General features: G+C 47.2%; 53 protein-coding genes and 1 pseudogene (2 of these 54 only partly in view). 27 read left to right on the top strand and 27 right to left on the bottom strand.

Going from position 1 to position 57,671, the window contains the following annotated elements:
- Positions 1–297 carry the end of a precorrin-4 C(11)-methyltransferase gene (cobM, locus tag ACMUEV_RS11475; RefSeq protein WP_190647080.1) on the top strand. It extends 519 nt beyond the left edge of the window, so the window shows 297 of its 816 coding nt (coding positions 520–816); the start codon falls outside the window, past its left edge; its stop codon occupies positions 295–297.
- Positions 298–330: 33 nt separating this feature from the next.
- Here the strand turns inward: cobM and argC are convergent, their stop codons facing one another.
- Positions 331–1,389 (bottom strand): N-acetyl-gamma-glutamyl-phosphate reductase, encoded by a 1,059-nt coding sequence (argC, locus tag ACMUEV_RS11480; protein ID WP_017288955.1) that lies wholly within the window; start codon positions 1,387–1,389, stop codon positions 331–333.
- A gap of 364 nt (positions 1,390–1,753) precedes the next feature.
- Between argC and ribBA the strand changes: the two genes are divergently transcribed.
- A complete protein-coding gene (ribBA, locus tag ACMUEV_RS11485; protein WP_017288954.1) occupies positions 1,754–3,457 on the top strand; it encodes a bifunctional 3,4-dihydroxy-2-butanone-4-phosphate synthase/GTP cyclohydrolase II in 1,704 nt (567 codons plus the stop codon).
- Between the two features lie 14 nt (positions 3,458–3,471).
- Here the strand turns inward: ribBA and nblS are convergent, their stop codons facing one another.
- Both nblS and purD read right to left on the bottom strand, forming a co-directional pair.
- A complete protein-coding gene (nblS, locus tag ACMUEV_RS11490; protein WP_036044704.1) occupies positions 3,472–5,433 on the bottom strand; it encodes a two-component system sensor histidine kinase NblS in 1,962 nt (653 codons plus the stop codon).
- A gap of 272 nt (positions 5,434–5,705) precedes the next feature.
- On the bottom strand, positions 5,706–6,989 hold the full coding sequence (gene purD / locus ACMUEV_RS11495; RefSeq protein WP_017288952.1) for a phosphoribosylamine--glycine ligase: 1,284 nt from the start codon (positions 6,987–6,989) through the stop codon (positions 5,706–5,708).
- A 222-nt stretch (positions 6,990–7,211) separates the two neighbouring features.
- On the opposite strand from purD, the gene ACMUEV_RS11500 reads away from it, so the two are divergent.
- On the top strand, positions 7,212–8,444 hold the full coding sequence (locus tag ACMUEV_RS11500) for a tetratricopeptide repeat protein (protein ID WP_190647079.1): 1,233 nt from the start codon (positions 7,212–7,214) through the stop codon (positions 8,442–8,444).
- An 87-nt stretch (positions 8,445–8,531) separates the two neighbouring features.
- Positions 8,532–11,018, top strand: coding sequence for a toll/interleukin-1 receptor domain-containing protein (locus tag ACMUEV_RS11505; RefSeq protein WP_190647078.1), 2,487 nt, complete (start codon positions 8,532–8,534; stop codon positions 11,016–11,018).
- A 58-nt stretch (positions 11,019–11,076) separates the two neighbouring features.
- Here ACMUEV_RS11505 and ACMUEV_RS11510 read toward each other — a convergent pair whose 3' ends face one another.
- The 3 genes from ACMUEV_RS11510 to ACMUEV_RS11520 all read right to left on the bottom strand — a co-directional run bounded on the left by ACMUEV_RS11510 (position 11,077) and on the right by ACMUEV_RS11520 (position 14,158).
- Positions 11,077–11,334, bottom strand: a complete 258-nt coding sequence (locus tag ACMUEV_RS11510) for a type II toxin-antitoxin system RelE family toxin (protein WP_190647077.1) — start codon at positions 11,332–11,334, stop codon at positions 11,077–11,079.
- Positions 11,327–11,578: a hypothetical protein gene (locus tag ACMUEV_RS11515; RefSeq protein ID WP_190647082.1), complete on the bottom strand. Its 252-nt coding sequence runs from the start codon at positions 11,576–11,578 to the stop codon at positions 11,327–11,329. The genes ACMUEV_RS11510 and ACMUEV_RS11515 overlap by 8 nt, the downstream gene beginning before the upstream one ends.
- Before the next feature lie 357 nt (positions 11,579–11,935).
- A complete protein-coding gene (locus ACMUEV_RS11520; RefSeq protein ID WP_190647076.1) occupies positions 11,936–14,158 on the bottom strand; it encodes an ATP-binding protein in 2,223 nt (740 codons plus the stop codon).
- A 141-nt stretch (positions 14,159–14,299) separates the two neighbouring features.
- Here ACMUEV_RS11520 and ACMUEV_RS11525 point away from each other — a divergent pair, with 141 nt between their 5' ends.
- The 4 genes from ACMUEV_RS11525 to ACMUEV_RS11540 all read left to right on the top strand — a co-directional run bounded on the left by ACMUEV_RS11525 (position 14,300) and on the right by ACMUEV_RS11540 (position 18,922).
- On the top strand, positions 14,300–15,022 hold the full coding sequence (locus ACMUEV_RS11525) for an ATP-binding cassette domain-containing protein (RefSeq protein ID WP_017288946.1): 723 nt from the start codon (positions 14,300–14,302) through the stop codon (positions 15,020–15,022).
- 11 nt (positions 15,023–15,033) lie between these two features.
- On the top strand, positions 15,034–15,660 hold the full coding sequence (locus ACMUEV_RS11530) for an ABC transporter permease (protein ID WP_190647075.1): 627 nt from the start codon (positions 15,034–15,036) through the stop codon (positions 15,658–15,660).
- Positions 15,657–16,541, top strand: coding sequence for a glycine betaine ABC transporter substrate-binding protein (locus ACMUEV_RS11535; RefSeq protein ID WP_017288944.1), 885 nt, complete (start codon positions 15,657–15,659; stop codon positions 16,539–16,541). Before ACMUEV_RS11530 ends, ACMUEV_RS11535 begins: the two co-directional genes overlap by 4 nt.
- 335 nt (positions 16,542–16,876) lie before the next feature.
- Positions 16,877–18,922 (top strand): prolyl oligopeptidase family serine peptidase, encoded by a 2,046-nt coding sequence (locus ACMUEV_RS11540; RefSeq protein WP_190647074.1) that lies wholly within the window; start codon positions 16,877–16,879, stop codon positions 18,920–18,922.
- Positions 18,923–19,001: 79 nt separating this feature from the next.
- Here ACMUEV_RS11540 and ACMUEV_RS11545 read toward each other — a convergent pair whose 3' ends face one another.
- The 7 genes from ACMUEV_RS11545 to ACMUEV_RS11575 form a co-directional block, all read right to left on the bottom strand.
- A complete protein-coding gene (locus tag ACMUEV_RS11545; protein ID WP_017288942.1) occupies positions 19,002–19,211 on the bottom strand; it encodes a hypothetical protein in 210 nt (69 codons plus the stop codon).
- A gap of 27 nt (positions 19,212–19,238) precedes the next feature.
- Entirely contained in the window at positions 19,239–19,673 is a 435-nt protein-coding gene (locus tag ACMUEV_RS11550) for a CAAD domain-containing protein (protein ID WP_190647073.1), read from the bottom strand.
- Positions 19,674–19,682: 9 nt separating this feature from the next.
- A complete protein-coding gene (locus ACMUEV_RS11555; RefSeq protein ID WP_190647072.1) occupies positions 19,683–20,117 on the bottom strand; it encodes a DUF2382 domain-containing protein in 435 nt (144 codons plus the stop codon).
- Between the two features lie 122 nt (positions 20,118–20,239).
- A complete protein-coding gene (locus ACMUEV_RS11560) occupies positions 20,240–21,073 on the bottom strand; it encodes a DUF2382 domain-containing protein (protein ID WP_190647071.1) in 834 nt (277 codons plus the stop codon).
- Positions 21,074–21,201: 128 nt separating this feature from the next.
- Positions 21,202–22,479, bottom strand: a complete 1,278-nt coding sequence (locus ACMUEV_RS11565) for a HEAT repeat domain-containing protein (protein ID WP_190647070.1) — start codon at positions 22,477–22,479, stop codon at positions 21,202–21,204.
- 251 nt (positions 22,480–22,730) lie between these two features.
- Positions 22,731–22,970, bottom strand: coding sequence for a hypothetical protein (locus ACMUEV_RS11570; protein WP_190647069.1), 240 nt, complete (start codon positions 22,968–22,970; stop codon positions 22,731–22,733).
- Between the two features lie 71 nt (positions 22,971–23,041).
- Positions 23,042–23,458 (bottom strand): ubiquinol-cytochrome c reductase iron-sulfur subunit, encoded by a 417-nt coding sequence (locus ACMUEV_RS11575; protein WP_026148733.1) that lies wholly within the window; start codon positions 23,456–23,458, stop codon positions 23,042–23,044.
- A gap of 330 nt (positions 23,459–23,788) precedes the next feature.
- Here ACMUEV_RS11575 and ACMUEV_RS11580 point away from each other — a divergent pair, with 330 nt between their 5' ends.
- From ACMUEV_RS11580 to ACMUEV_RS11610, 7 genes are all read left to right on the top strand, one after another.
- Entirely contained in the window at positions 23,789–25,753 is a 1,965-nt protein-coding gene (locus ACMUEV_RS11580) for a ferredoxin--nitrite reductase (protein WP_190647068.1), read from the top strand.
- 96 nt (positions 25,754–25,849) lie between these two features.
- Positions 25,850–27,187 (top strand): CmpA/NrtA family ABC transporter substrate-binding protein, encoded by a 1,338-nt coding sequence (locus ACMUEV_RS11585; RefSeq protein ID WP_190647067.1) that lies wholly within the window; start codon positions 25,850–25,852, stop codon positions 27,185–27,187.
- An 86-nt stretch (positions 27,188–27,273) separates the two neighbouring features.
- Positions 27,274–28,107, top strand: a complete 834-nt coding sequence (ntrB, locus tag ACMUEV_RS11590; protein WP_190647066.1) for a nitrate ABC transporter permease — start codon at positions 27,274–27,276, stop codon at positions 28,105–28,107.
- Positions 28,108–28,140: 33 nt separating this feature from the next.
- Positions 28,141–30,159, top strand: a complete 2,019-nt coding sequence (locus ACMUEV_RS11595) for a nitrate ABC transporter ATP-binding protein (protein WP_190647065.1) — start codon at positions 28,141–28,143, stop codon at positions 30,157–30,159.
- 73 nt (positions 30,160–30,232) lie between these two features.
- Positions 30,233–31,069 carry a nitrate ABC transporter ATP-binding protein gene (locus ACMUEV_RS11600; protein WP_017288931.1) on the top strand — a complete coding sequence of 279 codons (837 nt, stop codon included), beginning with the start codon at positions 30,233–30,235 and terminating at the stop codon, positions 31,067–31,069.
- A 446-nt stretch (positions 31,070–31,515) separates the two neighbouring features.
- Positions 31,516–31,752 (top strand): DUF1830 domain-containing protein, encoded by a 237-nt coding sequence (locus ACMUEV_RS11605; RefSeq protein WP_017288930.1) that lies wholly within the window; start codon positions 31,516–31,518, stop codon positions 31,750–31,752.
- Positions 31,753–31,773: 21 nt separating this feature from the next.
- Positions 31,774–33,975, top strand: coding sequence for a molybdopterin oxidoreductase family protein (locus ACMUEV_RS11610; protein ID WP_190647064.1), 2,202 nt, complete (start codon positions 31,774–31,776; stop codon positions 33,973–33,975).
- 30 nt (positions 33,976–34,005) lie between these two features.
- Here ACMUEV_RS11610 and ACMUEV_RS11615 read toward each other — a convergent pair whose 3' ends face one another.
- The 3 genes from ACMUEV_RS11615 to ACMUEV_RS11625 all read right to left on the bottom strand — a co-directional run bounded on the left by ACMUEV_RS11615 (position 34,006) and on the right by ACMUEV_RS11625 (position 36,129).
- Complete coding sequence (locus ACMUEV_RS11615; protein ID WP_190647063.1) at positions 34,006–34,653, bottom strand: SOS response-associated peptidase; 648 nt, start codon at positions 34,651–34,653, stop codon at positions 34,006–34,008.
- 137 nt (positions 34,654–34,790) lie between these two features.
- On the bottom strand, positions 34,791–35,282 hold the full coding sequence (locus tag ACMUEV_RS11620; protein ID WP_190647062.1) for a rhodanese-like domain-containing protein: 492 nt from the start codon (positions 35,280–35,282) through the stop codon (positions 34,791–34,793).
- Positions 35,283–35,412: 130 nt separating this feature from the next.
- Positions 35,413–36,129 (bottom strand): M23 family metallopeptidase, encoded by a 717-nt coding sequence (locus ACMUEV_RS11625; RefSeq protein WP_242044190.1) that lies wholly within the window; start codon positions 36,127–36,129, stop codon positions 35,413–35,415.
- Between the two features lie 221 nt (positions 36,130–36,350).
- Here ACMUEV_RS11625 and ACMUEV_RS11630 point away from each other — a divergent pair, with 221 nt between their 5' ends.
- Positions 36,351–37,055, top strand: coding sequence for a class I SAM-dependent methyltransferase (locus ACMUEV_RS11630; RefSeq protein WP_190647060.1), 705 nt, complete (start codon positions 36,351–36,353; stop codon positions 37,053–37,055).
- A 154-nt stretch (positions 37,056–37,209) separates the two neighbouring features.
- Here the strand turns inward: ACMUEV_RS11630 and ACMUEV_RS11635 are convergent.
- Positions 37,210–38,354, bottom strand: a pseudogene (locus ACMUEV_RS11635) (ISAzo13 family transposase).
- On the opposite strand from ACMUEV_RS11635, the gene ACMUEV_RS11640 reads away from it, so the two are divergent.
- Positions 38,333–39,502: an IS701 family transposase gene (locus tag ACMUEV_RS11640; RefSeq protein WP_415354786.1), complete on the top strand. Its 1,170-nt coding sequence runs from the start codon at positions 38,333–38,335 to the stop codon at positions 39,500–39,502. The pseudogene ACMUEV_RS11635 and the gene ACMUEV_RS11640 sit on opposite strands and share 22 nt — an antisense overlap.
- 178 nt (positions 39,503–39,680) lie before the next feature.
- Here ACMUEV_RS11640 and ACMUEV_RS11645 read toward each other — a convergent pair whose 3' ends face one another.
- Positions 39,681–39,896, bottom strand: a complete 216-nt coding sequence (locus tag ACMUEV_RS11645) for a hypothetical protein (protein WP_199329572.1) — start codon at positions 39,894–39,896, stop codon at positions 39,681–39,683.
- Positions 39,897–40,241: 345 nt separating this feature from the next.
- On the opposite strand from ACMUEV_RS11645, the gene ACMUEV_RS11650 reads away from it, so the two are divergent.
- Positions 40,242–40,808, top strand: a complete 567-nt coding sequence (locus ACMUEV_RS11650; protein WP_190652088.1) for a SecDF P1 head subdomain-containing protein — start codon at positions 40,242–40,244, stop codon at positions 40,806–40,808.
- 143 nt (positions 40,809–40,951) lie between these two features.
- On the opposite strand, the gene ACMUEV_RS11655 is transcribed toward ACMUEV_RS11650, so the two are convergent.
- Complete coding sequence (locus ACMUEV_RS11655; protein ID WP_242044529.1) at positions 40,952–42,037, bottom strand: DNA topoisomerase IB; 1,086 nt, start codon at positions 42,035–42,037, stop codon at positions 40,952–40,954.
- Between the two features lie 75 nt (positions 42,038–42,112).
- Between ACMUEV_RS11655 and hpxZ the strand changes: the two genes are divergently transcribed.
- The 5 genes from hpxZ to ACMUEV_RS11680 all read left to right on the top strand — a co-directional run bounded on the left by hpxZ (position 42,113) and on the right by ACMUEV_RS11680 (position 45,517).
- The gene (hpxZ, locus tag ACMUEV_RS11660; protein WP_190652087.1) at positions 42,113–42,478 is read left to right on the top strand and encodes an oxalurate catabolism protein HpxZ; all 366 of its coding nucleotides are present in this window, start codon (positions 42,113–42,115) and stop codon (positions 42,476–42,478) included.
- Positions 42,479–42,842: 364 nt separating this feature from the next.
- A complete protein-coding gene (locus tag ACMUEV_RS11665) occupies positions 42,843–43,769 on the top strand; it encodes a Shedu anti-phage system protein SduA domain-containing protein (RefSeq protein ID WP_190652086.1) in 927 nt (308 codons plus the stop codon).
- 131 nt (positions 43,770–43,900) lie between these two features.
- Positions 43,901–44,350 carry a DUF4231 domain-containing protein gene (locus ACMUEV_RS11670; RefSeq protein WP_190652085.1) on the top strand — a complete coding sequence of 150 codons (450 nt, stop codon included), beginning with the start codon at positions 43,901–43,903 and terminating at the stop codon, positions 44,348–44,350.
- Between the two features lie 211 nt (positions 44,351–44,561).
- Positions 44,562–45,131 (top strand): hypothetical protein, encoded by a 570-nt coding sequence (locus tag ACMUEV_RS11675; protein WP_190652084.1) that lies wholly within the window; start codon positions 44,562–44,564, stop codon positions 45,129–45,131.
- Positions 45,128–45,517 carry a hypothetical protein gene (locus tag ACMUEV_RS11680; RefSeq protein WP_190652083.1) on the top strand — a complete coding sequence of 130 codons (390 nt, stop codon included), beginning with the start codon at positions 45,128–45,130 and terminating at the stop codon, positions 45,515–45,517. The genes ACMUEV_RS11675 and ACMUEV_RS11680 overlap by 4 nt, the downstream gene beginning before the upstream one ends.
- Positions 45,518–45,648: 131 nt before the next feature.
- Here the strand turns inward: ACMUEV_RS11680 and ACMUEV_RS11685 are convergent, their stop codons facing one another.
- The 3 genes from ACMUEV_RS11685 to ACMUEV_RS11695 all read right to left on the bottom strand — a co-directional run bounded on the left by ACMUEV_RS11685 (position 45,649) and on the right by ACMUEV_RS11695 (position 48,487).
- On the bottom strand, positions 45,649–46,917 hold the full coding sequence (locus tag ACMUEV_RS11685) for a glycosyltransferase family 4 protein (RefSeq protein ID WP_190652082.1): 1,269 nt from the start codon (positions 46,915–46,917) through the stop codon (positions 45,649–45,651).
- A 232-nt stretch (positions 46,918–47,149) separates the two neighbouring features.
- The gene (gene sds, locus ACMUEV_RS11690) at positions 47,150–48,121 is read right to left on the bottom strand and encodes a solanesyl diphosphate synthase (protein ID WP_017288916.1); all 972 of its coding nucleotides are present in this window, start codon (positions 48,119–48,121) and stop codon (positions 47,150–47,152) included.
- Positions 48,122–48,316: 195 nt separating this feature from the next.
- Complete coding sequence (locus ACMUEV_RS11695; protein ID WP_017288915.1) at positions 48,317–48,487, bottom strand: chlorophyll a/b-binding protein; 171 nt, start codon at positions 48,485–48,487, stop codon at positions 48,317–48,319.
- Between the two features lie 180 nt (positions 48,488–48,667).
- Here ACMUEV_RS11695 and ald point away from each other — a divergent pair, with 180 nt between their 5' ends.
- Positions 48,668–49,756, top strand: coding sequence for an alanine dehydrogenase (gene ald / locus ACMUEV_RS11700; RefSeq protein ID WP_190652081.1), 1,089 nt, complete (start codon positions 48,668–48,670; stop codon positions 49,754–49,756).
- Positions 49,757–49,823: 67 nt separating this feature from the next.
- On the opposite strand, the gene ndk is transcribed toward ald, so the two are convergent.
- Positions 49,824–50,273 (bottom strand): nucleoside-diphosphate kinase, encoded by a 450-nt coding sequence (ndk, locus tag ACMUEV_RS11705; protein ID WP_017288913.1) that lies wholly within the window; start codon positions 50,271–50,273, stop codon positions 49,824–49,826.
- A 203-nt stretch (positions 50,274–50,476) separates the two neighbouring features.
- Here ndk and speA point away from each other — a divergent pair, with 203 nt between their 5' ends.
- Positions 50,477–52,507 carry a biosynthetic arginine decarboxylase gene (speA, locus tag ACMUEV_RS11710; RefSeq protein ID WP_017288912.1) on the top strand — a complete coding sequence of 677 codons (2,031 nt, stop codon included), beginning with the start codon at positions 50,477–50,479 and terminating at the stop codon, positions 52,505–52,507.
- 156 nt (positions 52,508–52,663) lie between these two features.
- Here the strand turns inward: speA and ACMUEV_RS11715 are convergent, their stop codons facing one another.
- The 4 genes from ACMUEV_RS11715 to ACMUEV_RS11730 form a co-directional block, all read right to left on the bottom strand.
- The gene (locus ACMUEV_RS11715; protein WP_190652080.1) at positions 52,664–53,266 is read right to left on the bottom strand and encodes an exopolysaccharide biosynthesis protein; all 603 of its coding nucleotides are present in this window, start codon (positions 53,264–53,266) and stop codon (positions 52,664–52,666) included.
- An 88-nt stretch (positions 53,267–53,354) separates the two neighbouring features.
- A complete protein-coding gene (locus ACMUEV_RS11720) occupies positions 53,355–54,605 on the bottom strand; it encodes a YcjF family protein (RefSeq protein WP_199329570.1) in 1,251 nt (416 codons plus the stop codon).
- Between the two features lie 78 nt (positions 54,606–54,683).
- Complete coding sequence (locus ACMUEV_RS11725; protein ID WP_017288909.1) at positions 54,684–54,974, bottom strand: DUF2973 domain-containing protein; 291 nt, start codon at positions 54,972–54,974, stop codon at positions 54,684–54,686.
- A gap of 153 nt (positions 54,975–55,127) precedes the next feature.
- A complete protein-coding gene (locus ACMUEV_RS11730; RefSeq protein WP_017288908.1) occupies positions 55,128–55,445 on the bottom strand; it encodes a DUF2605 domain-containing protein in 318 nt (105 codons plus the stop codon).
- A 142-nt stretch (positions 55,446–55,587) separates the two neighbouring features.
- Between ACMUEV_RS11730 and thrS the strand changes: the two genes are divergently transcribed.
- Positions 55,588–57,402 carry a threonine--tRNA ligase gene (gene thrS, locus ACMUEV_RS11735; RefSeq protein WP_190652078.1) on the top strand — a complete coding sequence of 605 codons (1,815 nt, stop codon included), beginning with the start codon at positions 55,588–55,590 and terminating at the stop codon, positions 57,400–57,402.
- A 188-nt stretch (positions 57,403–57,590) separates the two neighbouring features.
- Positions 57,591–57,671: the beginning of a DUF4347 domain-containing protein gene (locus ACMUEV_RS11740; protein ID WP_190652077.1), read on the top strand. 4,812 nt of this gene lie beyond the right edge of the window; 81 of the gene's 4,893 nt are visible here — the first part of the coding sequence; its start codon is at positions 57,591–57,593; its stop codon lies off the right edge, out of view.

Raw genomic sequence — 57,671 nt, forward strand, 5'->3', positions numbered from 1 at the left:
CGCCATGTTGAAGCTGCTCAGCACAAACTTCTGCAACACTATTCAGCCGAAACGCTGGTTGCAATTTGTTTTCGCTTAGGTTGGGAAGATGAAAAAATTCGAGTCGTTCCTCTTGCTCAAATGGCAGAAGTGACCCAACAGGAAAATCTAATTCGGACAACCCTTTATGTGATTAGTCCTGCCTTGAGTGCTGCAACTGTTCCTTATGGGTCTGAAGGCGTGAATTTAAACGCGCGATCGCGACTTTATGATCCACAACACGATCGCTTGTTTAAAGATCATCCAACTTCCGAATAATGTCTTGATTGATAGAGTTCACCTAGCACTGCATTAAGGATAAAAGCTGTACTTCGGCAATCCTAGAGTTTCATCCCATCCCATCATGATGTTGAGACATTGAATTGCCTGCCCTGCCTGTCCCTTCATTAAATTGTCGATCGCGGACATGACAATCACTCTGCCCGTTCGTTGATCGACTTCAATGCCGATATAGCAAAGATTTGTTCCACATGCCCATTTGGTCTGCGGATAGGTTCCACTGGGCAACAACTTCACCCAAGGTGACGATCGATAAAATGCCCCATAAATTGTCAGCAAATCATCCCGCACCAATCCTGGATCGCGCAACGTTGCATAAACCGTGGATAAAATCCCGCGCACCATTGGGATTAAATGTGGTGTGAACTGAACAAGCACATCATGCCCGGTCAGATCGCTACAAATCTGCTCAATCTCTGGGGTATGACGATGCCGCGCCACACCGTAAGCCCCCAGCGAATTATCCGCCTCGGCGAGTAGGAAGCCAGTCTTGGGAACTCGCCCGCCGCCAGAAGTCCCAGACTTCGCATCAATAATTGCAGTTCCTGGATCAACCAATCCCTGCTTTAGCAAAGGAGACAACGCCAACAAACTTGCGGTCGGATAACATCCTGGGCACCCGACTAAATTCGCTCCAGCAATGCGATCGCGATACAACTCCGGCAAGCCATAGACTGCCGTTTCAGCGACGGCATCATCGGTACGATCGCCGCCATACCACTGCTTGTAAACTGACAAATCCGAAAAACGATAGTCGGCTGACAGATCCAAAACCTTACAGCCGCGCTCTAGCAACGTTGGAGCCATCTTCAGTGCCAAACCATTTGGCAAAGAAAGAAAAACGACATCGCAACGTTCAGCAATTTTATCGAGATCAATTGCTTCGATCGGCTGTTGTACTGCGTAAAAAAGATGAGGATACTGAGCAGAGAAATCCTGTCCCGCAGTACTATCGCCGCCCAAATAAGCCAACTCCAGGCGCGGATGATCCAGCAACAGGCGAACGAGTTGAACTCCTCCGTAACCTGATGCGCCTATAATCCCGACGGAGATCCGTTCTGAATCACCCATAGCCTTCGACCTTCTGTGAATCACCTTAATGTTTGCTGCATTGTAATGCCGATCGTGAAATTCTCAAAGCCGATCTCGACAGATTTCAGCCGTTACACTTGCATTTTTAATCTATGGTCACACTTCAATCAAAACTGCTTCGCTCGATACGACTTCAGAGAATTGACGAATGTGAATACTCACTGGTTTTCTCATAAATCTTACGGATCTGTACAATATCCTACGTATTGATTTTTAGAAGTGTAGCGTGCGATGCTTGCCTCCTGCCCATCCCTCTGCGTAAAAAGAATTACAATTAGACGATGAGTTCCGCAGTCAAAAGAATTACAATCAAAGATAAGTCCGCTTCAAGAAACTTTACGGTGTGGTCGCCTTGAACTTCTCTGTTAAATCGTCTCAACCAACCTATACCCAACCGTTTACCTTCGATTCGATCGATGATGCCCTCGCCGACTTGAAAATCGGAAAAGCGATCGTTGTTGTCGATGATGAGAACCGGGAGAACGAGGGGGATGTCATCTGCGCCGCGCAGTTTGCCACGGCTGACATGATTAATTTCATGGCAGTTTATGCTAGAGGTCTGATCTGTCTCGCTATGACGGGAGAACGGCTCGATGAGCTAGATATCCCTTTAATGGTTCGAGAAAATACGGATACGAATCAGACGGCTTTCACTGTCAGTATTGATGCGTCTCCTCGGATCGGCGTCACGACCGGGATTTCCGCCGACGATCGCGCTAAAACAATCCAGGCTGTTCTTGATCCCGACACGCGTCCGACTGATTTACGTCGTCCTGGACACATCTTCCCGATCCGCGCACGCAGCGGCGGTGTTCTGAAACGTGCAGGACATACTGAGGCAGCGGTCGATTTATCTCTCTTGGCAGGTTTATATCCGGCGGGTGTGATCTGTGAAATTCAAAACCCAGATGGATCGATGGCAAGGTTGCCACAGCTCATCGACTACGCCCGTGAGCATGATTTAAAAATTATCAGCATCGCCGATCTGATCAGCTATCGGTTAAAGCATGAACGATTTGTACATCGAGAAACGGTTGCTGATTTACCTTCCCAATTTGGGCACTTTAAGATTTATGGCTATCGGAATCTGCTCGACAATACAGAGCATGTGGCGATCGTCAAAGGTGATCCCGCTGAGTTTTCAAACCAGCCTGTGATGGTGCGCGTCCATTCAGAATGTTTGACTGGCGATTCTTTAGGGTCATTGCGCTGCGATTGCCGAGTGCAACTGGAAGCTGCATTGAAGATGATTGAGCATAACGGTTCCGGTGTCGTCGTGTATTTGAGACAAGAAGGGCGAGGGATTGGCTTAGTGAATAAGCTGAAAGCCTACTCGCTGCAAGACATGGGACTCGATACCGTTGAAGCCAATGAAAAGCTAGGATTTCCAGCAGATTTGCGGGATTACGGAGTGGGCGCTCAGATCTTGAATGATCTGGGGGTAAAACAGATTCGTCTAGTCACCAATAATCCGCGCAAGATTGCAGGACTTAAAGGCTATGGATTGGAAATGATCGATCGCGTTCCTTTATTAACAGAAGCGACGACTTACAATTCTGGCTATTTGGCGACGAAAGCAGAAAAATTAGGGCATTTATTTCTTCGCACTTACTTAGCAACCATTTCGATCAATTTAAGAGATGATCTGAATTCTGTGACCGAGCGGTATGCGCTGCTTGAGAAATTACGGCATGTGGCGAAAGCTCGGGATTTGATGTTACAGGAAGAAACTCGACCGATGGCGCTCGCGCTGTTTGATCGATCGTCATTGATCATCAATTTAGGCTTTGAGCATGAAATCGCCGCTGATGCCGAGTGGTACAAGTCTGCGCAGCATCCGTTTACGATCGCTGTTGCCGATATGTTGGATCAAATTACGATGGGCCTGTCTCTAGAGAAGATGGAGTTCCTCGTTTCACCTGGAAGTGATCCATTAGTTGGACTCCAGATTCAACTCGATCGTCAAACCTTCCCGTTACATCGTCTGCCTTCTACGATCTGTGACTTGCTGACAACTCAAACGATTTACAGCTTCTTGAAGGTCTAAGTCCGGCTGTGCATCTATCCTGGTTTTGATTGAAGGAGTGCTGGACTGTCCAGAGTGACTGACATTTCTTCAAACTCAGGATTCTCCTGAAACACCACTAAATCAAACCAGAAGGTTGTGCCACAACCGACTTCGCTGACGAGACGGACATGGCTCCGATGACGCTCGATAATATTTTTGACGATCGACAGTCCTAAGCCTGTTCCTTCTAAGGTATGAACTCGGTTTTCGACGCGGAAGAAGCGATCGAAGATTGCTTCTTGATCTGCGCCATCAATTCCAATGCCAGTGTCACCGATTTCAACTCTCACGAACTGCTGGACTTGATCTTCAGATGATCTTAAAGAGTAGGCGCGCAGGGCGACTTTTCCACCCGCCTCGGTGAACTTCAAAGCGTTGCCCACGAGATTCGCAAAGACTTGCAGCAACAGATCGTAATGCCCAAACACAGGCGGCAGATCGGGTTCAATATCTTTAATCAGTTCAATGCCTTTGTCTTTGGCGTTGAGTTGGTAAGTTCTGAGAATTTGTTCGATCGGTTGTACTAAGTCGATCGCTTCAAATTGATAAATCTTGCAGGATTCGAGGCGAGACAGATCTAAAACATCGTTAACCAGGCGAGTTAAGCGATCGGTTTCTCGATTTGCGGTTTCCAAAAATTCGAGCTTCTGAGTTTCGCTGAGTTCGTCGCCGTATTCGTAGAGCGTTTCAATAAACGACTTGATGTTGAATAATGGCGTTCTCAGTTCGTGCGAGACATTGCTGATAAATTGACTTTTTGCTTCATTCAGTTCAACTTCGCGGGTAATGTCTTGCACCGTCACCGCAATTCCTTTCACGTTGTCTCGGACTGGATCGACGACGGCATTTAAAAGAATTCTCAGCGTCCGGTTATTCGGCTCGATCGCGGTAATCCGAAATTCCGCTTCTTCTCGCAATTCGCCACGCGCCATTTGAAAGAGCGGGCGCGTCAGTTCGACTTGAACGGCAACCGGGAAGAAATACATGGCGTTTTCGCTTTCGATCGCTTTGTTCTCCCAGCCAAAGATTCTCCGTGCGGTGGGGTTGGCAAGAACAATCCGCATGTTGGCATCGAGCAGAACGGCTCCATCTGCGATCGTCGAAATCAAAGTCTCAAGCTTTGCTTTCTCGGCGGTCAATTCCTCAATGTTCTGTTCTTCATAGCGTTCTAAGCGTTCTGCCATGTCATTAAAGCTGGCAATCAGTTCGCTTAGTTCCACGCCTGCGCCAACAGGCAGTTCGACTCGTTGTTTGAAATTTCCTTTAGCGATGTTTCTCACGCCGATCACGAGTTCCCGAATCGGTTTGGTAATTTGCAGCGCGTTGAAGACTGCACCGAGAATGACCATCACCCAGATTGAGACGAAAACCGCTATCGTGACGTCTCGCGTTAAATGCGATGAGGTGACAACGGTTGGATTGGGATTGGTTCCGATCGCTAAAACGCCTAAGTATTTGTTCTCAAAAACCAAGGGCACAAACACATCGGTGACTTCACCATCCGGCGTAATGTGCTGACGCACCATGGGACGATTGGTGCGTTCATTAAAGTCTTCAGGCAGTTGAATTTTGCGCTGAATGGTTAGGGAATTTTGAACCTCGGAATCCGAGAAAGGAATGCCGAAGAAAATATTGCCATCGGCATCGGCATAGAGCATGTAGCGAATGCTAGAAGTGCTGCCATAAAACCGATGCGAGAATTGAGCCAGTTCGGTGCGATTTTCTTCATTCACCAATGGCGCAACGTTGGCGGCTAATAACAAGCCTAAATCACTGCCGAAGCGAGTGTCATTCATTCGGGCATCGAGCTGGATCGTATTGACTGCCCAAAATGTGAGACCGCTCATGACGATCGAAACGACTAAAGTTGCCGCCGCCATCAGTTTTGTCTGGAGGCTAAATCCTGACCACCAGCGTCGTAAAACGTCTCGAATCGGTGTGATAAAGGAGGACACGGGCAGATTCTAAAGAATGAAGAACGAAGGTTGAAACTTAATAGTTTGTTTCACGCCTTACTGTCTTTTAATCTTACTGTGTTTAGGGAATCTGAAACTTTTGCCTAAGTGATGCAGTGCCGCGAAATTTCGGAAGTGGAACGCGGTATAAAACGATAGCGATTCTGGTGGAGTTGTAAGTCCCAAAAAGAGTGGGGAGTAGGGAGTAAGTCTAGGTGACTCCCTACTCCCCACTGTCAGACTGCTCACAGGGATGTTGAAGGACTACCGCTTCACATACTTTTTCCTCGGACTCGGTGCGCGATGTCTCGGCGGAAGTACATCCCCTCGAATTGAATTTGATCGACGGCTCGATACGCCTGCTCGATCGACTGGTCAAAGGTGTCTGCGATCGCCGTTACACCAAACACGCGACCTCCATCTGTGACGATTTGTTGATTCTTCATTTGGGTTCCGGCATGGAAGACGGCTGCACCCGTCTCTTCTGCAGCTGTAATTCCGTTGATCGGCAAGCCTTTCGGATAATTGCCGGGATATCCTTCTGAAGCAATCACTACGCAAGTTGCTGCTCCTGATTTCCATTCGATCTCTGGAAAGTTTGCTAATTTCTGCTTGGCACAGGCATAGAGCAGTTTTTCCAGCGGCGTTTCTAGTAAAGGCAGAACGACTTGAGTTTCGGGGTCGCCAAATCGACAGTTAAATTCGATCACTTTCGGATCGCCTTCGGGTGTGATGATCAATCCAGCGTAGAGGATGCCTCGATAATCGATATTGCGATCGCGCAACGCTTGAATGGCTGGCTCCAGGATTTCTGTTTGAATGCGCTGTTTTAAGTCTGGAGTGACGATCGGGGCTGGAGCGTAAGCCCCCATGCCGCCTGTATTCTCGCCAGTATCGTTCTCGCCAATTCGCTTATGGTCTTGAGCGGGCAATAAGGGACGAATCGTTAGACCATCGGTGACTGCCAGAATCGAAACTTCTTCACCTTGCAGATATTCTTCGATCACGACTTGGCTACCTGCTGCGCCAAATTGTCCGGAGAAACAAGCAGTGACCGCAGTTTCAGCTTGTTCGAGCGTCATGGCAACGGTGACGCCTTTTCCGGCAGCTAAGCCATCGGCTTTGATCACGATCGGCGCTCCTTGAGAGCGGATATAGGCGATCGCAGATTCTGCGTCTGTGAAAACTTCTGCCCGCGCAGTGGGAATGCCTGCGGCTTTCATCAAGTCTTTTGCCCAGGCTTTACTCGACTCGATTTGTGCCCCCTCTCGGGTTGGTCCAAAGACGGTTAATTCCTGCGCTTTGAGATAATCTGTAATGCCGAGCGATAGCGGTAATTCTGGCCCGACAACGATCATTCCAATGTTGTTGACTAAGGCATATCGGGCAATACCTTCAAAGTCATCTACAGAAAGCGCTAAATTTCGGCAATTCTTCAGAGAAGCCGTCCCGCCATTTCCCGGAACACAGACCACCTGTTGCACTTGCGGGGACTGCAAGAACTTCCAAGCTAGGGCATGTTCTCGCCCACCATTGCCAACAACCAAAACTCTCACAGATTCCTCACCCAAACCAAATGGATAAATTCATCAAGAAATAGCGCGATCGATTTTCGCATCTAGTCCAGTACAAATCTTAAGCCTAACTGTAAAATCTTCAGTGCGCGGAAATTATGAATTTTCGTTTAATTCCAGCAAATCGCAAATTTTTGGCTGAAACTTTTCCAGAGTCTGGAATTCTATTAAGTAGATAGGGTGATCGCTTCTAGAGATAAATTTATGACAAGATTTGACTGGTGGGGCTTCAGTGGAATAGCAATTGCCGGAGTTGTTTCATTGACCTTAAGTGTGAATGCGGCTGAACCGCCCAAACAACCGGATAAATTTCCGCCGAATCCGCTGGAGTTGACGGCTCCTGATCCGCTGTTGCCTGGAGGGCTAAATCGCCCTTTGTCGGAGCCAGAACGCCAAACGTTACGCAAAGCATTAGATGAATTAAATACACAAGCGATCGCAAAACTACGGGCTGGAGATGTTCTAGGATCGTTTGAAATTTGGAACCGAGAATTAAGACTCAGACGGGCGCTGGGATTTTTAGAAGAAGTGCAGGCTTTGGGTCGAGTAGGAGACATCGCTTGGCGACAAAATCTAAATCCCCAAGTCCGAGTGATTACCAATCGTCTGTCCGCGATTCAAACCCAAGTTCAAAGACCGCTGCAAAATCAACAGCAGGTCAGTCTGCCCGATCGCGCTCAGATTTTCCCTGCGTTGGGTATTGCTTATCAACAAGTGCGATCGCCAGGACTGGCCCTGGAGGTCTATCAGCAAATGTTGAGTGAAGCCCGAACGCGCAAAGACTCCGTGGCAGAAGTGAGCTTACTCAATACGATCGGACAATTGCATTTAAGCTGGTTTGATTATCCGCCTGCGATCGCGACGTATGAGGAGCTTTTGCAATTGGCGCGATCGCGCAATGATGCTCCTAACATTGTGACAAATTTAGCTCAGCTTGCTTACATTCACGAACAAGCTAAGCAATCGGCTCAAGCGGTGACGTATCAGCAGCAGTTGATTGAGATTTATCAAAAGAATCCGCAGCAAGCTTTGTTCGTTCCGGCTTTGAAGATCAGACAGGGAGATAATTTTGTTGCGAGCCAGCAATTAGATGCGGCAGAAAGGGTATATCAGGATGCATTTGAGCTTGCACAGCCTTTGGGACAGTTGGCATATGCGAGTGATGCGTTGAAAAAATTAGGGGTGCTTTATCGATCGAACAATCGATTAGAGGCAGCACTTCAGGTTTACAACTATTTAGCGGGCGTGCAGCAGCAGGCGTATGACACGTATGGAGTAATGGATGCGCTAGATCAGATTGGTCAGATTCAACTGCAACGAAATGCGCCAGCGGAGGCTGCAAAGGCATTTCAGCAAGGGTTAGAAGTTGCAAAACAAATCAATTATCGAGTTGATTATTTCACTCAGCAGATCCAGAAGATTCAAGCAGCAAAATAAATCGTTTCTAAAGGAGCTGTGACAATTCGCGGACTCCGAGTTTCTTCTGCGGTAGAAAAGAAACAGTGTTGTCTCTGAGTTGCCTCGATGAGTACGGACACAAAGAAGGATTTTTTTGTCAGCTACAATCGGCATGACAAAGCTTGGGCTGAGTGGATTGCTTGGATCTTGGAAGAATCGGGATATACCGTCGTGATTCACGCCTGGGATTTTCGCCTAGGTGGAAACTTTGTGCTAGATATGCATGACGCGATCGACAATACGAGAAGAACGATCGCGGTTTTATCTCCGAATTATCTAAAATCCGAATTTGCTCAACCAGAGTGGGCAGCCGCATTTGTACAAGATCCAAAAGGGAAGAATCGCACGTTGATTCCGGTGCGGGTAGAAGCTTGTGAATTGACGGGATTGTTACGAGCGCTCGTTTATATGGATTTGGTCGGAGTCGCAAAAGCAGAGGCACAAGAATTATTGTTGCGGGCGGTTTCGGATGAGAGAACGAAGCCATCTCGATCGTCAGAATTTCCTCAGTTAGGCATTCCAGCGAATTTGCCGCTTGCGAATCAGCTATTTGTAGGGCGAGAGCAGGCGCTTGAGGAGTTGCATTTGCAGGTGCGATCGGGAGAACTGACTGCGATTTCGTCGATCAAAGGAATGGGCGGGATTGGCAAGACCGAATTGGCACTGCAATATGCGCTGAAACATCTGAAAGCGCAGGATTATCCAGGTGGGGTGTGTTGGCTGAAGGCGCGAGAGGATATTGGATTGCAAATTGTCCAGTTTGCGCGGGAAAAGTTGGGGATGATTCCGCCGGACGATCGTGAGTTGATGGCACAGGTGGAATGGTGTTGGACAAATTGGCAGAAGGCAGCAACTTTGATTGTGTTCGATGATGTGCAAGCTTATGCCGACATCCAACCGTTCTTACCGAAACATCGCGATCAGTTTCGGGTATTGCTGACGACGCGCAAATATTTAGATGGGTCGGTGAGAAATTATGAGATTCAGATGTTGAGTGAGCCGGCATCGCTGGAATTATTGCGGCGGTTAGTGTCTGATGGGCGAATTGAGAAGGATTTGGAGACGACAAAGCAGGTTTGTGAGTGGTTGGGCTATTTGCCGTTGGGATTGGAGCTAGTCGGGCGGTATTTGGCGCGGAAGAAAGGGTGTTCAGTTGCGAAGCTTTGGGAACGGTTGCAGGATGACCGATTAGAGGCGATCTCGTTGCAAAAAGTTGAGGCGGGCATGACCGCAACTTTGAATGTGATTAAAGCATTTGAGTTGAGTTGGCAAGAATTGAATGCAGACGCGCAAAAGTTAGCTGCACTTCTGAGTCTGTTTGCGCTGGCTGAAATTCCGTGGTCGCTGGTTCAGCAGTGTTTACCGGAAGCAGATGAGGAAGAATTGGAAGATCTGCGGGATGAACAGTTGGTGAATTTGAGCTTACTAAGCTTTGAGGGTGGAGAGAACTATCAATTGCATCAGTTGTTGCGGGAGTTCTTTACTTGGAAGCGATCGCAGATGCCAGAAGATGAGGAGATGAAGCGATCGTTTTGTGGGGTGATGGTAGCGAATGCCCATCAGTTTCCGCATAGGCTAACCCTAGAGATAATTGAGCCAGTAAGTTTTGTTATTCCGCACCTCAAAGAAGCAGCAGCAACGCTGAACCTGTGGCTGACGGATGAGAATTTGATTACGCCGTCAGTTAACATTGGTTGGTTCTATGCAGAACAATTGGCGTTTGGGAAAGCAGAGGAATGGTATAAGCAATGTAGAGAGATCGCGATCCAGCGACTAGGACAAGACCACACCGATGTCGCCACGAGTTTGAACTATTTGGCAATATTGTATCAGTCACTAGGACGGTATATTGATGCGGAGCCGCTTTTACTACAAGCTTTGGAAATCAGGCAACGACAGTTTGGGTCAGACCATCTTGATGTTGCTCAGAGTTTGAACAATTTGGCAACATTGTATCAGTCGCAAGAACGATATATTGATGCGGAGCCACTCTTACTACAAGCCCTAGAGATTAGTCAGAGGCAGTTGGGGGCAGATCATCCTAATGTCGCATGGAGCCAGAGTAACTTAGGAGAATTGTATCGGTCACTAGGACGGTATATTGATGCGGAGCCGCTTTTACTGCAAGCTTTGGAAATCAGGCAACGACAGTTTGGGTCAGACCATCCGGAGGTCGCCACAAGCCTGAACAATTTAGCACTATTATATTGGTCGCAAGAACGATATGTTGATGCGGAAGCACTCTATATTCAGGCGTTGCAGATAAGTAGGAAACCACTGGGAGAAGACCATCCTGATATGGCACTTTGGTTGAGTAATCTAGCAGGACTCTACGCGACTATGGAGCGATATGTAGAAGCAGAGATCCTATACCTGCAAGCGTTTTCTATCTTCTATGAGCGATTGGGAGAAATGCACCATTGCACACAAGATACTTTGGAAGAGTTTGTATATTTCTTGCAGGAAATAGCTCAAAGCGATCGCACCTCCGAACTCTCCGATCATCCGCTCACACGATCGCTTCTCCAACAACTCCAGAACGAAGAATCGTAGAGAGCGATCGTAGGAATTGAGACAGAGATCGCACCTTCTAACTCAATTCAAGTAATCGTTACTTATACACATCCCCACGTGGTCGAATCGTTGTCACGACATAAATCTGATTTTCTGAATCTTCCCGGAACAAAATCCGATATTTTCCAATCCGTAACCTTGACTCAGGGCGACCTTTAAGCGGTTTGATATCCAACCCGATCGAATCCTGAATCAATTGATCAAGTGCCTCAATCACCCTCAGTTGATCCTCGATCGGCATTCGTTTTAGATAGCGCTGAGCAGGTTTGAGCAGAATGTAATCCCAATCAGCCAAGATTCTCTCCCAACAATTGCTGCTTTAACTCCTTAGAACTAAGACCTCGATCGCGCCCATCTAAATAATCCTGAAACGCTGCCTCACTCTCTGCAATCTCAGCAGAAGAAATCACTTCATCACTTTCTTCAGTAGTTGTAGCCGGATAAATGACTTGGCTTAAAACCTTCCACAACTGAACTTGCTCATCTAGATTCAAGCGTTGAGCTAGATTCAGCACTTCCTCATAAGTTGGTGTTTGCATTAAGTTGTATCCTTTCCGAAAACTAAGTCCAGTATAGATTCCTTTCCTAAAGATGAACCCACCAAGACACGCCACTGCCTCACCCTAACTCGATTGACCGCTGCTCCAACAACTTCAGAACGAGAAACCCGTAGAGAGTGATTGTGCTTCTAGGGAAGTCGCTCCCTACGATTTCCGGCGGGTTTGTAGAAATTAGGCGGATCGCGTCTACTGCACGATCGCTCCTCCAAAAGTCATTGAAAACAATTTCACCGATGCACTCTCGGATGACCCAATGACATGCTCAATTCTTCAAGCACTGCAATCCCCATCGGACTGAGGAATGTTCTCGCTTCACATCGAAATGATCGTAAGTTCTCACTGCAAAGGTAAAGTAAACCAAAAATTGGCGCCCTTCCCTCCGCAATTCACACCGATCTGACCCTGATGTGCTGTAATCACCTGCTTACAAAGAAATAATCCTAATCCCAACCCAGTGCGATGGTGATTTTGCGATCCTCTTAGGAAAGGCTTATCGAACAGCAAATTGCACTGATCGGGTGGAATTCCGATTCCATTGTCCGAAATCGTACATTTCATCTCATTCTCAGCCTTCTCTACCTGAATTGCTAAATTGATGCCTGGAAGATTGTGGTTCATAGCATTGGTAATCAGATGTTCTAACACGCGTTGTAACTGGATTGAGTCAGCTAGGAACTGTGGCACATCAGGCGCAATCTGCTTCTCTAAGCGAATTTGATTTTGATGGAGCAATGGCTCTAATCTGTGTAACGTTTGATCGACTAATTCCACGATCGACACACGTTGATAATTCAAACTCAACTTGTGTGGTTCGTGCGAATAATTTTCTAGTAAGGAACTAATCAAACTTAATTGGCGATCGCCACTTTCGACCATGCGATCGAGCACGGATTTCGAGAGTGAAATGGTTTCCTCTGCTTTCGTTTGCAACCGTTTCAGAACCATCAACATTCCTAACACAGGCGTTCTCAAATCATGACTTACCGCATGAACCAGCGTGTCCTTCACCTGATTCAACGTCTCTAATTCGATCATTTTCTGCTGCAACTGTGCAGTCCGCTCCTGTACCTGAGATTCTAATCCGCTGGCAAATCCCTGCACCTTTTCATACAGACGTCCCTGCTGAATCGCCAACTCTACCTGAGTCGCTAACCGAGTCAGCAATTCAATTTCAAAATCCTGCCAATTCCTCGGTGCAACGCACTGATGCACATTTAACACACCATACAACTGTCCTTCTTGCCAAATTGCGATTCCAATGCTTGCTTTGACCTGATACATCGCATAATAAAGCTTCAGAAACTCGTTCTGAGTCATGTCTGAATTTGGGTTGACTCGCACAGATTGCTGCTCAAATAAAACGGCAATATCCGCCAAGATTGGTCGAGGCGATCGCGTTCCTAGCATCGGGTTCCATCCGGGTGCAACTGATTCGGCAACAACATCGGTAAACCCTTGTTCATCAAACACAGCAATATGAGCACGATCGGCGTTCAGATACGCTCGAACTTCTGCGACGGTCGTATTCAAAACCTGCTTGACATCTAAAGATTGCCGAATTCTCAATGTGCTTTCAGCTAAAAACTGATCTTGTTCAATTCTGCGCCTTAGTTGAGCTTCGACTGTTTTGCGCTCCGCGATCGTCGCAACTAAAACCAGGGTGATGATTGCCATGATTGCGATCGCAATCTGGATCTGAAACAGTGAAGATTGAAAATTTCCCTGCTGGATCTGGGTCAGTCCCCAAATCGAACTCAAGGATGCAATCAGAAAGCACAACATCGTTCTCTGCTGTCCAAACCGCAGTGCTGCCCAAACTACAAACAGAAATGGTGAATACTTCAGTAAAAGCAGTGCTGCTCCCTGCACAATTGGGGCTGTTCCGGTTGAAGTGGTCAACATTAGCCCATTCCACGCTCCCATCAATCCTAACCAGATGTAAAACTCGATCGTCCGTTGACCCACGAGAACGGGCTGCAACTTTTTCAATCTGTTGCGAAAAGAGTGCGGTACACGAAGTTCTTGATCTCCCCACACCACGATCGCGGGTGTGAACACCAAAATCGAAACTGAACTGTCAAGCCAACTTGCAAACCAATGATTCATAAGCTCCGTCGGTTGGGAGATCGCAGCCGAAGTCAGAGTTGTGATGGTTGCATTCAGCGTGGGGGCAAGAACGGCTCCACATCCAATTAATGCCAACACGTCTCGTACACGACGAAGTAATCTACTAAATTCCACTTGTTTCAACAATTGGCTCGCAACGATAACTTCTAGCGTGTTGCCCGTTGCTGCTAGGAATGCTGTCAGCCAATTGACTTGATCGAGCGATCGCCCAGACATGACTGCACCAGAAAAGACACCGAGCCAAACAGGATGTTCTATCAGTAAAATAGCTGCCAGTGAAATTCCAATCGGGGGATAGAGCACAGATGCCAGAGCACAGTGATTGAGGAGGGTGATGCTCAAGGCAAAACGTGCACTCAAGTAGTACACGATCGCGATGATCGCAATCGCGAACAATGAGTGACCAACCTGAGATAGGTTGAGTTTTGCCATGTGATCCTTGAACAAGGATGTAGCACTCCAATCGCTGGAATAGACTAATCTAGGTTAGAAGGATATTCCTTGATCGGCTTCACCCAGCTGGGTGATCTAGACTGAATTTCAATGAAAAAACGCAAGTTAACCGAATCTTAAATGAGTGTTGTTGAGTTCTGCCAAGTTTCCTATCAACTAAATCAGAGATTGCTGATTGCAGATCTCAGCTTTACAATTTTTTCTGGTGAAACAATTGTTTTACTGGGTCGAAGTGGTTGCGGAAAGACAACGACCCTGAGATTGATCAATCATCTTCTGACCCCTACGCAAGGAGAAGTTCGAGTCGAAGGTCGATCGACTCAATCTTGGAACCCGATCCACTTGCGGCGGCGAATTGGATATGTGATTCAAGAAGTTGGACTCTTTCCGCACTTGAGCGTGGCACAGAATATTGGAGTTGTGCCTGTCCTGGAAAATTGGCAGCCGGAGCGGATTCGATCGAGAGTGATGGACTTGTTAGAACTCGTCGGATTGGAAAAAAGTATTAGCGATCGCTATCCGCATCAATTATCGGGTGGACAAAGACAACGGGTTGGAGTCGCGAGAGCTTTGGCGGCAGATCCGCCGCTGTTACTGATGGATGAGCCGTTTGGGGCACTTGATCCGATTACGCGCGTCGAACTTCAGCGAGAGTTTCAGCGGTTGCAACAGCAGTTAGGGAAAACGATCGTCTTTGTCACGCATGATATCCGTGAGGCGTTTAAGTTGGGAACTCGGATTGGGTTGATGCAAGCTGGTCGGTTGGTAGAAATTGCGACTCCGGCTGAATTTGAGCGATCTCAGCATCCAGAAGCCAGAGCATTTTTGAGCGCGAGAGACTGAGAGGAATTGAGATGGAATTCTGGACGCGGTATGGCGAGGAGATTTTACAGCGAAGTGGAGAGCATTTATTTTTAGTGGCAGTAGCGATGGCGATCGCAATCCTCATCGGCATTCCGCTAGGAATTTTGATCACGCGATATTCGAGACTTGCGAAACCGATTTTGGGGTTTGCCAATGTGATGCAGACGATTCCGAGTCTGGCGCTGTTTGGTATTCTGTTGCCGATTCCGATCATTGGGGGAATTGGAGAGAAAACTGCGATCGTGGCGTTGGTGCTTTATTCGCTGCTGCCGATTATTCGCAATACTTTTGTTGGGATTAACTCGGTCGATCCCGCTGTTCGAGAAGCAGGACGAGCCATGGGAATGAGCGATCGTCAATTGCTGTTACAAGTTGAAATTCCATTGGCGATGAGTGTGATTTTGTCGGGTATTCGGCTGGCAACTGTGATTGGGATTGGATTGGCAACGATCGCATCGGCAATTGGGGCAGGAGGATTAGGAGAATTTATTTTTCGAGGAGTCGCGATTGTAGATAATCAACTGATTCTTGCAGGCGCGATTCCGGCTGCAATAATGGCGTTAGGTGCAGATTGGATTTTAGGTTGGATTGAACGACGATTGACGGTTAAAAAATGAAGCTGAAAAAACTTTTTACATTTGCACTCCTCGCCGTTTGTTTAACGGGTTTGATCGTGGCTTGTCAGCCCGGGGGAGATCGCATTGTTATTGGCTCGAAAAACTTTACAGAGCAGAATATTTTAGGTGAACTGCTGGCGCAGCAGATTGAGCGGAAAACAAATTTGAAAGTCGATCGTCGATTGAATTTAGGTGGAACGTTTATCTGTTTGACGGCAATTCAGAAAGGTGAAATTGATATCTATCCTGAGTACACGGGAACGGCTTATAACGCGATTTTGAAGCTTGGAGCAAACAGCGATCCCAAAAAGACACGTGAAACAGTCGAGAGTCGATTTAAGCGCGACTTTAAGCTGCTCTGGTCAAAGCCGTTTGGATTTAACAATTCTTTTGCGATGGTGATTCGAGGCGAAGATGCTCGCAGATTGAAGCTACAAACATTGTCCCAAGCTGCGCCTCAAACTCCAAAATGGCGGGCGGGCTTTGGGCCTGAATTTCTCAATCGTGAAGATGGATTTCCAGGACTTGCAAAGCATTACAATCTCAAATTTACTCAGCCGCCAAAAGTGATGGATTTGGGACTCTTGTATCGATCGCTCAACGATAAACAAGTGGATATCGTGGCTGGCAATACAACTGACGGGCTGCTTTCGACTCTGGATCTGACGGTGTTGCAAGACGATAAACGCTATTTCCCACCCTATGAGGCTGCCGCAGTTGTCAGACAAGAAACCTTGCAGAAACACCCAGAACTCAAAGACGTTTTGGATCAGCTTGGAGGCTTGATTTCCGATAAAACGATGCAGGAATTGAACTTTCGTGTGGATGGAAAGAAAGAAGACATCAAAGCAGTTGTTCGGGATTTCTTAAAGTCTAGATAGGTAGACTAGTTAGTTAGAGAGCGTTTGAACCGTATCAACAGTTTCCTCGCCCCGTTCTATCTCGCCCTGGAATAGAATTCCGGGCTAACGGTGCGAAGTCCTTTGAAAAGGACTGAAGACCTGATTCTAATTGGTTTTTAGTCCCTTTAGTGGACTTCGTTCAACTAGCCCGGATTTTCAATCACGGGCGGGTGAATGCGATGAACGATACGTTCCAAACATTCTCTTAGTTAACTGCATTGATTTTCCGGAGTGGAGAAATGGAGAGAACCCAAGCTCAGATTGCTCCCTATTCCCCCACTCCTCACTCCCTCACTCCCCCACTATCCTTGCTTATGCTTTCCTATCCCCTCACTCCCATCGTTGAGCAGAAAGATGTCTATCACGGACTCGAAGTTGCAGATCCGTATCGTTGGTTAGAAGACCCTGATTCTGATCAGAGTCGTACCTGGATTGAGGCTCAAAATCAATTGACGTTTCGCTATCTCGAACAGCTTTCGCAGCGCGAATCGATTCGACAACGGTTGACTCAGCTTTGGGACTATGAGAAATATGGCACGCCGTTTCAAGCTGGCGATCGCTATTTTTATTTCAAAAATGACGGCTTACAAAATCAAAGTGTACTTTATACGTTGAATTCGCTAGAAGATCAGCCGCGAGTCTTATTTGATCCAAATCAGCTTTCAGACGATGGCACGATCGCGCTGTCTGGTCTTGCGATTAGTGATGACGGTCAATGGATGGCTTATGCTCTTTCTACTTCGGGATCTGATTGGAAAGAATGGTATGTACGCGATGTGGAGACGGGAGAAGATCAAAGCGATCGAGTCAAGTGGGCGAAATTTTCCGGGGTTGCTTGGACACATGATCATCAAGGATTCTTCTACTCTCGCTATCCTGAACCGAGCGAAACGACAAAGTTTGAAGACATCAACTATTTTCATAAACTCTACTACCATCAACTCGGAACAGACCAAGCTGAGGATGTTCTAGTGTTTGAGCTTCCTGAGCAGAAAGAAGCGTTGATAGATGGCGAGGTGACCGAGGACGGGAATTACTTGATCATCACAGTCCGCTTCGGATCAGAGCCGAAGAATTTGATCTATTACAAAGATTTGACTGTTCCCTATGCTCCGGTAGTTGCTTTGATCGATCAGCTAGAAGCTAGCTATCACTTGATCAACTCTGAAGGAAGTCTGTGCTGGTTTCAAACTAATCTTGATGCACCACGCGGGCGAGTGATTGCGATCGACTTAGAAAATGCTCAGCGTGACCAATGGCAAGAAGTGATTGCAGAAACTTCTGAAACGCTTGATAATGTCAGCCTTTTTGGTCATCAATTCGTTGTGTCATCTCTCAAAGATGCTTGTAGCCAAATTAAGATCCTGAATCTTCAGGGTGAATTGATTCGAGTCGTCGAATTGCCTGGGATTGGTTCAGTGGGAGGATTTGGTGGAAAGCGAAGTCATACTGAGACGTTCTATAGCTTTACGAGTTTTACAACACCCACAACGATTTATCGCTACAACTTAGAGACAGGAGAAAGTACTCTATTCCGACAACCGCAAGTTGAGTTCGATCCTCACGACTACGAAGTTCAACAAGTTTTTTATCAGAGTAAAGATGGAACTCAGGTTCCGATGTTCATTGCCCATAAAAAAGGCTTAGAACTGAATGGAAACAATCTCACCTGTCTGTATGGCTATGGTGGCTTTAATGTTTCACTGACGCCGAGTTTCTCGATCGCGAATCTCGTTTGGATGGAGCGCGGAGGGGTCTATGCAATCCCGAATCTGCGCGGAGGCGGTGAGTATGGTGAAGCTTGGCATCAAGCAGGAACAAAACTCAATAAGCAGAATGTGTTTGACGATTTTATTGCAGCAGCAGAATGGTTGATCGAGCATGGCTACACGTCTGCTAGTAAACTCGCAATTTCTGGCGGAAGTAATGGCGGTTTACTGGTCGGCGCTTGTATGACGCAACGTCCGGACTTATTTGGTGCGGCACTTCCTGCGGTTGGTGTATTAGATATGCTGCGGTTTCCGAAATTTACGATCGGGTGGGCATGGACAAGCGATTATGGTTCTCCTAATGATCCAGAAGAATTCAAGGCACTGTATGCTTATTCACCGCTGCATCAACTCAAAGCAGGAACGAGCTATCCAGCAACCTTAATTACTACAGCAGATCATGACGATCGCGTTGTGCCAGCCCATAGCTTTAAGTTTGCTGCGGCACTGCAAGCGGCGCATCAGGGAACGCAACCTGTGCTGATTCGGATTGAGACGAAAGCAGGGCATGGAGCCGGAAAACCGACTGCAAAAATTATTGAAGAAGTTGCAGATAAGTGGGCATTTGTTGAGGCAGTGCTAGAGCAGTAGCTGATGCGATGAGAGAGGAGGAAATTGAGCGATCGCTCAATTTCCTCCTCTCTCAAACGCCTATGAATTTGTACAGCTTTTATCGAGTGCGATAATTTGCATCAACCCAACATTGGGGCAGAGCTTCTCCCGAAGGAAAGACTAAATTCGTTTTCGCAAATTTCTCTGGGTCTTGTTCTTCTTGACCCGCTTGATCTTTTGCTGAAATCGTTTCTTCATTCGGGTCAATCAGCAGTTGGATATCGAGCACTTCGACTAAATTACCTGTTTCTTTCTCTTGTAGCAGCATAGTGATGTTCAAAATAGGGGGATAAGATTATTCAACGGTTTGGGTGTCGATCGAATCGAGCATCTTTTCTTGAGTCGAACTTGCAGCGCCGACTACCTCTTGCTTGAGTTCGTCTACTTTTTTGGAAAGTTCTTGACGAGTTTCGGCGTTGAGCAAGTAGCGGTTTGCAAACCATACAGAGTAGCCAATTCCAACCAGTTCAAGCAGTCCACCGATCAGAGGTAGCCCAGTCACAAATCCAATGAGTCCGAGCACAACTTTCAGGGCAACCAAAGCGGTAAAGATAGCACCTAAGACATAAATAATCGGCTTATATTCTTGCCAGAATGCACGAACATATTTTCCGGGTTCATTGAAAAAGTCCTCAATCTGAGCGCGATCGCGTTCCCAAGCCATCAGCCGACGCGCTTCAATTAGTTCTTGATCAATTACTTCGGGACGTGCTTCAAGTTCAGTCGTCATAGATGTCTCCTAGGATTTACGGCAGCGATCGAACCAAGTTTGATAAGTCTCTTGATGCTTAGAATCTTTGAGCTTGATTTCGACACGAATTTCAGCACAACTGTGATCCGGAGTTCTTGCGATCGCATCTAAGAGATCGCTGACCGCACGGGGAGAGTCGAATTTGCCAGAGACGATGGCTCCTGAACCTGCGGTTTCAGTGGTTTGTCCAAGATCAATTTCTGCGAGTCGCTCATACTTGGGCTGAACTTGCTCAACGATGAGCTTTTCGCGACGGACGGGAACTTCGACCATGCGGACTTCAACTTCTTTCCGCACCACGATTTCTCCAACCTTCCGCTTATCAGACCGAACGATTAATCGTTCTTCTAACAGGCGAATGGCTTGTTCAGGGGTGAGATCGATTTCTTCGCTAGGTAGTAGGCTGTGAGGTTGAGAGGTCATGATTTGGGTAGAGGGAGTGATCTGTTGGGGTTGTGGGTTCTTAAGTGGGGAGTGGGGAGATGGGGGTAAATCTCTCCCTCCTCCCTACTCTTCACATCAACACTCAGGTTACTTAGCCAAAATTAGATTTGTCGATCGACATTCGGATTGCCATCAATGTCGAGATCGAGTTCTTCTCGGCGAACCTGATCCTCTGCGGTTACTGTTTCATGATCGACGACCTTTTTCACGCGGACTTCTTCGCGCACAAATGTCTCTTTCTGGATATCAGGCACTTCTTCATAGACTTCCACCCGTGCGACTTCGCCTTCGTGGAAATCTGCTTCACCCGGCATCACAGTTGATTCACCTGTAACAGGAGATCGCTCGATGACAACGCGCTCTCTCTCGACTGGAACTTCCACCCGTGCGGTTTCAGTTTCAACATGTTTACCAACTGCCACTTCACCTGTTTTGCGACGAGTTTTATTGGCAATTAAGCGCTCTTGATACAAACGCAAGGTGTCGTGATCTTCGGTGAGATTGTACAACGCTGGATCATGCTCGTAGCGATAGCTGTCTTGGTCGTAGGTCATGTCGGTTGCAGTCATGCCCGCTGCGACTGTATTCGGACGATAGATATCTCGGACTTGTTCTTCGTAGTCGTAGCCGACCAAGTGATCCGGGTCGTATTCGGGTAAATCTTCGACTTGAGCCTTGGTTAAGCCGTTGGCATACACTCGACGTTCGCCATAAACAATTCGAGCTTGTCCGATCGGCATCAGGACTTTTTTACCTAAAATCCACACACCTGTATTGATCACGAGATAACGGAATGCACCATTATCATCAACGAGAACATCCTCAACTGAACCGATCTTGTCGTTGCCAGAATATAAATCAAGCCCGATTACATCATCATTATCAAAATGCGTCCGATAGTCGGGGTCAAAATCCTTAATCTTATGAAGCGCCATAGTACTTTTGTCGATCCTTAGTAAAGAACGAATATGTCTTCACAATAAGGTTCGCTGACTCTGGCTTCCTCACCCTTTTGATGAGTTGTGTCGAGCCAAAAGCAGTAGTTTCTAGCGTTCTCTCGACCTCAGTAGCTCCATTCTTGCAACGCGATCGCAATTCCTGTTTTCAAGTCTGATTCTTGTGCTTCGATCTGACCTAATTTTTGATATGCGACTTCTGCATCTAATGTTTTCAAAGCAGAAATCACATGCAATCGCACGCCCTCATCAGCATCTGCTAGCATCGCGATCAGCGGATCGATCACATTCGGATCGCCTAATTGCCCCAGAGAAAGCGCCACGGCTTGCCGAACGGTTGGTGTACGTGTAGGACAGGCTAATAAAATGGCAGTCGCTTGCGATCGTAAATTCTCTCCAACTCGCCCTAAAGTTTGAACAATCTCAAGCTGAATTCCTTCATCAGAAGTTGTCATGAAAACACATTCTAAATAGATGAGTGCATCCACGATCGGCATCCATCCTAAAGCACGAACTAAGTCGATCGCGAGATTTTCTGGCATATACTCTGACTTCAAAGCTTCATACAGAGCAGTCGCAGCTTCGGGAGTCGCAAGGCGACCTAACGCGATCGCCGCCTGACGACACACTTCTAAATTCAGATCAAACAATAACGGGCGGAGATGCTTGACTAAATCTCGCCCTTCACAAAATCCCAGTCCTGATACTGCGGCAATTCTGACCGGAGCCGCAACATCTTTGAGCGCCGTGATTAGGAGGGCAGTGATTTCAGGAGAATGAAAGCTGCTGAGGGCTTCGATGGCGATCGCGCGCACTTGAGCATCTGAGTCATTCACGACTTGCATCAGCAAGGGCACGGTCTGCGATCGCCGAATTTGTCCTAATGCTTGGGTCGCAAACAATCGAGTCGAATCTTCATGCAATAACTCTTCAATCACATGCACAGCCGTACTCCCTAAAGTTGCGAGCACTGAAACTGCCATTGAATTGAGTTCTTCACTGTGCGAAGTCTTCAAGACCTCAATCAAGGTTTCAACCACTTGAGGGTGATGAAAGTTTCCTAAGATGCGGATCGCAAACCACTGAGACTCCGGATCAGCTTCTTCATCTTTGAGCAGTTCAATTAAGGGTGGAAGTGCATCAATGCCGAAATTCGGAAAGACTTTTGCGATGTCCCAACGTTCTTGGAAACTTCCGGATTCTAGAACTTGCATGGCTAGATTCAGAAGTGCAGGTGTCACATTCGGGTCAGAAAGTGCTGTTCCTTGAGTAGACTCATCTCCTAGAAGGAGCAATTGTAAGTCTAAGCTTAATTGCTCCCAGTCCGCGCGACGAGCCGAGGTTTGAGCGCGTTCCAAAATTTCGGTGTAGCTGAATTTCTGCACAATATTCGCCCTAGCACATCTCAGTTCTCACGATGTTTACTTTGCCACAGAAAGGGGCGATCGAGAAGTAGGGGTTCCGAGAATAGCATCGGGAGGATTCGGATTGTGCATAGGGTCAGAGTTTTATGGGGAAGTGGGGGATGGGGAGATAAGGGAAAACTGGACATGATTCTTGTTTTCTATCTTCCCATCCGGCTGAAATTGACTAGCTGCTCGCTTCTGCTTCCAGAATTAGAAGAAGAAAGCGAGTTTTACATTTTGCCGTTTTGCATCACTTGTTGAAGGTGATGACGAATCTCTTGAGCTGTTTGTTGATCTTGCTCTCTTAACTTCTGAAACAGTTGCACACAGGGCTGAGAATCCATCTGTTGTGCATCTTGAATGTAAGTTTCATAAGCTTTGACCGCTTCTGCTTTATTGTGCAAGGCGGTGAGCAAATCATATTCGAGGTCGCTAATTGCGCTGCCGCTTTTTTCTGCCATTTGAGTCATAATCACATCTCCATTCGATCTGATCTAACGGTGGAACAAAGCGATCGAGCCGTCCTCTACCTAAAGTTTCACTACAGTTTCACAACCACATTTTCTCCATCGATGCTTGCCTCGTACTTGGCTAAAGCTGCGGTTGCAGGACCTTTCTGTACCGAGCCATCGGGTGCAAAAGCTGAGCCATGACAAGGACATTCAAACGCTTTACGCTCAGCCTTCCATGCCACTAAACACCCTTGATGGGTACAGGTTGGATTCACAGCTAACAGAGATTTTGGATCAGCCGGATTACGAACAACAGCGATCGGTGCAGGTGACTCAGTCTGTAAAAAGCCTTTTTGATCTAACTCTGCCACTTTGCCCACAGTCTGCATCCCACTCGCACTCTTCTGCCCCCCCTGACAAGCTGCTAAAAACGCAGTCAACACTGCCGGAACTCGACTCATGACCCATCCAACGCTTGCCCACGATAGAAATGTTCTCCGACGCATGAGGTTCTCCTAAAGAACGATAGAGGAATAGTGAGTAGGGAGTGGGGAGTAGGGTAAATCCTTTCTATCTCCCACTCCTCCCCCGCTCCCCACCAAATTACAACTATTTCTAAAGTACGCCCTTCCCCCTCTTCCCGCCGACAGATGACGAAAACGAATCGGCTTTATGCAGAAACGTCATATTATGAAAAGTTTTGTAACAACAGATACGAATGTCCTCTGTGATCCCGATTACCTTTACTCAGTAATCACCGCGAATCATCAAACGGTTCCGCAGTTGATATCGATTTGTGTTCGCTCTGGAACACCTTATATTCATAGGCTCAATCCATGACAGACACCCTTGCAGCACCGACCCTCAATAAGTTTGAAAAACTCAAAGCAGAGAAAGATGGTCTTGCGGTGAAAGCAGAACTCGAGCACTTTGCTCGGCTCGGCTGGGAAGCAATGGATGAAACCGATCGTGATCATCGCTTGAAGTGGCTCGGTGTGTTCTTTCGCCCCGTAACTCCTGGCAAATTTATGCTGAGAATGCGGGTTCCGAATGGCATTATCACGAGCGGACAAACCCGGGTGCTCGGAGAAATCCTTCAGCGCTATGGAGATGATGGCAATGCAGACATCACGACTCGCCAGAACTTTCAACTGCGAGGAATTCGGATTGAAGACCTTCCCGAAATTTTTCGTAAGTTTGACCAAGCTGGATTGACGAGCATTCAATCCGGGATGGATAACGTTCGTAACATTACCGGATCGCCTGTTGCTGGCATTGATGCAGATGAGCTAATTGATACTCGTGGGCTAGTTCGCAAAGTTCAAGACATGATCACGAACAATGGTCGTGGTAATTCGAGCTTTAGTAACTTGCCTCGGAAATTCAATATTGCGATCGCAGGGTGCCGCGATAACTCAGTTCATGCTGAAATCAATGACATTGCTTTCGTTCCCGCTTTCAAAGATGGCACATTAGGATTCAATATCCTAGTTGGCGGATTCTTCTCTGGGAAACGCTGCGAAGCTGCAATTCCACTCAATGCTTGGGTTGACCCGCGCGATGTCGTTGCGGTCTGCGAAGCAATTTTAACGGTCTATCGGAACTTGGGACTGAGAGCAAATCGTCAAAAAGCTCGCTTAATGTGGCTGATTGATGAGATGGGATTGGAACCGTTCCGCGAAGCGGTTGAAAAACAATTGGGATATGCTTTTACGCCTGCTGCTGCCAAAGACGAGATCCTTTGGGACAAGCGAGATCACATTGGGATTCATGCCCAAAAACAGCCTGGATTAAACTATGTGGGCTTGCATGTTCCAGTGGGACGGTTATACGCGCAAGATTTGTTTGATTTAGCTCGGATCGCTGAAGTTTACGGCAGTGGTGAAATTCGCTTAACTGTCGAGCAGAATGTGATCATTCCGAATGTTCCGGATTCACGAGTTTCTGCATTGCTCAGAGAACCCATTGTCAAACGGTTCTCGATCGAGCCTCAGAATCTTTCACGGGCATTAGTGTCTTGTACTGGCGCACAGTTTTGCAACTTCGCACTGATTGAAACTAAAAATCGTGCGGTTGCTTTAATGCAAGAGCTAGAACAAGACCTGTACTGTCCTCGCCCAGTGCGCATTCATTGGACAGGTTGCCCGAACTCTTGTGGACAACCTCAAGTTGCAGATATCGGACTGATGGGCACAAAAGTCCGCAAAGATGGCAAAACAGTCGAAGGCGTGGATCTCTATATGGGGGGCAAAGTTGGCAAACATGCTGAACTTGGAACCTGTGTGAGAAAAAGCATTCCCTGTGAAGATCTCAAACCGATTCTGCAAGAGATTTTGATCGAGCAATTTGGTGCGCGTCTCTGGTCAGACCTGCCCGAATCCGCTCGTCCAAATCAGACCGCCTTGATCACGCTCGATCGTCCCACGGTGGAAACACCGAACGGGAAATCAACAACCGTGCAAGAGCTTAATGCACAAGAGTTTGACTATGTGCTGAGTGCGCCACCTGTTGTAAAAGCGCCAACAGAAATCGCAGCTCCAGCAACGATTCGTTTTGCTCAGTCAGGAAAAGAAATCGCCTGTACCCAGGATGATTTGATTCTAGACATCGCAGACCAAGCCGAAGTCGCGATCGAAAGTTCTTGCCGATCAGGAACGTGTGGAAGTTGTAAATGCACCTTACTCGAAGGTGAAGTCAGCTATGACAGCGAACCCGATGTGCTCGATGAGCACGATCGCGCTTCGGGTCAGATTCTCACCTGTATTGCTCGTCCTGTCGGTCGTATCTTGCTCGATGCTTGATCCCTAAGTTTGTTCGCTCCGCTCATTGTTCTCACATGCGCCAGCTTTTTGCTGTGCTTCCTTTTCCTTCAGTACATTCTCTAAAAAGGACGATCCATGTCTTCTAATCTTTCAAGACGTAAGTTCATTTTGACCGCAGGCGCAACCGCAGCAGGCGCAGTGATTGTGAATGGTTGTAGCACAGGGCTAAATAAAAGTGCTTCTAGCGGTGCGTCCTCTCCGGCTGCCTCTCCTGCTGCAAATATCAGTGCGGCAGATGCACCAGAAGTCACAACGGCTAAATTAGGCTTTATCGCCCTGACCGATTCGGCTCCATTGATCATTGCGTTAGAGAAAGGATTCTTCGCGAAGTACGGCATGAAGGATGTGACCGTTACTAAGCAAACCTCATGGGCAGTGGTGCGTGACAACTTGGAATTGGGTTCCGAGAAAGGTGGAATTGATGGTTCTCACATTTTGACTCCGATTCCTTACTTTATGTCCGCAGGTAAAATTACCAAGGGTAATACGCCTGTGCCGATGTACATCTTGAGCCGTTTGAACACTGACGGTCAAGGAATTTCAGTCTCGAATGACTATGCTGATCTCAAGCTTGCAGTCGATAGCTCTCCTTTGAAAGCAAAAATCGCGGAAGCAGCAGCAGCAGGTAAGAAATTCAAGTGTGCTATGACTTTCCCAGGGGGAACTCACGATCTGTGGATTCGTTACTGGCTCGCAGCAGGTGGCATTGATCCTGAGAAAGATGTTGACCTTGTGGTTGTTCCACCCGCTCAAATGGTTGCCAATATGGAAACCAAAACGATGGATGCCTTCTGTGTGGGTGAACCTTGGAACGAGCGCTTAGTTAGCAAGAAATTGGGTTACACCGCGATTACCACAGGCGAATTCTGGAAGAACCATCCAGAAAAATCGTTCTCAATGCGGGCTGATTGGGTAGACAAGAATCCTAAAGCAACAAAAGCCCTGATGATGGCAGTCCTTGAAGCTCAAATGTGGTGTGACAAGGACGAGAACAAAGAAGAAATGTGCAAGATCTTGTCGGCTGACAAGTATGTGAAAGCGCCTGCTGCAGACATTGTTGAACGTTCAAAAGGGAACTTCGATATGGGCAATGGTCGCACGTTGCAGAACAGCGATCTGCTGATGAAATTCTGGCGTGAGGATGCAGCTTATCCGTTCAAGAGCCATGACGCTTGGTTCGTCACTGAAAATATGCGTTGGGGCAAGTTTGAAGCCGATACCGATGTCAAAGCGTTAGTTGACAAAGTGAATCGCTCGGATATTTGGCAAGCAGCAGCCAAAGCGATCGGTCAAGAAGCAGCAATTCCCAAAGATGCCGATTCTCGTGGCATAGAAACCTTCTTCGACAAAGTGACCTTTGATCCTGCAAATCCAAAAGCTTACTTGGATAGCCTCAAAATCAAAAAAGCATAACTTAGACGAGGCGAGTCGGATTTGCCATCTTGCTCGCCTCTCCCTCATTGCTGCTGACTGTCCTACAACGTTCTTTCCTCTCTCCTATGACTATCAACCCGACTCTCCGTCCCGTTCGACCGTCCCAATTCTCAGAAACTCTGAAAAAGTATAGTGGTGCCCTCGTTCCAGTCATTGTCTGCGTCGGCATTGCGCTGGTGCTCTGGCAACTGCTGTGTCTGAGTCCAGAATCCAAGATGCCCGGTCCGATCAAAGTCATTGAACAGACTTGGAGATTGATTCTCGATCCGTTCTACGACAATGGCGGGACAGATAAAGGGTTAGGCTTGCAAATTCTTATTAGTTTGGAACGAGTCGCGATCGGGTACTCGCTTGCGGCTGTCGTAGGAATTGCACTCGGCGTTTTACTCGGTGTAAGTAAGTTCATGCGGAACGGACTTGACCCGATCGTGCAAGTTTTAAGAACAGTTCCTCCACTCGCATGGTTGCCGATCTCGTTGGGAGTCTTCCAAGACAACAATCCAGCCGCAATCTTCGTCATTTTTGTCACAGCAATTTGGCCGATCGTGATTAATACCGCAGTCGGTGTGCAGCAAATTCCGCAAGACTACAACAACGTTGCTAAAGTCTTGAAGCTGTCGGGTAAAGAGTATTTCTTGAGTATTTTGGTTCCGTCCACTGTGCCTTATGTATTTGGTGGACTGAAAATTGGGATTGGTTTAGCATGGCTGGCAATTGTGGCAGCAGAAATGCTGAAAGCAGAAGGCGGCATCGGCTTTAAGATTTGGGATGCTTACAACGCAGGCAACGAGGACAGCATGAGCCAAATTATCATCTGTGTCTTGTTGGTCGGCTTAGTTGGATTAGTGCTTGATCGCTTAGTTGGCTGGCTCGGTTCACTGATTACATCTGATAACTAAACTGATCACTCAACCCCTCACCTGATTTTTGCTATGTCTGTTTTCTTAGAAGTTGACCACGTGGATAAGGTATTCCCGCTCAAAGATGGCGGCGAGTACATTGCTCTGAAAAACATTGAGCTGAAGATTAACCAAGGTGAGTTTATCTCATTTATTGGTCACTCTGGCTGTGGCAAGTCTACCTTGCTAAATATCATTGCTGGATTAGATCATGCTTCGACAGGAGGGGTGATTCTCGAAGGTCGGCAAGTCACCGAACCTGGTCCCGATCGCATGATGGTGTTTCAAAACTATTCGCTCTTACCTTGGAAGACCGTGCGCGAGAACATTGCGCTAGCAGTCAATAAAGTCATGAAAGGCGCATCCAAAGCTGAGCGACATGAGGTAGTTGAGCATCATATTGATATGGTAGGACTGCGCCATGCAGCCGATAAAAAACCAAAGGAACTATCCGGTGGGATGAAGCAACGTGTAGCGATCGCGAGAGCGTTAGCGATTCGCCCGAAGCTCTTGTTGTTAGACGAACCATTTGGGGCATTAGACGCACTGACGCGAGGAAATCTCCAGCAGCAATTAATGAACATTGCTCAGGAGAACAACTTGACCTGTGTAATGGTGACACACGATGTCGATGAAGCGTTGTTGCTCAGCGATCGCATTGTGATGCTAACCAATGGTCCAGAAGCCCATATTGGGCAAATTCTCACCGTGCCAATTCCTCGTCCTCGCAACCGTTTGGAAGTTGTGAATCATCCGAGCTACTATGCGCTACGGAATGAAATGATCTACTTCTTAAATCAGCAGAAACGGGACAAGAAACGCAAACGCCAAGCTGTTGCTGCCGTTGCTAAGAATGGCTTAGAGAAGGTCAATCTCGAAATTGGATTTGTTCCGCTCACAGACTGTGCGCCGCTGATTGTGGCGAAAGAGAAAGGATTCTTCCAGAAGCATGGGCTTGAGGATGTCACGCTCAGTCGCGAACCGAGTTGGAAAGCGATCGCTGAAGGAATTCGCAGCAATCGCTTAGATGCGGCTCAAATGGTCGCTGCGATGCCACTCGCAATGACGCTAGGTAACAGTGGTTACGACCCGCTTCCGATTGTGACCGCAATGGTCACGTCTCGCAATGGGAATGCGATCACCCTGAACAAGTCTTTCTTAGACAAAGGCGTTCGCACCCTCGCTGACTTCAAACAGGTGCTAGAAGCAACCCAGGATCAAACTCATACGTTGGGTGTGGTTTATCCAACTTCGATGCACAATTTGATGCTGCGTTACTGGCTGGCATCTGGAGGCATTGATCCAGATCAAGATCTCAATCTCACGGTGGTTCCGCCGCCTCAAATGGTGTCGAACTTAGTTGCCGGGAACATTGATGGATTCTGTGCTGGCGAGCCTTGGAATTCTCGTGCGATCCAAGAAGGTGCAGGCTATGTGGTAGCCACCGATTTAGATATTTGGCAAGGACACCCTGAAAAAGTGTTAGGAGTCCGTGAAGATTGGACATCTCAGCATCCAGAAACTCACAATGCTCTGGTGAAAGCCATGCTTGAAGCTTGTGAGTACTGTGACGATCGTCGAAATCGTGAAGAGATTCTTACCTTACTTGCCCGTCCTCAATATGTGGGTGCAGCAGCGGACTTTGCGCGTCCTGGATTCATTGATGCCTATGACACCGGAACGGGTGAGCCTCCGGTCAACTTACTACGATTCAATCAGTTCCATGTGGACAATGCGAACTGTCCAAATGGTGTAGAAGATTTATGGATCTTGACTCAGTTAGCACGGTGGGGCATTACTGTCTTCCCGAAAAACTGGATCGAAGTCCTAGAACGAGTGCGCCGAGTCGATCTCTATGGTCGAGCTGCACGTGAATTAGGTCTGCCGGATCACGAAGGCGATCGTCGATCGTTCCAACTCTTTGATGGTGTCGAATTCAATCCAGATGATCCGATTGGCTATCTCAATAGCTTGACGATTCATCGTGAAATTCGCATCGAAGAGGTGATCATCGATGTTGCAGAACCGATTAAAACGTCGATCGCAGCGTAGTAGGAACGGGGAGTTCTCCCCACTCCCCACTCCCCACCCTCTATCTCTCTGACCTCTCACCCACTCACTCCTTATGCAAATTCTCTCAACTCCAAATCCACACACTGAAGCAAATCCACTCACTCCCCTAGTCGAAGTTGAGGGAGTTTCAAAGGTTTATCCTAAAAAAGACGGCGGAGAAGCAGTCATTCTTGAGAATGTCAATCTCACCGTTAATGAAGGCGAATTTATCTGCGTGATTGGTCACTCTGGCTGTGGCAAATCCACTTTACTAGATATGATTTCTGGCTTTCGTCAGCCGACTGCTGGTGAAGTCCGAGTCGCGGGCAAGCGGGTTTCTGAACCAGGTCCCGATCGTATGGTTGTGTTTCAGAACTATGCATTACTTCCTTGGAAAACAGCATTCGAGAACATTTATCTCGCAGTTCACGCCGTTTATCCTGACAAATCTAAGGCAGAGAAAACTGATATCGTCAACAAACATTTGGCGATGGTCGGACTCGAAGAAGCAGCCAACAAAAAGCCCAAGCAGCTATCGGGTGGAATGAAGCAACGAGTCTCGATCGCGCGTGCTTTGTCTATCTATCCAGAAGTGTTGATTCTTGATGAGCCATTTGGAGCATTGGATGCGATTACAAAAGAGGAACTTCAAGAAGAACTGCTCCAAATTTGGTCACAGCATAAAGTGACGGTCTTGATGATTACCCACGACATTGATGAAGCGTTGTTTCTTGCCGATCGCGTCGTGATGATGACCAATGGTCCTGCGGCAACGATTGGCGAAATCATGGAAGTTCCCTTCCCGCGTCCTCGCGAACGTGCTGCTTTAATGGAAGATCCAAAGTACTACACGTTGCGAAACTATGCACTTGACTTCCTGTTTGGGAAATACGCTCATGATGATGAATAGGAATTAATTCCTTAACACTTTTACGATCGTACTGAGAGTCTAAAATTTATTCTAAAAACTCACGGCATCTAGCCGATCTCAGTACGGTCAAACCTCAAATTAAAATAAAACTAGAATCGCTAAAATTTATACATCAGAAACGCTTGACTGTATAGGATAGCAATTTCTTTAAATTCTTTGTCAATAAGAGATTCTAGCTTCTTCTGCCTTGTTCAGATTGATGCATCTTCTTGCAAGAGATTGCTAGAGTGATGGATTGAATACAATGGTTAAGATTCTCAACCCGTAACTATTCACACAGCCTGATTCTCCCAACCGGAAACAGACTAGACGCATCTGACAGTTTTTCTTCAAAGACGGCTGCCCGAAACATGCTTACAGCAGTACACAGTGATTTGACTCTGTTCGATTGTCCTCTTTACGGGTGTGATCCCCCCATTACATTCATGACTTCGATTCTTTGCTACTACATCAATACTTCTCATAGCATTCAGCAAATTCGATTACATACTACTCAGCTTGCGCTCGATCGTATGGTTTTTCCCAGTGAAAAAATTGTGTTTGAAAGCTTACCAGAAGAACGATTAGAGATTTATACTTACACAGAAAACGGGTTGCAGTTATTTCAATCGATTGCCTGTTCGCAGCTTGAAGTCTTATCGCGAACGAAAGGCAGAACTTGAGAACTAAGGGGTTATAGACTAATGGCTGATCCAACTAAAACGCTCTGTCCATACTGCGGGGTTGGCTGCGGTTTGGAGGTGCTGCCGCCTGCGATTCCGGGGAAAGCAGTCAATCGAGATAAAGACGGAACGCCACTCTGGAATGTCCGAGGCGATCGCACTCATCCTTCTAGCCAGGGTATGGTCTGTGTGAAGGGTGCAACGATCGCTGAATCCCTGCACAAAGATCGCTTGCGTTTTCCGATGATGCGGGATGCATTGGATCAGCCTTTTCGTCGAGTGACTTGGGAAGAAGCGTTGACGAAAATTGTCGATCGCATTCGTCTAGTAAAGTTTACCCAAGGAGTCGATGCGATCGGCATGTATGCTTCAGGACAGTTTCAAACTGAAGATTACTACATCGCTCAAAAGCTGATGAAAGGCTGTTTAGGCACCAATAACTTTGATGCAAATTCGCGCCTGTGTATGTCTTCGGCTGTTGCAGGCTACCTTCAGAGCTTTGGAGCCGATGGACCGCCTTGTTGCTATGAGGATTTAGAACAAACTGATTGTGCTTTTCTGATTGGCACAAACACCGCAGAGTGTCACCCGATCGTGTTTAATCGCTTCCGTCGCTACCACAAGAAAAACTCCGATGTGAAGCTGATTGTCGTCGATCCTCGTTGCACTGAGACTGCTGCTGCTGCTGATCTCCATCTCGCAATTAATCCAGGAACAGATATTGATTTAATGTATGGAATTGCTCATCTTTTACTGAGATGGGGCGATTTAGACAAAGCTTTTATTGAATCTCATACGAATGGTTTTGAAGAATTTAAGGAAGTGATTCGCCACTATCCACCTGATGTCGTTGCGATTCGATGCGGCATTGCTGAAACCGAGCTTTTGACTGCGGCTCACTACTGGAGCAGCGCAAAGCGAGTCCTCTCCATGTGGTCAATGGGAGTGAATCAGTCGTCAGAAGGAACCGCCAAAGTTCGAGCGATTATCAATGTTCACTTAATGACTGGGCAAATTGGTAAACCTGGGGCTGGTCCTTTCTCGCTGACAGGACAACCGAATGCGATGGGGGGACGCGAAGCAGGTGGACTATCGCATCTGTTGCCGGGTTATCGATCGGTTACGAATCCAGGGCATCGGGCTGAACTTGAGACATTCTGGCAACTCCCAACAGGCTCAATCTCGTCTAATCCCGGCCTAACAGCTTGGGAGATGATCACTGGACTTGAAACAGGTAACCTTGGAATGTTGTGGGTTGCAGCAACGAATCCGGCAGTGAGTATGCCCGACATTGAGCGAACGAAAGCTGCATTACGTCAATCTCCTTTTACGGTCTATCAGGAGTGTTACTATCCGACTGAGATGGCGGACTATGCTCATGTGTTGTTACCGACGACGCAATGGAGTGAGAAGACAGGTGTGATGACGAATTCCGAACGTCGTGTAACGTTGTGCCCTCAGTTTCGAGTTGCGCCGGGTGAAGCTCGATCGGATTGGGAGATTTTCGCAGAGGTTGGACGGAGATTAGGCTATCGCAAGCAGTTTGCTTTTAACTATGCGGCTGAAGTTTATGCAGAGTTTGTGCAGCTTACTCGCGATCGTCCTTGTGATCAGTCGGGATTGAGCCATACTTACTTACGAGAAATGGGTGCAACACAATGGCCTTTTTCAAGCAAAGCTGAACCGACGCAACAAAAAGTAGAAAAAGCAAAACGGCTTTATACCGATCTAAAATTCCATACGCCAGACGGGAAGGCGCGCTTTTCTCAGGTCTACTCGCGTGGGCTTGCAGAGCCACCTGATGACAACTATCCGTTTGTGCTTACGACGGGTCGATTGTATGGGCATTGGCATACTCAGAGCCGTACTGGAAGAATTGAGAAGATTCGACAAATGTATCCGAATCCATTCATTGAGATTCATCCGCGGGATGCTGAAAAGTTGGGCATTCAATCGGATGATTGGGTGGAAGTACGATCGAGAAGAGGCACAGCCCGATTTCCGGCTAAAGTGACGAAAGCGATTACGCCTAAGACTGTCTTTGTTCCGATGCATTGGGGGGCGTTGTGGGCGGAAAACGCAGAAGCGAACGCTCTGACTCATGAGATTGCTTGTCCCGACTCTAAGCAGCCAGAACTGAAGGCCTGTGCCGTGCAATTGATTCCGGTGAAAGCGATCGAGAATTCTAATGCTTCAACTCATCTAGTTGCTTCGCCTTCTTGAGGATGATTTTCTGGTTTAGATTTACGAGCGTCAATTCAATCGAGCAATGCAATCTGGTGTGTCGTGGGTTGGGCGATTGACTGCCGTTGAAACGGGATAGCTGATCATTTTGTCGCTAACATAGGGGTGGAGCATCGATTGCGGGGATTTGAAATCCGGATCGAGCCAGCGATCGTACAAATCTTCGCTCAAGATAACGGGCATTCGATCGTGAACAGTTGCAGCGAGTTCGTTTGCTTCAGTTGTGATGATCGTACAAGTTTCAATCTCGTCTCCCTCGGGAGAATTCCAGTGTTCCCATAAGCCAGCAAAAGCGAAAGGTTGACCAGATTCGAGTCGGAAATAGAACGGTTGCTTTTTGTCAGGTTGCTTTTGCCATTCGTAGTAGCCATCGGCGGGAATCAGGCAACGTCGCCGCTTAAAGGCAGTTCGGAAAGCAGGTTTTTCGCTGAGCGTTTCGGCACGGGCATTAATCAGGCGAGAACCGATCGTTGGATCTTTTGACCAGGATGGGATTAAGCCCCAGCGTAGAGATTTTGAATGATGCGGTGTAACGATCGCGAGAATCGGTTGAGTCGGCGCAATATTGTAGCGAGGCTGCCAATCGGGAGTTTCTTCGAGGTCGAACATGGCTGCGAGTTCGGCGGCAGAGTGGGTCTGTGTAAATCTTCCACACATAGGACTGACTTCATTTTCACAGGTACAGATGTTGATCTCTCACGCCCTGAATCTCCCTGATTTGAGAGATCTGCTGAAAGAAATGAGAGCACTCTAGCCTCCAAGAAAGCTAGAGTGCTCTCGTTCTAGCCTAGCAACTACGGCTTTTGAAAGTCGATCTCTTGCCGCTCAAAATGGTTCTTGACATTCGTTACCACGTTGTAAGCATTTGCCCCCGGTTCAGCGCGAGTTTCATCGATTCCTTCGGTCGAGCCACCAACAGCTTTCCACGCTTCCAGTCCGCCTTTGAGTTCTGCAACGTTCACAAAGCCTGCTTGACGTAGCATTCTTGCTGCTTCAGTTGTTTCTTCATCGGTTGCGCCATAGACATAGATATCGCGCTTGTATTCAAAATTCTTCTGCGCCAGTTCGACCAACTGATCCATTGGAAATTCCATCGCGCCCATGATGTGCCCGTGATTGTAAACATCACGAGAACGGACATCCAGAATCGTCAAGGCAGGTTCGCCCCACTCTAGACGAGACTTGAGATCATGAACAGAAGACTCTGCCTTCAGTCCATGTGGAGTTGGTGTAATGTTGGGCAGTGCTTCTTTAGCATTTTCAATCGCATCTTCTAGTTTAGACATAATAAAAACTTCCCGTTTAGAGGTCTATTGCACTCTATCGGGAAGGACAGGAAAGACTAATCTGGCTCAAGTTAGAAGCCAGCGATCGTCAAAAGGTAGATTCTGCAATTTTGGATGTCGTACAGCTTGCTTATTCAAACGTGCCAGTCCGCCAAGGAGTCGGATCTACAGCTAAGCTATGGACAAACACGCCCCAATGGAGGTGAGGCCCCGTTGCAGACCCAGTTGCTCCGACTGCACCAATCCGCTGCCCAGGTTTAACGAAATCGCCTTCTTTGACATCAATTCGACTCATATGAATGTAAATCGATTCGACTCCTTGACCGTGGTCGATTCCGACGCAGTTTCCATGCACTCGGAAGCCTTGAGATTCGCGTCCGATGAGAACAACACGACCTGCGGCAGGAGCAACGATCGCTGAACCATATCCGCCTGCATAGTCAATTCCCCGATGATAGTAATCTTTTGCAAAGACTCCGTTGTAATAGCGGCGAATTCCATAGCCAGAGCTAACCTCGCCTTGGTTCGGGCGTAAAAATTTACCTGACCAAAGTTTTTCTGGAGAAACGATCGCTTTAAAGGCATCAACTCGATCGAACTCAGCATCATCACCATTACTATCTTTACCCGGTGGAAGCCAGATGCTTTGGGTCGGAAACGATCGATTTCTCAACGTGATTGGAATCGTTTGTGTATCTGTTCCAGCAGTCACTTGAATCGACAGCCGACCTGGACGATCGAGCGGAGTGGTCGGTAAGAGTGTGCGATAGCGATTGTTGCCGAGATCAAACGAGGGATAGGTCTTACCGTTAAAACGAACAGACGGAGCAGTTTGAGATTGGGTCATGAGTGAAACGGTATCTCCAAGCGCCGGAGATTTAGGTGTGAGTTGGGCTTGGAAGGCGCGAGAAGGCGCAGTGCAGAAGATGATCGATAGAGCGATCGTCATTGCCAGCGCGAATTGAAGCAGGATAGAACGTTTAGTCAGGAACACGGCACTCTTGATTGCTACAAAACTGACAACAGTTTACAGTCTCTAGAAGAGAGAATCCGTATCGAGGTAGGACAATGTTTTGGAGAAGATTGGCAGCAATTTTCGCGGTTTGGATATGTCTAAGTTCGCCTGTGTGGGCGGATGCGTATGAAGTGCGTGCCAATCACGATCCGGATGGAATTGGCAAAATCTATATGGGGCGTGAGATTGCTCAGGTGATGGGGCATCAGGGCGCAGGATGGTTAGAGCGATCGAGCCGCGAGACCGAGGAACAACCGCAAAAGGTGATGACAGCTTTGCAGCTTAAGCCGAACAGTGTTGTGGCAGATATTGGAGCCGGAACGGGGTATTTTAGTTTCCGAATTGCATCTGCTATTCCTCAGGGAAGAGTTTATGCAGTCGATGTGCAGCCGGAGATGTTAGAGATTCTAAATTATCTAAAAGATCAAAAAAAGATTGCAAATGTTGAGCCGATTTTAGGCAGCGAGACAACTCCGAATTTGCCTGAGAACAGTGTGGATTTAGCATTAATGGTCGATGCGTATCATGAGTTTGAGTTTCCTCAGGAAATGATGTTGGCGATTGTGAGATCGCTTAAACCTCAAGGACGGGTGGTTTTAGTCGAGTATCGAGGCGAGAATCCATTTGTGATGATTAAGGGATTGCACAAAATGACTCAAAAGCAGGTCAGACAAGAAATGAGTGTTGCGGGCTTAAAGTATGTTGAGACTCGCAATGGGTTGCCACAGCAGCACATTATGATTTTTGAGAAAGCATAACGGGACGAAAGTAACTGCTCATCCCCGCAAGCAGATTGACCTAATTGCGATTGTGTTTTCAAATCTGGAAGCGCGATCGCGATCTCATTGAGACTCTAACAAACCCATCCAATCGATATGAAAAAATGGGTTAAGGCGACTTCTTCCAATGACTTTACCCATTAAGTGGTCGAATTAAGATATCCCATTTCGGTAGGTCTGGATTGCGTTCTAATCTGCACTCAACCTCACGCATCTCAACTTTGGAAAGTGCAATGCCTTTTGGATAAGGGTTGGTGTTCAACGCCACGATGGGATGAATGCCTTTCCAAGTCATACTTTCTGCCCAAGCGAGCATCGTTTGCACCGTGGTCAGTTGAGTTCCATTCCAGTGCTGTTCGAGGATGCCCCAACAGCGTTCAATGGGATTGTACTTGCTATGGTAGGGCGGATAGTAGAGCAGTTGAATGGATATGCCAATCTGGTCTGCAAATTCGACCATGCGGTTGAGAAACTGAGTGCGAATCCCACTACTCTCTGGTCCATTATCGACTTTGAGTTGCAAGCGTTCGGTCAGTCTCTGTTGCTTGAGGGTCAAGCGACTCCACCAATCTTGAAGGGTATCGACGATGAAATCACTGGTTTTATGCGAACTGCCAAAGTAGAGATGCAGTTGTCCACTATCTTCATCCACAATCCCACAAGGAATGTACGTTTCCTCGCATCCCATATCATGGTCAAGCGCTTGAGGATTGCCTCTGGTTTGCCCGCCACGAGAATACTTGCCAATGTTCACCGTGGCTTTGCAATCCAGACTCAATCGTTTGATGCTACCGTTTTCACTTTTGCGATCTTTGGCTTTGATGTTGTCGAAGATCGCATCGGTTTCGGGCAGTTTTTTTGGGGAATGGCTTTGACCACGGGCTTCAATCGATAACCCATCCGATTCAAGATCACTGCCATCGTGCTGGGTGCAGGCAATTGCTCCTCCCCAAACCCTTGTTCTCGCAGTTGAGCAATCGCCGCTTGTGCCGTTAATCGCGTGTAAGCAATCGTCGTCTTAAACGTCGGGTCTTGTTGAGCGTGATCTTCCGCGATCTGCTGCAACGCTGAAGCAACTTCGGGATACTTTTCTTCCCAGCGTTTCGCCCCACTATTGCCTACTTGCGCGCTGATACACACCAGTCCAGTGCGACGTTCCCCTAGTACTACAGTTGTAGATATTGGGAACCCTAGAAATGTCGTGAACATTTTGGGGCTGGTGGTCGATGCTGAGTCATCCAGGTGCATTGCTACAAATGAGGACTGAGGTGCAGACATGGCTGCGTGAATTCGATGCACTGATTGCGCGAGTCGGGTATCAGTTCGGACGAGTCGAAGCCAGACAACGGATGCAGGAGTACGTTCAAGGGTTGCTGAGTCCAATTGAGCGCAAGAACGGTTGGCAGTTGTCAGAGCAATGTGGCGATGAGACACCTTATGGCATCCAACATCTGTTGAATCGGTCAAAATGGAGTGCAGATGAGTTGCGGGATGATGTTCGCAGCTATGTGGTGGAACAGATGGGAGATCGTGAAGCTGTGCTTGTGATTGATGAAACCGGATTTCTCAAAAAAGGCAAGCATTCCGTTGGGGTACAGCGGCAGTACTCTGGAACCGCAGGACGAGTCGAGAACTGTCAGATTGGCGTGTTCCTAGTCTATGCAACTCGTCAAGGACATACATTTCTTGACCGAGAATTGTACTTGCCGAAAAGTTGGACAGACGACGCGGCACGTTGTCGAGCGGCGCATGTCCCCGTGGAGCGCAAGTTTGCTACCAAGCCAAAACTGGCACGTATGATGCTGGAGCGAACGTTTGAAGCACAAGTGCCCGTGGGCTGGGTGACAGGGGATAGTGTGTATGGCAGTGACTACCACTTGCGCGATTTGTTGGAACAACATCAGGTGCGCTATGTGCTGGAGGTCGCGTGTGATCACTCGGTCAGTTTCAAGTGGGAAAAACAGCGGATTGACCAAGTTATTGCTGAACTTGACTCCAGTGATTGGTCACGCCTGAGTGCAGGCAGCGGTGCAAAAGGACAACGCTGGTTCGATTGGACAGCGATTGCTATCCCGCATCCTGAGCGACCAAACTGGCAGCGTTGGGTGGTGGCACGCCGTTCTGTTGACCAACCCAATGAAGTTGCCTACTTCTTAGCATTTGTTCCGACGGAAACTCCCCTCGAAGCCGTCGTCAAGATCGCAGGCACGCGCTGGACAATCGAAATGTGCTTTCAAACTGCCAAAGGGGAAGTCGGCTTCGACCAGTATGAGGTCAGAACTTGGCAAGGCTGGTATCGTCATATCACCTTATCTTGCCTCGCTCATGCGTTTTTGACGATAGTCCGCTCACATGCATCTGAATTAGAAAAAGGGGGGCATCTATCGCGTCAGTTCTCCGCATTCAAGCGCAAGCGTGGTCTGTAATTCCAAACTCAATTGCTGAGATTCGCCGCTTGATCTGGCATTTAGGTTGGGAACTCAAACAGTCGATGTTGTTTCGATTGCATTGGTCGATGTGGCGACAACAGCATCAAACAGTGGCACAGTTCCATCACTACAAACGCCGTCAGGCTATATATTCCCAAGACTTATCACGATAGATCTACAACTGTAGTACTAGCCCAGTTTCCACATTCACTCGTCCCCAGCCAAACACTCGCTCTGCAATGCGGGCGCTTCCCTCGCAATATTTCAGCGCCATCTCTGCCTGAAAGCTCCGTCGTTCTGCCCCACGCATTTTGGACGCTGCTAATCGAAGATCCTCAACCTGATAGGCAGTGAGGATGGGGTCTTGTGTGCGCTCATCGATTCTGTCCACCCGATTGTTCCTAGATTTCTGAGAGAATGAGGACTATTCTAAAGCCTGGGTAAATCTTTTAACAGAAGCCGCCTAATCCTTCGTTAGAAATGAAATCGAGTTCGATCGATCGTTGAGCCAGTTTCAAAGTACGGCAATGGATGGCGATCAAAAAATGGTACCCCTTCAGCTAATAGGCAACCTACTCACCAGACAGTAAAGTATAAGCAGGCAAAAAGATTTCTCGCTTCATGATTGGGTGATTTCTTTACATTCAACACTGCAAATTCTTGCTCTATGGCAAACCTCAGATCACTCCTGCTCGTTGCCTTGTTGCTAGGCACCGCATCTAACCTGTCTGCATGTATGGCTAACAATTCAGCAACGATACCCTCCACGCCCACAGCGACAGCAGCGCAACCCGAGATTCAACAGAGTAAGGTTCAGCTTGCCTTTCGCGAACAGAAGCCAGGAACCGAAGCCCAATTACAAATCGAGCGGCAAGTTCAGCAAGAACTTCTCAAAAAACAGACTGACCTGAAGAAATCCGGCAATCAAGGCGCGATCGCAAGCAATGCCGCTGCACTCAAACTCAGTAATGAGGCAATCTCCTTGCTATTCGAGAAACCGACTCTAACCGAAAAGAATGTAACGAAAGCCCATTTCGATTCAAGCCCGAACTCAACGCCGTCTATCGTCGTGACCCTTGATGCGAAGGGAAGTAAGGCTTTTACAGCGCTGACGAAGAAATTAGCAGGAACTGGGCGAACAGTAGGCATTTTTCTCAACAATCGTTTGATAAGCTCTCCGACTGTTTCCTCCCAATACGCTCAGACTGGAATTACTGGCGGCACTGCGATGATTACAGGAAACTTTAGTGCTGAAGAAACCAAGGATTTAGAAACATGGCTACAGCATTTGCAAGCGAATTGACAGCTTTAGTTAGCTGTAGCTGAACTGTCAAAATTTTAGAATGCGATCGCAACGTAGTAGGGAAATAGGGAGCAATTTTAGTCTAGGCTCTCCCCATCTCCCCACTTTGCAAAATTCATGCCGCTGACCAGTACACTTTCAATCTAGCTCTTTCGCTGAGTTGCTTCTAATAGCGCTACAACAATCAATTCATCACATTGCAGGGCATGTCGATCATCAACTACGATCGATTGATATTCTGCTACAACTTCATGCAACGATTCATCTAGATAAGCTTCCAACACATTTGGGTGAATATAGTATTTTCGACAAGTCGCAGGACGATTGCCTAAGTAAGCAGATACTGACTTAATGGCTTGTGTAATGTTCTTCTTCGCCGCAGTTTGAGACGTAAATTTGCCAATCTCAGCGAGATGAGAAGCAGCTAAAACTGTACCTGCCCAAGTCCGAAAATCTTTGGCAGTAAAATCTTGACCTGTAATTTCTCTCAAATAATCATTTACATCACTTGAAGTAATATCTTGGGCTTGCTGATGCTCATCTAGATATTGAAAAAGCTCTTGACCTGGCAAATCCTGACATCGTTTTACAACTTTTGCGAGCCGCTTATCGCTCACTTCAATCTCATGTTCAACTCCGCTTTTCCCTCGAAATTGAAACTGAATTTTCGAGCCAGCGACATTCACGTGATCATCTTGTAGTGTGGTCAACCCATACGAGTTATTGGTTTTCGCATATTCCTCATTGCCGACTCGAATCCGGGTTAGCTCCATTAACTTCAGAACTGTAGCGAGTACTTTTTGCTTTGGTAATCCGGGTGATGCTAAATCTTTCTCTAATCGTCGTCGAATGTCTGGCAAAGCCTGACTAAATGCAATCATGCGAGAAAACTTATTTTGATCGCGAATTGCTCGCCAAAGTGGATGATATCGATATTGCTTTCGCCCCTTTGCATCTCGTCCCGTCGCCTGCAAATGTCCATTTTCCAATGGGCAAATCCAGACATTCTTATAGGCAGGCGGAATGGCTAGAGAATTAATGCGCTGAATGATTTTCTCATCGCGAATGCGATCGCCATTCAGATCAAAATATGCAAAGCTTTTCCCCGATCGCTTTCTCGTAATTCCAGGCATTTCATCTGTGACATACTTCAAGCCAACGACTTCGGCTGACTCGATCGGGTCACTGGGAAACTCTTCAACGACTAATTGCATACGGGAGGATAGCATACGTTACTTTAACCGTATCCAATTCAGGACACAATGAAATCTACAGCAGAGCGTAGTCTTTAGGGTGGAGGAACAATGGAGGTCAATATTCCTGAAGTTTTGGCAGAAGTAACGGCAGTGTTTCAACAATATGAGCAAGCACTGATCACGAATGATGTAGAAGTCCTGGATCAGCTTTTTTGGAACAGTCCGCATACGATTCGATATGGAGCAACTGAGAATTTGTATGGCTATGACGCGATCGCGCAATTTCGCGCAGGTCGATCGCCTGCCGGACTCGATCGCACGTTGAAAAATACGGTCATTACAACCTATGGACGGGATTTTGCAACGGCGAATACGGAATTTGTACGATCAGGAAAATCAGGGCGACAGAGCCAGACTTGGATGCGAACTTTAGACGGATGGAGAGTGATTGCCGCGCATGTTTCCTTGCTTTGATTGTTGTGAAGTGGGAAGTAGTTTTCTCGGGAGCTCCTACTCTTTTCAGCATTTACAACTCAAATACGATCGCCATGATTTCTTCATTCCGATAAGAGATAGTGGCGCACTTCGATCTCATCACTCACTTGAGCTAAAAGCTTTCTGGGCGATGGGCCATCGGGTTCAACGTTCATCTGGGAAATGGGATCGCACAGGATCATAGGCAGAATAGTACAACTTCCTTTAGGAAAAAATACGGAAATTTTCGGCCTAGTTCCCCTGCCGAGATGTAATATGCGGAATATGAGCCGGTCTAACATCCCGATCTGGATAACTAGGCGGAAAGAGTCAGTCTAAATAATAGTGATATCGCTTCGTAAATATGCGCCGTTTAATTCCTGCCGCAACTAAAAAGGCCGTCTTCACGAAATCCGGATACCGATGCGCTTTTCCGAACTGTAAGGCCCAGTTAACGACGGAATCTGGAACTTTTCTTGGCGAGATTGCACATATACTTGCTGTTTACGCTGGTGGCCCGAGATACGATTCAACCATACCAAACAATGGAAACACCGAAGAAAACCTTATCTTGCTCTGTCCTACGCACCATGCCTTAGTAGATCGGGAACCGACTAACTATCATGTTGAATGGCTAAAGAATGTCAAAGCGGCCCACGAACTCCGAATCGCTGGAGAGGCCAAGACAGCGCTGCCTGATATTGATGTCAAAACCATTTCAACATTCCACGAATCGCTGGAATTCTGGAATGACAACAGACAAAACCACGACGAGGAGGTTTGGCAGTCGTTTTTTGCCGCGAATCCATTTGTTCTATCTCAGGCAGTACCGGATCACATAATCAAACTTGGTGGCAAGTGCTACGTCGGTGGGAAATCAATTGCCAACACTGGAGGCAATATTATTGACTTTCTGTTTACTACCAAAATCGCAAAAAATGTCGTACTCATTGAAATCAAACACCCCGGAACGAAACTTATTGGTAAACAATATCGTACAAATGCGTTCTCAATGTCAGATGCTCTTTCAGGCTCAATAGTTCAGGTACTAAACTATCGCGACGACTTACTTAAAAACTACTTTTCCTTGATTGGGCAAAACCCGGATTTAGAATTCACCGCGTTTAATCCACAGTGCATCGTGCTTGCGGGCGACTTAGATCGCGAGAATCCCAATACAAATCAACGTCGTTCATTGGAACTGTTTAGAAATTCCCTGTCGAATGTTCGTGTGTTGTCGTACGATGAACTTTTTGGGAAAGTCAAAGATTTGGTTGACATTTTCACGTAGGCAATAACGCGCATAATAATGCGATGAACCGAAGTCGTAGAACCGGGCAGCTTTGAAATAGATGATCGACTCCCGCGATAACCGAATTGCGGGAGTTATGTCTCTCAAAAAACTCGGATTTCTAAGCAATTATGCGATCGCTGAAGCAAAAACATGAAGAAGCCTTAATAGAGTGCGATCGGTTAATCCAGCGGTTCAAATACATCGCTGATAAGGATAAGCGTCGTTTCACGCTTCTTAAACAATTCAGCATCTCTCTTACACTTATGGTCACTTTACTCTCCGCTTTAGCTGCTAGTAAAAGGCTCGGTGATTGGGAATGGATTGTGCCTGCCGTGAGTGGTCTTGCTGCACTTTCTACAACTTTGCTCAGTCAAACAACTTCTCAAAAAACTTGGATCAATTCTCGTAATGTTCAGCAAAGACTACAAGTTGAAAAATTCCTCTATCTTCAAACCTCTGGTAGTTATTCACTAATGAGTGAGGAAGAGAAAGTTTGTCATTTCTCAAATCAAGTCATGGAAATATGGTCAGAGGGACATGAAACTTGGGGACAAACTGTATCGGACAGAAAGAAGTAAATCTGTTATCAGTACATTCTTTGACCTGCTCATGCTTCGAGTGTTTCTGCCCAATACCAGACTCTATAAGTCTGGTATTGGGCAGCAAGTCGAAGCGGAAACCGAGAGCAAAATTATGGCGAACACGCAAAGCGTGAGCCAAAGACAACGACACAAACTCTATCGATTGAACGTAAAATTGAGCCTCTAGCTTTTATGGGGCAACAGCGTTTTGAGCCAAATTCAAGTCTTAAACTTGCAGATCCTTTACCAAGGAGTTCCCGCAATTACACCCGCTTTCGGAGCAGCGATCGCAGAAGCGGGAGCAATTTGTCTAACGGATGAAGCCCATGAGCCAGGAGTAACTCTCGAAGTTGAAGGAGAATTTTCCACTCAGTTCCAGTTGAATTGGCAACCCGTTACGGAACAAGCAAGGCGATGCTGGAATGATGAGGAATATACAACCGAGCAAGCGGCTTATGGCATTGCATTTTTATTGATTTTGCAATTAACCAATCTGACGGTGATTGAACGTTCTCGTAAGGGTACTGGATTTGACTACTGGTTGGGAAGCCAAGATTCAACCACGATACTACCGTTTCAGCGCATGGCTCGACTTGAAGTGTCTGGGATTCGTAAGGGCAATCGGAGTCAAATCAATGCCAGAGTTAAGCAGAAAATCGAACAAACTGGCGCATCTGATGCAGAAGGGTTGCCAGCTTATATCATAGTAGTAGAATTCAGCCGCCCGCTTTCTATCGTTAGCGCGAAACGGAACCCCAAAGGAGCATTACTCCAATGAACCAGATTCAAACGCTCCATCAACAAGCAATGGATTTAGCCGAAGCAGCCGCAGTCGCCCGCTTGAGAGGCGCGATCGAGCAAGCAACACAGTTGACCCGACAAGCGTTTGAACAAGAAACCCAGGCTGCTAATTTAATTGCTAGCGTTCTCGATGCCGAACCTACTCGATCTGTCCTCCACCGTAGTGCTGCATCTTTAGCGATCGAGTGTGGCGAATTACGAGCCGCAGAACGACTAATTGCCACCGCATTATCTGGCAGTCCGCCCCCAGAGATTGCGGAAGAACTCAAAGATTTATTCATCCAGATTAATTTGGGTCAATATCTGAAGCGTCAAGGAATTGATATCAACATTAACGAATTGCAAGGTTTGGTAAATCAGTAATAGTTAATAAGGCACGGTCGAACAACATGGTTGGAGCAGACGGTAGAGAGCTTTTGTGCTTCGCTTCAGGCTTATCTACCGCCGCCGCCCACTTTAGCCATTGTGTTTCTCAAAACACTCGGATTTCTGAGCTATGCGATCGCTGCTGCTGGTGCTTTTGTCGGAACTTTGAGCACCTGTTGATACACCTTGCCTAACTGAGCAGCAACACCATCCCAGCTAAACATCTGCTCAACTCGATCTCGCCCTGCCTGACCTAACTGATCACGCCAGTTTGGATCTGCCAAAATTCGATCGATCGCCTTGGCAAATGCCGCATCATCTTTTGCCGGAGCTAACAAGCCTGTGATTTCAGGAATGACGGTAAACTGCAATCCGCCGACATCCGAAGCGACAACAGGCGTTCCACTTGCCATCGCCTCAATTGCTACTAATCCAAACGGCTCATAATGACTCGGCACTACCGAAACATCGGCAGCAGCATAATACAAGTGCAGATTTTCAACCCCTAAACGACCCGGAAACATCGTGATATCTTGCAAGCCGAGTTCATTGACGATGCCTTCAATACGCTCTCGTTCCGCGCCATCACTTTGCCCAGGACGACTGCCACCGCCGATAATCAACTTCAAATTCTGGTCTTTCAGTTGAGACTGACCCACCGCACGAACTAAGGTTTCGATTCCTTTTCGACGATCGAAGCGACCTACATACAGCACAATCTTGGCAGTTTCATCCAATCCCAACGTGCGCCGCGCTTCAATTCGAGAAATATGACCAAAGCGTCGAGTATCCGTGCCACAAGGAATAATATCAATGCTGCCGTGCGTCGAAACGAGCGATCGCATGTGGTCTTTCTCTTGTGGACTCGTTGCGACAATCCGCTCAGCCGTTTCTAAACATAATTTCTCAGTCGCTAAGCGAGTCTTCGCAATCATAGGAATCGCTGAAATTGACTGATATTTCACTGCACCTAAAGAGTGATAGGTATGAATCTGCTTCACGCCTTGCAGCTTTTTCAAGGTCATACCGACCCAGGAAGACAGCCAGTAGTTAGTATGAACTAAATCATATTGAAATCCTGAGTCAGCCTGAAATTGTTGCAGAGCTTCGACAAATTCAGGCAAGTAGCCAAACAATTCATCACGAGGAATAAATTTTTGCGGCCCAGCCGTTAATCGAATCGTGCGGCAATGCGGCGTGTGTTGCACAATCTCAGGCTGGTCGGCATCCGATCGACGAGTAAACATATCGACTTGCCATCCCTGCCGGGACAGCGCTTCTCCAACGTTCCGCACATAGACGTTTTGACCGCCCGCTTCCTCTTTGCCAATCTCGATCGCAGGATCGCCATGAACCGAAATTAATGCAATCCGTGGGCGCTGTCCTGAAATAGCCATAGTTCTTTTACCAAAACACGATAAACAGAAACAGAATGTGAATTTTCATATTCGCTTGTGTTTAGGTTAGTAACATTTCACTTCGTTTTCATCTTTCAGGGGTTAGAAATCAAACAAGATAATATCTGGGCTAGACAAAACACTAAAAAGTTAGAATCTATCAAAAGTAAGATTTTCAGCACAAAAAAAGGGTAGATAGCTCTACCCTGTACCTGCATTTCGATTGTGTGAATTAATACAAGCGGCTTAATACATAGTCAGCAAGTTTGATCAAAGCCTGTCGAGATTCAGACATTGGCAAGTCTGCCAGATGTTCGATCGCGGATTTAGCATGATGCGATGCCAGTTCTCTCGCTCTCTGAATCCCTTGGCTATCCCGAACCAGTGCTAAGGCTTGTTCAAGATCGTCTTCTTGTTCAAATTCTCGATCGATTAAGTCTTCCAGATACGGCTTTTCTTCCAACGCATACAGAACTGGAGCCGTGAGATTGCCGCTTCTGAGATCTGAGCCAGCAGGTTTGCCAAGAGATTCGGTTGAGCCTGTGAAATCGAGAATGTCATCGACAATTTGGAACGCTAAACCGAGATTACGCCCGTAGTGATAGAGATTTTGTGCCTCAACTTCAGAAGCATCGCTGAGAATTGCGGCAGCTTTTGAACTATTGGCAATTAAAGATGCGGTTTTGTAATAGCTCTTTTCGAGATAAGACTCGATCGTAATTCCCATATCAAACCGAAATAATCCCTGCTGAATTTCGCCTTCTGCAAAATCCTTGATCACCTCAGAGAGCAGCTTGATCACTTCGATGTTTTCTAAATTCGCCAAGTACCAAGAAGACTGGGCAAAAAGAAAATCTCCAGCAAGTACTGCAACTTGATTGCTAAATCGGCTATGAACCGCTGGAATACCGCGTCGGGTTGCGGATTCGTCGATCACATCGTCATGCACCAAGCTTGCCGTGTGAATCATTTCGGTGATTTCAGCTAAGCGTCGGTGGCGTTGAGTAATCTCCTGCCCATGCATCGTGGCGCGAGCGACTAAGAGCACGATCGCGGGTCGGATGCGTTTCCCGCCAGCGCTAAATAGATGCTCTGCGGCAGCGTACAGAATCGGATGACGCGCACCAATGAGGTTTTGAAGATTCTCGGTGAGTAAACGTAGATCCGCTTCTACCGGAGAAAATAGGGATGTTGCTGAGGTCATGTAGTTGCCGACTCAGAGGCTATAGGTTAAGTTTTTTTACGGCTTGTAAGCTTATTTTACTCATAAATCCGCAATTCTAGGGGACTCAAAATTTTTGGTTCTCAGATTTGGGTAAATCTAACTAGCAAAAGTCCCGCTCTCTCATCGATTCGATCGAGTGGCGGGACAAAACCAAATCGAGTCAAGATTCACATCTTAGAGCAAGCCGAGCCAGGTCAAAACGCCTTGTCCCGTGACAAATTCTACAATCAGCGCTGCCACAAATCCGATCATTGCGGCACGTCCATTTAAGCGTTCTGCATACTGATTGAAGCCAAATTTCGGATTTTCAAGCTTGGGGGTTACGGTCGGTTGAATCTGCGTCATGGTAAACAAAACCTATCCTGGATTTAGGGGTAAAAATTGTTACGAGTCAAAGCGGTTGAATCGCTTAACAATTCTTTATCTGTATTTTAGCGAGCGAATTGCATAAATGGGATCTGCATGTTAAACAACCGTTGACTCTAGGTTGGAAGACTACACTAGAAGTACGACTGGAGAATGGCTATGGAAATCGGTGTCCCTAGAGAAACCAAGGATCAAGAGTTTCGAGTTGGTTTGAGTCCGAGTAGTGTGAGGGTGCTGATCGAACAGGGGCACTCGGTCGCGATCGAGTCAAAGGCAGGTGAGGGTTCGGGCTTTAGTGATGCAGATTATGTGCAAGTCGGTGCCACGATCGTCAATAGCACCAAAGCAGCCTGGGATCGTGAACTCGTGATTAAGGTCAAAGAACCTTTGAAAGCGGAATATGACTATTTACAGAAAGGACAAATTCTATTCACCTACCTGCACTTGGCAGCTAGTCACGAATTAACCGAACATTTGCTGAATTCAGGGGTAAGCGCGATCGCGTATGAAACCGTGGAACTTGCTGATCGCCGCCTGCCGCTCTTGACACCCATGAGTATCATCGCGGGTCGCTTATCGGTGCAATTTGGAGCGCGATATCTGGAACGACAACAAGGTGGGCGAGGTGTACTGCTCGGTGGCGTTCCAGGTGTTAAACCGGGACGAGTTGTAATTTTAGGCGGGGGAATTGTCGGAACTGAAGCAGCGCGAATGGCAACGGGAATGGGCGCGCAGGTGACAATTTTAGATGTGAATGTCGATCGCTTGTCGTATTTAGAATCCGTCTTTGGATCGCGAATTGAACTGCTTTACAGTAATTCGAGTCATATCGAAGAATTAGTTCCTCAAGCGGATCTACTGATTGGTTCAGTGCTGATTCCAGGACGGAAAGCGCCGATCTTAGTGTCGCGAGAATTAGTGAAAAAAATGCGATCGGGTTCAGTCATTGTCGATGTTGCCGTCGATCAAGGTGGCTGTATCGAAACGCTGCATCCGACCTCACACACGGCTCCAACGTATGTTGAAGAAGGCGTAGTGCATTATGGTGTCCCAAATATGCCGGGTGCAGTTCCTTGGACGGCGACCCAGGCTTTGAATAATAGTACGTTGCCGTATGTGTTGAAATTGGCAAATCATCGGATGGAAGCTCTCGATCGCGATCCTGCCTTAGCGAAAGGGCTGAATGTCCAAAACCATCATTTGATTCACCCAGCGGTGCAAGAAGTGTTTCCCGATTTGGTGAGTTAGCGCGATCGTCAAAATCTACAGAAGTCCAACTTGTTCAAAAAGTTGGACTTCTCAAGTCAAGCCGAGATTATTCGTGAATCCAACCGATGATCGTCGGCGACCAATTCACTAATTCTTCGTCTTTGAACCACAGCGCAATTTCGCTTTGAGCCGTTTCGGGTGCATCTGAACCGTGAATCAAATTCCGTCCAATGTTTGCACCAAAGTCTCCCCGAATCGTGCCAGGTTCAGCGGTCAGAGGATTTGTCGCACCAATGACTTTCCGTGCGCCTGCAATCACACCGTCACCTTCCCAAACCATCGCGACCACAGGGCCGGATGTAATAAATTCCACCAAGCTGCCGAAAAACGGACGCTCACGGTGAACACCGTAATGGCTCTCAGCCAACTCACGGCTAACGTTCATGAATTTCAATCCGACGAGAGTAAAGCCCTTTGTTTCAAAGCGGCGAATGATTTCACCAACCAATTTACGTTGTACGCCATCAGGCTTAATGGCTAAAAATGTGCGTTCCAAGCTGGACTCCCAAGAATGACGTGAAATTTACCAAACCTAGATTAGCCCAGATTGGGGGTTTGGGATGAAATTGGGAAGTAGGGAGTAGGAGTCAATCTCCCCACTCCCCCCGCTCCCCAAATTACGTAGTGCGAAAGACCTCGATTTCGTAAACTCCGCGATACACTGAATGCTTAAGAATCGCAAAGTGAGGAGCAGCCACGATGGGAGAGCGCGCAGCTACTGCCAAACCGGAAAATCTACAGCCTGAAGAGAAGTTGGAAGCGTCAAGCAATCACTCAAAGGGCAAGCCGAACGGCAAATCGAACGGTAAATCGCGCCCCGTTGAACCGCCTCAACCGAAGAAACAATGGACGATCGAAGATAGCGAAGAGCTTTATCGCATTCAAGGATGGGGCGATCCGTATTTCTCAATTAACGCAGCAGGACACGTCACCGTCTCGCCGAAAGGGAATCGTGGCGGATCGTTAGACTTGTTCGATTTGGTCAACGCATTGAAACAGCGAAATCTAGGCTTGCCTTTGCTGATTCGATTTTCAGACATTTTGGAAGATCGAATTGAGCGGATTAATTCGGCATTTGCGAAAGCGATCGCAAGATACAGCTATCCCGGTGTCTACCGAGGCGTGTTTCCTGTGAAATGCAATCAACAACGCCATTTGGTCGAAGATCTGGTGCGATTCGGACAACCGCATCAGTTTGGATTAGAAGCTGGCTCAAAGCCTGAACTGATGATTGCATTGGCATCGCTCAAAACGCCTGGAGCGCTGCTCATTTGCAATGGCTATAAAGATCGCGAATACATTGAAACCGCAATGTTGGCGCGACGATTGGGACAAACGCCAATCATTGTTCTTGAACAAGTCGAAGAAGTTGAATTTGCGATCGAAGCGAGCAAAAAGCTCGGAGTCGAACCGATTTTGGGCGTGCGTGCCAAGTTGAATGCCAAAGGGATTGGGCGTTGGGGCACTTCGGCAGGTGATCGCGCTAAGTTTGGCTTAACCATTCCTGAAATTATTCATGCCGTCAATCGGTTAAAAGAAGCCGATATGCTTGGCTGCCTGCAACTGCTGCATTTTCACATTGGCTCTCAAATCTCAGCGATTAGCGTCTTGAAAGAAGCGATGCGAGAAGCGAGTCAAATTTATGTGGAACTCTGCAAACTGGGAGCCAACATGCAATACATGGATGTTGGGGGCGGATTGGGTGTGGACTATGACGGGTCGCAAACGAATTTCCACGCATCCAAAAATTACACGACTCAAAACTATGCCAATGATGTTGTTGCAGCCGTGAAAGATGCTTGTACGATCGCGAATCTTCCCGTTCCGACTTTGATTAGCGAAAGTGGCAGAGCGATCGCATCGCATCAATCCGTTTTAGTCTTCAACATTCTGGGAACCAGCGATGTCTCGTCTGAGATTCCAGAACCTGCGAAGGAGAATGAACATGTAATCGTGCAAAATCTCTATGAAACTTACACGTCGATCAACTCTGATAATTTCTTAGAGATGTATCACGATGCCACGCAGTTCAAAGACGAAGCGGTTAATCTATTCGGATTCGGTTATCTGAGTCTGACTGAACGCGCTAGAGCCGAGCGGTTGTATTGGTCGTGCTGCCATAAAATTGTTACTTTTTCGCGGCAGCTTGACTATATTCCTGACGACTTGGCAGACCTAGAGCAGATCATGGCATCCATGTACTACATGAATCTCTCAGTCTTCCAATCGGCTCCCGATAGTTGGGCGATCGATCAACTCTTCCCGATCATGCCGATTCATCGCTTGAACGAGGAACCGACGCGCCGTGTAACGCTCGCCGATCTCACCTGTGACAGTGATGGCAAGATTGATCAATTTATTGATCTGCGGGATGTGAAACCTGTGCTAGAGTTGCATACTTTAAAGCCTGGTGAACCTTACTACTTAGGCATGTTCCTGAATGGAGCGTACCAAGAGATTATGGGCAACTTGCACAACTTGTTTGGGGACACAAACACTGTTCACATCCAACTCACGCCCAAAGGCTACCAAATTCAGCATGTGGTACGCGGCGACACGATGAAAGAAGTGCTGGGCTATGTGCAATATGATCCTGAAGACATGATCGAAAGTATTCGACTTCAGACTGAACTCGCATTAGCAGACAATCGAATTACCTTGCAAGAGTCACAATTGCTGCTTCAGAACTATGAACGCAGTTTAAGCGGCTACACTTACCTCGTATCTTAGCTTCTGGTTGTTTCATCTGGAAGGATGAATTTTACTAGCTTTGCTGATACGAGTAGAGGGTGAGAGTGACTGTGTTGGACTCTCAATTCTCCAGTGCTAGACTGTCTAGCTCTCAACCCTCTACACCTCAATGATCAACATTGCTTGAAGCTGAATTTATAGCCATTGCTGAATGAATTCTGGCGATCTCCAAAGTAAGTAAACGATCATGGCACAAATTCCTGTAATCACAGTCGTCAGTCCATAAGCCACACACATTAATAATCCATCTGATTCGAGCATGGCGACGACGAGGAGTAAGATCCCGATCGTGGGAAATGGATTCGTCAAAGGAATCGGTGCAATTAACAAGATAGAAAGCCAAGTGATGCACATTCCATTGAATTGCCAAATTTTGGGATTCGCTGCAATTCGACGCATCCGAGGACGAGTAATTTTCTCTAAAATGCGCGTGACTCGTCGCACATTCTGCAATAGCTGTTTAGCAAAGCTCGTCGGAAATCGAAACCGGGCAACTTTTTTGGGCAACCAAGGGGTACGCCTTCCTAATGCCATTTGAACACCTAGCAAAACACAAGCCGTACCCGGAATTCCCGTTAGCCCAGGCGGCACAGGAAAGAGAAAAGGAATCACCATTAGTCCAATGACGAGACCAAATCCGCGTTCTGAAGTTTCGGAGAGAATAGCCGCGATCGTTAACGGTTCTTCGGATAGCCGCTTAATTAGAGATTCAATGTCTTGCGAGAAGCGAAGATGCATTCGTCGATAACGTGACAGATACGAAAATTCTAACCGAGACTTTCAGAAGTCGAACGCCTGCAAACTACTGATCTTTAACTCACTTGACTTATCCCTTCGATGTCTTAAATCGATGTCTCGCATCGCTGAAAGCTTCCCGCATCGCAGCTTGAATCCTTTTCGGATCAGGCGTTTTACCACCCATCAAATCCCCAAAATACACACATGCTGCTTCGCCTAATGCCCAAGTATAGGCACTCGCCCACGAAGCCGCAATTACACTGCCAAACCCCGGCACAAATTTAATCAATTCGCGCCCGATCGCTTGTGCTACAAATCCACCCGCGATCGCACTAACGACCCCACCTGCCTGTGAAGGGCTTAATGTCTGTCCATACAACTGTCCCAATGCTCCTACCATCGAAACTTGTAGCGCAGTCAACACGGGCATTGTGGCTAACGGTAAAGGAATCGCTGCTGCTGCCCCTGCCATTACGGAAAACGGCAAGATATAACGTCGCGCAGCATCTCGATACAAACCGCTAATTTGCTGACCTGCATCTCGATCGCTTAACAGTTGCGAAATGGTTCTTGCTTCAGCCTCCGGCAGCAATTCTGCGATCGTATCCATCAAAGGCTCTAATCCATAAAAGGTTAGATTAAACTCATCTTCCTCCAACGTAAAATCGATCAAAACGGCACGGTCGAACAAGCCCTTAAAGTCTTCTTGAATGCGCGTAAACGCACGATCGACTTCTGCCAAATTTGGTGGATACTCAGGATGATCGCTCACATCCGGTGGATAGAGTTCATGCAGACAAGTGACAACCAGTAAGACAGGCACTTCTGGGCGTTTTTGCCGAATTCGACCTGCAATCTGTTTGAGCGTATCTGTTGCAAAATCGTTAATCTTAACGGTCAGTAGTAAAATTTTGGCATTCGTCTCAGATTCACTCGGCTGCAATTCACCGACTAATTCTCGAATCACTTCCGATGTTGCTTGCGTTCCATCTCCCAAGCCGACCGTATCTGTAAAAATGACAAGCGGTAAATCCTCAGTGGGATAGCAATATTGTTGAGTGTACTGGGTATGCGGACGAAAGCCTTGACCAATGATTTCAGCCGAAACGCCGGTTAAACCACGAACGATCGAAGATTTTCCTGACTGCGGTTTGCCGACCAGCAATGCTTCAGTCGTCGGTAGTTCCGATCTGACTTTCTTCAAAATCTCTTCGACTTCTGCTTCATCGACCTTGAACCAATTCTGTAGCGTCTTTGCCATAGGTTCAATCGAGACGCGCTTCGTCGCTTCTGCCATCCCATCCCGAATTTGATTCAACCAGGAACTATCCCACTTCATCGCTCCTTCCTCATCAGAATAGAAAAGGCGCGATCGTAACCGCACCTTTACTGATAATTATGGCGTTTCTCAATTTAGCTATTCATCACCCGACTGTGCGGATTCCCCCCCTGGCGAGGACTTATAGATGGCATCTAGCTGTTCACGGGCATCTTCCACACTCATCGATCGCATGACCAGCAGCGGTTCGTCAATCATGCGACCATGCTCATCGAGTAGCTCTGGATGAGGGGTCGGACGATTCTGTTTGACGGGAGGATACTGACGCTGCGACTCAACCCCCAACGTCATTAAATTCCGGATTAAATTGCCAACTGCCAAGAAAGCCAATGCTGTGAAAGCCAGAATATAAAGTAGGTGCAGAATCATACGCCTCGCGCCAATAGAGATTGACAAAAGAGAATTTACCGGAAGCGCTGCGGCTCCCGGTTTGCAATTATGAAAAATCGTTTTCTAATTATCTAACAGTTTCTCAGATTTTTCTGATTCCTGGTATCCCAAAAAAGAGAGAGTTTGCAAAACTCAACTCGATTGCTGCGATCGCAGTTTGAGACTGACTTGCCAACATTCGCTCACTAGATGATGCCACGTGACTAAGACGGATGAATCGACTCCCGCCTGTCCCCCTGTAGCTTTCAGCAACGCCTGAACCGTGCTCACTTCCTGCTGACTGGTCATCACCCGCTGCAAGAGGTCTTTCTGCTCGTCTGCAGAGAGAAATGGAATGTGCTGCTCTTCCAACAGGCTGCGAGAGCGCGAAAACCAGTACTCGAAGTCGTCGAGCAGCGGTTCTAAGATGGTTTTGAATAAGTCGGAGTCGGGGTGATTGGGATTAAACATTTTGAAAACCGATCGCGTTAGCAAATCCTAATAGTCGTTACATTTCGTAACATTTCTATTTTAGCTCGAAAGTTTGCAGATTCAACCCCGAATTACCGGGAGGTCGGTAAGATATATGGGTGATTTTATTAGCCTTCGTCCCATGTCTGCCGATTCAAACCAGCCGGAAAAAATTTATTTGCCCAAAACCAGCGAATCTGAAGCGTTGAAGAAAATTCGCCATACGACTTCGCACGTATTGGCAATGGCGGTTCAGAAGCTCTTTCCGAAAGCACAGGTGACGATCGGGCCTTGGATTGAGAATGGGTTTTACTACGATTTTGATAACCCAGAGCCTTTTACTGAAAAGGATCTCAAAGCGATCAAGAAAGAGATGGCGAAGATCATTCGGCGCAAATTGCCTGTGATTCGTGAAGAAGTGAGCCGCGAAGAGGCAAAAAGCCGAATTCAAGCGCTGAATGAGCCTTACAAGCTAGAGATTCTCGACGATATCAAACAAGAGCCGATCACGATTTATCACTTAGGCGATCAGTGGTGGGATTTGTGTGCAGGCCCGCACGTAGAAACGACCGAAGAATTAAATCCAGACGCGATCGAGCTTGAATCCGTTGCGGGTGCATATTGGCGCGGAGATGAAACTAAAGCTCAGCTTCAACGCATTTATGGCACAGCTTGGGAAACGCCTGAACAGTTAGCTGAATACAAGCGCCGCAAAGAAGAAGCGATGAAGCGCGATCATCGAAAATTGGGTAAAGAGTTAGGATTGTTTATTTTTTCGGATTTAGTGGGACCAGGGTTACCTCTGTGGACACCCAAAGGAACGATTCTGAGATCAACCCTAGAAGACTTTCTCAAACAAGAGCAGACCAGACGCGGTTATCTGCCTGTCGTTACGCCACATATTGCCAAAGTGGATCTGTTTAAAACTTCAGGTCACTGGCAGAAGTACAGCGAAGATATGTTCCCCATGATGGCGGAAGATGACAAAGCTCGAACCGAAGAACAGGGCTTTGTGATGAAGCCGATGAACTGTCCGTTCCACATCCAAATCTATAAGAGTGAACTGCGATCGTATCGAGATCTGCCGATGCGATTAGCAGAATTTGGGACAGTCTACCGCTATGAACAGTCAGGTGAACTTGGCGGATTAACGAGAGTACGAGGCTTTACAGTCGATGACTCTCACTTGTTTGTCACGCCTGAACAGCTTGATGCGGAGTTTCTCAGTGTTGTGGATCTGATTTTATCGGTCTTCAAGAGTCTACAACTGAAAAACTTTAAGGCTCGTTTGAGTTTCCGTGATCCAGACTCGGATAAATATATTGGGTCTGATGAGGCGTGGGAGAAAGCTCAAGGTGCAATTCGCCGTGCAGTCGAAACGATGGGCATGAACTATTTTGAGGGCATTGGCGAAGCAGCATTTTATGGACCGAAATTGGACTTTATCTTTAGTGATGCGCTCGATCGAGAATGGCAGCTTGGAACGGTGCAAGTCGATTACAACTTACCGGAACGCTTTGATCTCGAATATGTGGCAGAAGACGGCAGTCGTAAGCGTCCTGTAATGATTCATCGTGCGCCGTTTGGCTCGTTAGAGCGATTGATCGGAATTCTGATCGAAGAGTATGCAGGAGATTTCCCAGTTTGGCTTGCTCCTGAGCAGATTCGATTACTCACGGTGAGTGATGAATTTTTACCATTTGCGAAGCAGGCTGTCGAGCAAATGAAACTTGCAGGAATTCGAGCGGAAGTCGCGCCGAGCGGCGATCGATTGGGCAAACTGATTCGCAATGCTGAGAAGGAAAAGATTCCGGTGATGGCGGTTGTGGGTGCGAAAGAGGTCGAATCGAATGCGTTGAATATTCGGACGCGTGCATCGGGTGAATTAGGGGCAATTGCGCTCAGTGAGGTGATCGATCGTCTTAAACATGCGATCGCAAATCACGGGAATTTCTAGCCTGCAAAATTTGCCCAGTTTATGTTGGCAGTTTCACAGAGATTTCACGGTTGCAACGGCATCTCCAAATTTAAGAGATGCCGTTGTTCAGTTCTATTACTGACTTCGAGAAATTTCACTAGATAAGCTTATTTAAGTTGCGATCGCAGACGGGAATGATAAAGACGTTCTGTTAGGAGTCCACCAGAATGTCTGCTTCTGCACCCCAGTTTGACGCTGCTGTTTTGAATCATTGCGAGCGTGCTGAAATTGCCTTTGTTGATCCGTCT

The sequence above is a fragment of the Leptolyngbya sp. FACHB-1624 genome (genome assembly GCF_047649235.1).
GTDB lineage: Bacteria > Cyanobacteriota > Cyanobacteriia > Leptolyngbyales > Leptolyngbyaceae > Leptolyngbya > Leptolyngbya boryana.

Bases quoted from the DNA above. Each gene is read 5' to 3' on its own strand.
- argC (WP_017288955.1), bottom strand. From the start codon at position 1,389: ATGGGTGATTCAGAACGGATCTCCGTCGGGATTATAGGCGCATCAGGT.
- ACMUEV_RS11500 (WP_190647079.1), top strand. From the start codon at position 7,212: ATGACAAGATTTGACTGGTGGGGCTTCAGTGGAATAGCAATTGCCGGA.
- ACMUEV_RS11505 (WP_190647078.1), top strand. From the start codon at position 8,532: ATGAGTACGGACACAAAGAAGGATTTTTTTGTCAGCTACAATCGGCAT.
- ACMUEV_RS11515 (WP_190647082.1), bottom strand. From the start codon at position 11,578: ATGCAAACACCAACTTATGAGGAAGTGCTGAATCTAGCTCAACGCTTG.
- ACMUEV_RS11520 (WP_190647076.1), bottom strand. From the start codon at position 14,158: ATGGCAAAACTCAACCTATCTCAGGTTGGTCACTCATTGTTCGCGATT.
- ACMUEV_RS11525 (WP_017288946.1), top strand. From the start codon at position 14,300: ATGAGTGTTGTTGAGTTCTGCCAAGTTTCCTATCAACTAAATCAGAGA.
- ACMUEV_RS11530 (WP_190647075.1), top strand. From the start codon at position 15,034: ATGGAATTCTGGACGCGGTATGGCGAGGAGATTTTACAGCGAAGTGGA.
- ACMUEV_RS11535 (WP_017288944.1), top strand. From the start codon at position 15,657: ATGAAGCTGAAAAAACTTTTTACATTTGCACTCCTCGCCGTTTGTTTA.
- ACMUEV_RS11540 (WP_190647074.1), top strand. From the start codon at position 16,877: ATGCTTTCCTATCCCCTCACTCCCATCGTTGAGCAGAAAGATGTCTAT.
- ACMUEV_RS11545 (WP_017288942.1), bottom strand. From the start codon at position 19,211: ATGCTGCTACAAGAGAAAGAAACAGGTAATTTAGTCGAAGTGCTCGAT.
- ACMUEV_RS11550 (WP_190647073.1), bottom strand. From the start codon at position 19,673: ATGACGACTGAACTTGAAGCACGTCCCGAAGTAATTGATCAAGAACTA.
- ACMUEV_RS11555 (WP_190647072.1), bottom strand. From the start codon at position 20,117: ATGACCTCTCAACCTCACAGCCTACTACCTAGCGAAGAAATCGATCTC.
- ACMUEV_RS11560 (WP_190647071.1), bottom strand. From the start codon at position 21,073: ATGGCGCTTCATAAGATTAAGGATTTTGACCCCGACTATCGGACGCAT.
- ACMUEV_RS11570 (WP_190647069.1), bottom strand. From the start codon at position 22,970: ATGACTCAAATGGCAGAAAAAAGCGGCAGCGCAATTAGCGACCTCGAA.
- ACMUEV_RS11575 (WP_026148733.1), bottom strand. From the start codon at position 23,458: ATGCGTCGGAGAACATTTCTATCGTGGGCAAGCGTTGGATGGGTCATG.
- ACMUEV_RS11580 (WP_190647068.1), top strand. From the start codon at position 23,789: ATGACAGACACCCTTGCAGCACCGACCCTCAATAAGTTTGAAAAACTC.
- ACMUEV_RS11585 (WP_190647067.1), top strand. From the start codon at position 25,850: ATGTCTTCTAATCTTTCAAGACGTAAGTTCATTTTGACCGCAGGCGCA.
- ntrB (WP_190647066.1), top strand. From the start codon at position 27,274: ATGACTATCAACCCGACTCTCCGTCCCGTTCGACCGTCCCAATTCTCA.
- ACMUEV_RS11595 (WP_190647065.1), top strand. From the start codon at position 28,141: ATGTCTGTTTTCTTAGAAGTTGACCACGTGGATAAGGTATTCCCGCTC.
- ACMUEV_RS11600 (WP_017288931.1), top strand. From the start codon at position 30,233: ATGCAAATTCTCTCAACTCCAAATCCACACACTGAAGCAAATCCACTC.
- ACMUEV_RS11605 (WP_017288930.1), top strand. From the start codon at position 31,516: ATGACTTCGATTCTTTGCTACTACATCAATACTTCTCATAGCATTCAG.
- ACMUEV_RS11610 (WP_190647064.1), top strand. From the start codon at position 31,774: ATGGCTGATCCAACTAAAACGCTCTGTCCATACTGCGGGGTTGGCTGC.
- ACMUEV_RS11615 (WP_190647063.1), bottom strand. From the start codon at position 34,653: ATGTGTGGAAGATTTACACAGACCCACTCTGCCGCCGAACTCGCAGCC.
- ACMUEV_RS11620 (WP_190647062.1), bottom strand. From the start codon at position 35,282: ATGTCTAAACTAGAAGATGCGATTGAAAATGCTAAAGAAGCACTGCCC.
- ACMUEV_RS11625 (WP_242044190.1), bottom strand. From the start codon at position 36,129: ATGACCCAATCTCAAACTGCTCCGTCTGTTCGTTTTAACGGTAAGACC.
- ACMUEV_RS11630 (WP_190647060.1), top strand. From the start codon at position 36,351: ATGTTTTGGAGAAGATTGGCAGCAATTTTCGCGGTTTGGATATGTCTA.
- ACMUEV_RS11640 (WP_415354786.1), top strand. From the start codon at position 38,333: ATGAGGACTGAGGTGCAGACATGGCTGCGTGAATTCGATGCACTGATT.
- ACMUEV_RS11650 (WP_190652088.1), top strand. From the start codon at position 40,242: ATGGCTAACAATTCAGCAACGATACCCTCCACGCCCACAGCGACAGCA.
- ACMUEV_RS11655 (WP_242044529.1), bottom strand. From the start codon at position 42,037: ATGCTATCCTCCCGTATGCAATTAGTCGTTGAAGAGTTTCCCAGTGAC.
- hpxZ (WP_190652087.1), top strand. From the start codon at position 42,113: ATGGAGGTCAATATTCCTGAAGTTTTGGCAGAAGTAACGGCAGTGTTT.
- ACMUEV_RS11665 (WP_190652086.1), top strand. From the start codon at position 42,843: ATGCGCCGTTTAATTCCTGCCGCAACTAAAAAGGCCGTCTTCACGAAA.
- ACMUEV_RS11670 (WP_190652085.1), top strand. From the start codon at position 43,901: ATGCGATCGCTGAAGCAAAAACATGAAGAAGCCTTAATAGAGTGCGAT.
- ACMUEV_RS11680 (WP_190652083.1), top strand. From the start codon at position 45,128: ATGAACCAGATTCAAACGCTCCATCAACAAGCAATGGATTTAGCCGAA.
- ACMUEV_RS11685 (WP_190652082.1), bottom strand. From the start codon at position 46,917: ATGGCTATTTCAGGACAGCGCCCACGGATTGCATTAATTTCGGTTCAT.
- sds (WP_017288916.1), bottom strand. From the start codon at position 48,121: ATGACCTCAGCAACATCCCTATTTTCTCCGGTAGAAGCGGATCTACGT.
- ACMUEV_RS11695 (WP_017288915.1), bottom strand. From the start codon at position 48,487: ATGACGCAGATTCAACCGACCGTAACCCCCAAGCTTGAAAATCCGAAA.
- ald (WP_190652081.1), top strand. From the start codon at position 48,668: ATGGAAATCGGTGTCCCTAGAGAAACCAAGGATCAAGAGTTTCGAGTT.
- speA (WP_017288912.1), top strand. From the start codon at position 50,477: ATGGGAGAGCGCGCAGCTACTGCCAAACCGGAAAATCTACAGCCTGAA.
- ACMUEV_RS11715 (WP_190652080.1), bottom strand. From the start codon at position 53,266: ATGCATCTTCGCTTCTCGCAAGACATTGAATCTCTAATTAAGCGGCTA.
- ACMUEV_RS11720 (WP_199329570.1), bottom strand. From the start codon at position 54,605: ATGAAGTGGGATAGTTCCTGGTTGAATCAAATTCGGGATGGGATGGCA.
- ACMUEV_RS11725 (WP_017288909.1), bottom strand. From the start codon at position 54,974: ATGATTCTGCACCTACTTTATATTCTGGCTTTCACAGCATTGGCTTTC.
- ACMUEV_RS11730 (WP_017288908.1), bottom strand. From the start codon at position 55,445: ATGTTTAATCCCAATCACCCCGACTCCGACTTATTCAAAACCATCTTA.
- thrS (WP_190652078.1), top strand. From the start codon at position 55,588: ATGTCTGCCGATTCAAACCAGCCGGAAAAAATTTATTTGCCCAAAACC.